60 protein-coding genes (1 of these 60 cut by a window edge) are annotated in these 56,848 nt (G+C 52.0%); 24 read left to right on the top strand and 36 right to left on the bottom strand.

Translation table 11 applies throughout. From position 1 onward, the window contains the following. Both NG42_RS04200 and NG42_RS04195 read left to right on the top strand, forming a co-directional pair. A protein-coding gene (locus NG42_RS04200) for a dTDP-4-dehydrorhamnose 3,5-epimerase family protein (RefSeq protein ID WP_052898006.1) crosses the window boundary here: on the top strand, positions 1-513 show its end. 801 nt of this gene lie to the left of the window's left edge; only the last 513 of its 1,314 coding nucleotides appear in the window; its start codon lies off the left edge, out of view; the stop codon is at positions 511-513. Beyond that, the gene (locus tag NG42_RS04195; RefSeq protein ID WP_052898005.1) at positions 510-1,703 is read left to right on the top strand and encodes an MFS transporter; all 1,194 of its coding nucleotides are present in this window, start codon (positions 510-512) and stop codon (positions 1,701-1,703) included. The genes NG42_RS04200 and NG42_RS04195 overlap by 4 nt, the downstream gene beginning before the upstream one ends. A gap of 41 nt (positions 1,704-1,744) precedes the next feature. Here NG42_RS04195 and NG42_RS04190 read toward each other — a convergent pair whose 3' ends face one another. Beyond that, entirely contained in the window at positions 1,745-2,422 is a 678-nt protein-coding gene (locus NG42_RS04190; protein ID WP_052898004.1) for a gamma-glutamylcyclotransferase, read from the bottom strand. 177 nt (positions 2,423-2,599) lie between these two features. Further along, complete coding sequence (gene chaB, locus NG42_RS04185) at positions 2,600-2,830, bottom strand: putative cation transport regulator ChaB (protein WP_052898003.1); 231 nt, start codon at positions 2,828-2,830, stop codon at positions 2,600-2,602. A 387-nt stretch (positions 2,831-3,217) separates the two neighbouring features. Here chaB and chaA point away from each other — a divergent pair, with 387 nt between their 5' ends. Further along, the gene (gene chaA / locus NG42_RS04180; RefSeq protein ID WP_052898002.1) at positions 3,218-4,309 is read left to right on the top strand and encodes a sodium-potassium/proton antiporter ChaA; all 1,092 of its coding nucleotides are present in this window, start codon (positions 3,218-3,220) and stop codon (positions 4,307-4,309) included. A gap of 261 nt (positions 4,310-4,570) precedes the next feature. After that, positions 4,571-6,262, top strand: coding sequence for a PipA/GogA/GtgA family type III secretion system effector (locus tag NG42_RS04175; RefSeq protein ID WP_052898001.1), 1,692 nt, complete (start codon positions 4,571-4,573; stop codon positions 6,260-6,262). Positions 6,263-6,312: 50 nt separating this feature from the next. On the opposite strand, the gene NG42_RS04170 is transcribed toward NG42_RS04175, so the two are convergent. The 7 genes from NG42_RS04170 to hemA form a co-directional block, all read right to left on the bottom strand. Next, positions 6,313-6,726, bottom strand: a complete 414-nt coding sequence (locus NG42_RS04170) for an META domain-containing protein (RefSeq protein ID WP_052898000.1) — start codon at positions 6,724-6,726, stop codon at positions 6,313-6,315. Between the two features lie 185 nt (positions 6,727-6,911). Beyond that, the gene (gene kdsA, locus NG42_RS04165; protein ID WP_052897999.1) at positions 6,912-7,766 is read right to left on the bottom strand and encodes a 3-deoxy-8-phosphooctulonate synthase; all 855 of its coding nucleotides are present in this window, start codon (positions 7,764-7,766) and stop codon (positions 6,912-6,914) included. Between the two features lie 35 nt (positions 7,767-7,801). Then, complete coding sequence (sirB1, locus tag NG42_RS04160) at positions 7,802-8,611, bottom strand: invasion regulator SirB1 (protein ID WP_052897998.1); 810 nt, start codon at positions 8,609-8,611, stop codon at positions 7,802-7,804. Beyond that, positions 8,608-9,006: a SirB2 family protein gene (locus tag NG42_RS04155; protein ID WP_052897997.1), complete on the bottom strand. Its 399-nt coding sequence runs from the start codon at positions 9,004-9,006 to the stop codon at positions 8,608-8,610. The genes sirB1 and NG42_RS04155 overlap by 4 nt, the downstream gene beginning before the upstream one ends. Positions 9,007-9,022: 16 nt before the next feature. Further along, positions 9,023-9,859, bottom strand: coding sequence for a peptide chain release factor N(5)-glutamine methyltransferase (gene prmC, locus NG42_RS04150; RefSeq protein ID WP_052897996.1), 837 nt, complete (start codon positions 9,857-9,859; stop codon positions 9,023-9,025). Further along, positions 9,859-10,941 carry a peptide chain release factor 1 gene (prfA, locus tag NG42_RS04145; protein ID WP_052897995.1) on the bottom strand — a complete coding sequence of 361 codons (1,083 nt, stop codon included), beginning with the start codon at positions 10,939-10,941 and terminating at the stop codon, positions 9,859-9,861. Before prfA ends, prmC begins: the two co-directional genes overlap by 1 nt. Before the next feature lie 69 nt (positions 10,942-11,010). Further along, positions 11,011-12,267, bottom strand: coding sequence for a glutamyl-tRNA reductase (gene hemA / locus NG42_RS04140; RefSeq protein WP_052897994.1), 1,257 nt, complete (start codon positions 12,265-12,267; stop codon positions 11,011-11,013). 231 nt (positions 12,268-12,498) lie between these two features. Between hemA and lolB the strand changes: the two genes are divergently transcribed. The 6 genes from lolB (at position 12,499) to NG42_RS04115 (ending at position 18,415) form a co-directional block, all read left to right on the top strand. After that, positions 12,499-13,131, top strand: a complete 633-nt coding sequence (gene lolB, locus NG42_RS04135) for a lipoprotein insertase outer membrane protein LolB (RefSeq protein WP_052898030.1) — start codon at positions 12,499-12,501, stop codon at positions 13,129-13,131. Continuing rightward, positions 13,128-13,985, top strand: coding sequence for a 4-(cytidine 5'-diphospho)-2-C-methyl-D-erythritol kinase (gene ispE / locus NG42_RS04130; RefSeq protein ID WP_052897993.1), 858 nt, complete (start codon positions 13,128-13,130; stop codon positions 13,983-13,985). Before lolB ends, ispE begins: the two co-directional genes overlap by 4 nt. 144 nt (positions 13,986-14,129) lie before the next feature. Next, positions 14,130-15,077, top strand: coding sequence for a ribose-phosphate diphosphokinase (gene prs, locus NG42_RS04125; RefSeq protein WP_013201847.1), 948 nt, complete (start codon positions 14,130-14,132; stop codon positions 15,075-15,077). Positions 15,078-15,121: 44 nt separating this feature from the next. After that, complete coding sequence (locus NG42_RS23750; protein WP_277619507.1) at positions 15,122-15,256, top strand: hypothetical protein; 135 nt, start codon at positions 15,122-15,124, stop codon at positions 15,254-15,256. Positions 15,257-15,640: 384 nt separating this feature from the next. Beyond that, positions 15,641-16,789: a GGDEF domain-containing protein gene (locus NG42_RS04120; protein WP_052897991.1), complete on the top strand. Its 1,149-nt coding sequence runs from the start codon at positions 15,641-15,643 to the stop codon at positions 16,787-16,789. A 69-nt stretch (positions 16,790-16,858) separates the two neighbouring features. Continuing rightward, positions 16,859-18,415, top strand: a complete 1,557-nt coding sequence (locus tag NG42_RS04115; RefSeq protein ID WP_156321997.1) for an alkaline phosphatase D family protein — start codon at positions 16,859-16,861, stop codon at positions 18,413-18,415. A gap of 36 nt (positions 18,416-18,451) precedes the next feature. Here the strand turns inward: NG42_RS04115 and ychH are convergent, their stop codons facing one another. Beyond that, a complete protein-coding gene (gene ychH / locus NG42_RS04110; RefSeq protein WP_052897990.1) occupies positions 18,452-18,733 on the bottom strand; it encodes a stress-induced protein YchH in 282 nt (93 codons plus the stop codon). A 278-nt stretch (positions 18,734-19,011) separates the two neighbouring features. Between ychH and pth the strand changes: the two genes are divergently transcribed. After that, complete coding sequence (pth, locus tag NG42_RS04105; protein ID WP_052897989.1) at positions 19,012-19,599, top strand: aminoacyl-tRNA hydrolase; 588 nt, start codon at positions 19,012-19,014, stop codon at positions 19,597-19,599. Positions 19,600-19,798: 199 nt separating this feature from the next. On the opposite strand, the gene NG42_RS04100 is transcribed toward pth, so the two are convergent. Further along, a complete protein-coding gene (locus NG42_RS04100) occupies positions 19,799-21,280 on the bottom strand; it encodes a SulP family inorganic anion transporter (RefSeq protein WP_052897988.1) in 1,482 nt (493 codons plus the stop codon). Between the two features lie 342 nt (positions 21,281-21,622). On the opposite strand from NG42_RS04100, the gene ychF reads away from it, so the two are divergent. Then, the gene (gene ychF, locus NG42_RS04095) at positions 21,623-22,714 is read left to right on the top strand and encodes a redox-regulated ATPase YchF (protein ID WP_052897987.1); all 1,092 of its coding nucleotides are present in this window, start codon (positions 21,623-21,625) and stop codon (positions 22,712-22,714) included. Between the two features lie 247 nt (positions 22,715-22,961). On the opposite strand, the gene NG42_RS21840 is transcribed toward ychF, so the two are convergent. The 4 genes from NG42_RS21840 to NG42_RS04070 form a co-directional block, all read right to left on the bottom strand. Next, complete coding sequence (locus NG42_RS21840; protein ID WP_072133160.1) at positions 22,962-23,225, bottom strand: hypothetical protein; 264 nt, start codon at positions 23,223-23,225, stop codon at positions 22,962-22,964. Beyond that, the gene (locus NG42_RS04085; RefSeq protein WP_052897985.1) at positions 23,194-23,721 is read right to left on the bottom strand and encodes a DUF2778 domain-containing protein; all 528 of its coding nucleotides are present in this window, start codon (positions 23,719-23,721) and stop codon (positions 23,194-23,196) included. The genes NG42_RS21840 and NG42_RS04085 overlap by 32 nt, the downstream gene beginning before the upstream one ends. A 226-nt stretch (positions 23,722-23,947) precedes the next feature. Continuing rightward, complete coding sequence (locus NG42_RS23315) at positions 23,948-24,346, bottom strand: AAA domain-containing protein (protein ID WP_053115609.1); 399 nt, start codon at positions 24,344-24,346, stop codon at positions 23,948-23,950. A 393-nt stretch (positions 24,347-24,739) separates the two neighbouring features. Next, positions 24,740-25,921 carry a YbfB/YjiJ family MFS transporter gene (locus tag NG42_RS04070; RefSeq protein ID WP_053115610.1) on the bottom strand — a complete coding sequence of 394 codons (1,182 nt, stop codon included), beginning with the start codon at positions 25,919-25,921 and terminating at the stop codon, positions 24,740-24,742. A 114-nt stretch (positions 25,922-26,035) separates the two neighbouring features. On the opposite strand from NG42_RS04070, the gene NG42_RS04065 reads away from it, so the two are divergent. Then, entirely contained in the window at positions 26,036-26,815 is a 780-nt protein-coding gene (locus tag NG42_RS04065; protein WP_052897983.1) for a helix-turn-helix transcriptional regulator, read from the top strand. Between the two features lie 349 nt (positions 26,816-27,164). Here NG42_RS04065 and NG42_RS04055 read toward each other — a convergent pair whose 3' ends face one another. Then, entirely contained in the window at positions 27,165-28,049 is an 885-nt protein-coding gene (locus NG42_RS04055; protein WP_052897981.1) for a LysR family transcriptional regulator, read from the bottom strand. Positions 28,050-28,142: 93 nt separating this feature from the next. On the opposite strand from NG42_RS04055, the gene NG42_RS04050 reads away from it, so the two are divergent. Beyond that, positions 28,143-29,396: an MFS transporter gene (locus tag NG42_RS04050; RefSeq protein ID WP_053115611.1), complete on the top strand. Its 1,254-nt coding sequence runs from the start codon at positions 28,143-28,145 to the stop codon at positions 29,394-29,396. 54 nt (positions 29,397-29,450) lie between these two features. Here the strand turns inward: NG42_RS04050 and NG42_RS22580 are convergent, their stop codons facing one another. Beyond that, a complete protein-coding gene (locus NG42_RS22580) occupies positions 29,451-29,600 on the bottom strand; it encodes a hypothetical protein (RefSeq protein ID WP_156321999.1) in 150 nt (49 codons plus the stop codon). Between the two features lie 52 nt (positions 29,601-29,652). On the opposite strand from NG42_RS22580, the gene NG42_RS04045 reads away from it, so the two are divergent. From NG42_RS04045 to NG42_RS04035, 3 genes are read left to right on the top strand one after another with little or no spacing between them, the layout of a single operon-like run. Further along, positions 29,653-30,324: an RraA family protein gene (locus NG42_RS04045; protein WP_052897980.1), complete on the top strand. Its 672-nt coding sequence runs from the start codon at positions 29,653-29,655 to the stop codon at positions 30,322-30,324. 31 nt (positions 30,325-30,355) lie between these two features. Beyond that, on the top strand, positions 30,356-31,012 hold the full coding sequence (locus tag NG42_RS04040) for an RraA family protein (RefSeq protein ID WP_052897979.1): 657 nt from the start codon (positions 30,356-30,358) through the stop codon (positions 31,010-31,012). Positions 31,013-31,022: 10 nt separating this feature from the next. Beyond that, the gene (locus tag NG42_RS04035) at positions 31,023-32,354 is read left to right on the top strand and encodes an MFS transporter (RefSeq protein ID WP_052897978.1); all 1,332 of its coding nucleotides are present in this window, start codon (positions 31,023-31,025) and stop codon (positions 32,352-32,354) included. Position 32,355: 1 nt separating this feature from the next. On the opposite strand, the gene NG42_RS04030 is transcribed toward NG42_RS04035, so the two are convergent. The 4 genes from NG42_RS04030 to NG42_RS04010 form a co-directional block, all read right to left on the bottom strand. After that, the gene (locus tag NG42_RS04030; RefSeq protein ID WP_053115612.1) at positions 32,356-33,249 is read right to left on the bottom strand and encodes a LysR family transcriptional regulator; all 894 of its coding nucleotides are present in this window, start codon (positions 33,247-33,249) and stop codon (positions 32,356-32,358) included. A gap of 304 nt (positions 33,250-33,553) precedes the next feature. Beyond that, on the bottom strand, positions 33,554-34,132 hold the full coding sequence (locus NG42_RS04020; protein ID WP_053115613.1) for a C40 family peptidase: 579 nt from the start codon (positions 34,130-34,132) through the stop codon (positions 33,554-33,556). Between the two features lie 181 nt (positions 34,133-34,313). After that, on the bottom strand, positions 34,314-34,715 hold the full coding sequence (locus tag NG42_RS04015; protein WP_052897976.1) for a hypothetical protein: 402 nt from the start codon (positions 34,713-34,715) through the stop codon (positions 34,314-34,316). After that, the gene (locus tag NG42_RS04010) at positions 34,694-36,061 is read right to left on the bottom strand and encodes an MFS transporter (RefSeq protein WP_052897975.1); all 1,368 of its coding nucleotides are present in this window, start codon (positions 36,059-36,061) and stop codon (positions 34,694-34,696) included. Before NG42_RS04010 ends, NG42_RS04015 begins: the two co-directional genes overlap by 22 nt. An 89-nt stretch (positions 36,062-36,150) precedes the next feature. Here NG42_RS04010 and NG42_RS04005 point away from each other — a divergent pair, with 89 nt between their 5' ends. Then, entirely contained in the window at positions 36,151-37,038 is an 888-nt protein-coding gene (locus tag NG42_RS04005; RefSeq protein ID WP_052897974.1) for a LysR family transcriptional regulator, read from the top strand. Between the two features lie 47 nt (positions 37,039-37,085). Here the strand turns inward: NG42_RS04005 and NG42_RS04000 are convergent, their stop codons facing one another. Then, positions 37,086-37,736, bottom strand: coding sequence for a DUF421 domain-containing protein (locus NG42_RS04000; RefSeq protein WP_052897973.1), 651 nt, complete (start codon positions 37,734-37,736; stop codon positions 37,086-37,088). A gap of 516 nt (positions 37,737-38,252) precedes the next feature. Between NG42_RS04000 and NG42_RS03995 the strand changes: the two genes are divergently transcribed. Further along, positions 38,253-40,283 carry a choline transporter gene (locus tag NG42_RS03995; RefSeq protein WP_052897972.1) on the top strand — a complete coding sequence of 677 codons (2,031 nt, stop codon included), beginning with the start codon at positions 38,253-38,255 and terminating at the stop codon, positions 40,281-40,283. Positions 40,284-40,385: 102 nt separating this feature from the next. Here the strand turns inward: NG42_RS03995 and NG42_RS03990 are convergent, their stop codons facing one another. From NG42_RS03990 to NG42_RS03970, 4 genes are all read right to left on the bottom strand, one after another. Further along, entirely contained in the window at positions 40,386-40,640 is a 255-nt protein-coding gene (locus tag NG42_RS03990) for a biofilm/acid-resistance regulator YmgB/AriR (protein WP_052897971.1), read from the bottom strand. A 71-nt stretch (positions 40,641-40,711) separates the two neighbouring features. Further along, the gene (locus tag NG42_RS03985) at positions 40,712-41,005 is read right to left on the bottom strand and encodes a hypothetical protein (protein ID WP_052897970.1); all 294 of its coding nucleotides are present in this window, start codon (positions 41,003-41,005) and stop codon (positions 40,712-40,714) included. Between the two features lie 194 nt (positions 41,006-41,199). Continuing rightward, positions 41,200-41,445 carry a regulatory protein YcgZ gene (ycgZ, locus tag NG42_RS03980; RefSeq protein WP_052897969.1) on the bottom strand — a complete coding sequence of 82 codons (246 nt, stop codon included), beginning with the start codon at positions 41,443-41,445 and terminating at the stop codon, positions 41,200-41,202. Positions 41,446-41,933: 488 nt separating this feature from the next. After that, positions 41,934-42,260, bottom strand: coding sequence for a biofilm development regulator YmgB/AriR family protein (locus NG42_RS03970; protein WP_241488296.1), 327 nt, complete (start codon positions 42,258-42,260; stop codon positions 41,934-41,936). Positions 42,261-42,491: 231 nt separating this feature from the next. Between NG42_RS03970 and NG42_RS03965 the strand changes: the two genes are divergently transcribed. Further along, entirely contained in the window at positions 42,492-42,851 is a 360-nt protein-coding gene (locus NG42_RS03965; RefSeq protein ID WP_052897967.1) for an MmcQ/YjbR family DNA-binding protein, read from the top strand. Positions 42,852-42,892: 41 nt separating this feature from the next. Here NG42_RS03965 and lldD read toward each other — a convergent pair whose 3' ends face one another. From lldD to NG42_RS03950, 3 genes are all read right to left on the bottom strand, one after another. After that, on the bottom strand, positions 42,893-44,035 hold the full coding sequence (gene lldD / locus NG42_RS03960; protein ID WP_052897966.1) for an FMN-dependent L-lactate dehydrogenase LldD: 1,143 nt from the start codon (positions 44,033-44,035) through the stop codon (positions 42,893-42,895). Then, positions 44,032-44,826 (bottom strand): transcriptional regulator LldR, encoded by a 795-nt coding sequence (gene lldR, locus NG42_RS03955; RefSeq protein WP_052897965.1) that lies wholly within the window; start codon positions 44,824-44,826, stop codon positions 44,032-44,034. Before lldR ends, lldD begins: the two co-directional genes overlap by 4 nt. Positions 44,827-45,033: 207 nt before the next feature. Then, a complete protein-coding gene (locus NG42_RS03950) occupies positions 45,034-46,200 on the bottom strand; it encodes an MFS transporter (RefSeq protein ID WP_052897964.1) in 1,167 nt (388 codons plus the stop codon). Between the two features lie 99 nt (positions 46,201-46,299). Here NG42_RS03950 and NG42_RS03945 point away from each other — a divergent pair, with 99 nt between their 5' ends. After that, positions 46,300-47,070 carry a DeoR/GlpR family DNA-binding transcription regulator gene (locus tag NG42_RS03945; protein WP_052897963.1) on the top strand — a complete coding sequence of 257 codons (771 nt, stop codon included), beginning with the start codon at positions 46,300-46,302 and terminating at the stop codon, positions 47,068-47,070. 65 nt (positions 47,071-47,135) lie between these two features. Here NG42_RS03945 and NG42_RS03940 read toward each other — a convergent pair whose 3' ends face one another. Continuing rightward, positions 47,136-48,566 (bottom strand): 6-phospho-beta-glucosidase, encoded by a 1,431-nt coding sequence (locus tag NG42_RS03940; protein ID WP_052897962.1) that lies wholly within the window; start codon positions 48,564-48,566, stop codon positions 47,136-47,138. Between the two features lie 15 nt (positions 48,567-48,581). Further along, a complete protein-coding gene (gene ascF / locus NG42_RS03935; protein ID WP_052897961.1) occupies positions 48,582-50,045 on the bottom strand; it encodes a PTS cellobiose/arbutin/salicin transporter subunit IIBC in 1,464 nt (487 codons plus the stop codon). Between the two features lie 325 nt (positions 50,046-50,370). Between ascF and NG42_RS03930 the strand changes: the two genes are divergently transcribed. Continuing rightward, on the top strand, positions 50,371-51,393 hold the full coding sequence (locus NG42_RS03930) for a LacI family DNA-binding transcriptional regulator (RefSeq protein WP_052897960.1): 1,023 nt from the start codon (positions 50,371-50,373) through the stop codon (positions 51,391-51,393). Here the strand turns inward: NG42_RS03930 and NG42_RS03925 are convergent. From NG42_RS03925 to NG42_RS03910, 4 genes are all read right to left on the bottom strand, one after another. Then, entirely contained in the window at positions 51,386-51,868 is a 483-nt protein-coding gene (locus tag NG42_RS03925; RefSeq protein ID WP_052897959.1) for a putative adhesin, read from the bottom strand. The genes NG42_RS03930 and NG42_RS03925 overlap by 8 nt on opposite strands. Positions 51,869-51,901: 33 nt before the next feature. Further along, the gene (locus tag NG42_RS21835) at positions 51,902-52,465 is read right to left on the bottom strand and encodes an RHS repeat-associated core domain-containing protein (protein ID WP_072133161.1); all 564 of its coding nucleotides are present in this window, start codon (positions 52,463-52,465) and stop codon (positions 51,902-51,904) included. Between the two features lie 241 nt (positions 52,466-52,706). Further along, positions 52,707-54,227, bottom strand: a complete 1,521-nt coding sequence (exaC, locus tag NG42_RS03915) for an acetaldehyde dehydrogenase ExaC (protein WP_052897957.1) — start codon at positions 54,225-54,227, stop codon at positions 52,707-52,709. A 143-nt stretch (positions 54,228-54,370) separates the two neighbouring features. Continuing rightward, positions 54,371-55,171, bottom strand: a complete 801-nt coding sequence (locus tag NG42_RS03910) for a LysR substrate-binding domain-containing protein (RefSeq protein ID WP_241488299.1) — start codon at positions 55,169-55,171, stop codon at positions 54,371-54,373. 102 nt (positions 55,172-55,273) lie between these two features. Here NG42_RS03910 and NG42_RS23310 point away from each other — a divergent pair, with 102 nt between their 5' ends. Continuing rightward, positions 55,274-55,570 (top strand): isocitrate/isopropylmalate family dehydrogenase, encoded by a 297-nt coding sequence (locus NG42_RS23310; RefSeq protein WP_052897956.1) that lies wholly within the window; start codon positions 55,274-55,276, stop codon positions 55,568-55,570. A 39-nt stretch (positions 55,571-55,609) separates the two neighbouring features. On the opposite strand, the gene NG42_RS03900 is transcribed toward NG42_RS23310, so the two are convergent. Next, complete coding sequence (locus NG42_RS03900; RefSeq protein ID WP_052897955.1) at positions 55,610-56,320, bottom strand: glutamine amidotransferase; 711 nt, start codon at positions 56,318-56,320, stop codon at positions 55,610-55,612. A gap of 223 nt (positions 56,321-56,543) precedes the next feature. Between NG42_RS03900 and NG42_RS23305 the strand changes: the two genes are divergently transcribed. Further along, positions 56,544-56,848, top strand: a 305-nt coding sequence (locus NG42_RS23305) for an EamA family transporter (protein WP_052898038.1), incomplete at its 3' end; no start/stop codon positions are given.

The raw sequence follows: 56,848 nt of genomic DNA, 5'->3' as shown, positions 1-56,848 counted from the left end.
ACAAAGAATTATGACTTTGACTCCTATGGATTGCATCTTGGGCAGGAAGATCATCTGATTTTCCTTGGCAGCAAAAAACAGCCGATCACGCTGATGTTGGTTGATATGCGAGAAGGTTCGGATACCTTATTTGTTGAAGAAGAGCTGACATTTTATCCTTCTCCTGACGTTGAACTTATTATCCCGTGCGGAGTTGCACATGCCCTGCTTAATATGGCAAAGATCATTACTGTCAATCGTCCGATTATCTATCTTGATAAACAAGGTGATTACTTGCCAGGGCATGATGTTATTGACTGGCCTATTGAGAACACCGATTATATCAGTTACAAAACTAACCCGACAGCAGCTGATATGGATTACTATATTGAGATGGTAGCCAGACAACATGAAATGATGAAAGATCTTCCCAGCCATAACACACCGAAATCGGTGGTAGTCTACGATGAAAGCACGGGAAAATATGTGAAAGTCCTCTTAAAAGAAAAAGTACAAGACAAGGCAACCCCATGACCACCCGCTTATTTTCCCTGCTATTTTTAGTGCTGACCGCTGACGGATTAATGGTGTTTTTAACCCCGGTGGTGGTGTATATGCTGACCGGAAGCCTGGCGTACTCCGGATTATCTTATGCCATATGGTGGTTACCGCGCCTGATTCTGATACCGTTAATCGGGAAATATATTGATAACACGGGCGTCAGGCCGTTATCGATTATTTCTGACTGCATTAAAGTTGCCGGGTGCTTGTTGCTTATTTTCAGCAACTTTACCGATCCGTTGACTGTGGCTATTGCCTTTGGTGCCGTGGGTAGCCTGATTTCCATCGGCAACTCGCAGACCATGATTGCCTATGAAAAGCTGATCGCCACGTTAAGCGTACAGCGTGAGCACCATGTTAATCTGATGGCAAGGATGGACTTCCTCGGCATGATTATTGGCCCGATAGTCGGAATGCTGTTAATTGATTACGGCTATAAGAATCTGCTGCTGATACCCTGCGTGTTTTATTTGATTAATGCCTGGTACTTTTTCCGCGCTGCCGACCAGTTAAACACCGTTCAGCTAAGTGAATCATCATCTACGGCACCTGAGCAGCAGCCGTTCAATCGGTTTATCGCCTTACGTTTTATCTTGTCCACGCCGCTGGTGCTGGCGATTATCGGGCTGGCGTTGGGCAATAATATGTTTGATGGATTAGTCGAATCATCAGGCACCGCGTTAATCGATAAAAATATGCAGTTGCCGGTTAAATACTTCGGGCTGATTGATGTGGCAGCCGGCGTCTGTGGCGTGGTCGGCACCTATGTTTATGGTGCTATGCTGACAATGCTCTCCAGAAGGCTGCTTTTATCTTTTGGCTTAGTGATGATTGTTATTCCCTCTTTGCTGTTAATCTTTCATACCTCTTCCCTGACGATATTTATTTTATGCTATGCCCTGACCATTATCGGCAAGGTGATTACCGGAAATATAAACAGAATAATAAGGATCGAAATTATTCCAACATCCATACTGGCCAGTGCTTCATCGTTGGTGGTGTTGTTCTGCCAGTCGATCCTGCCGGTGGTCGGGTTTACGCTGTTCTTGCTGGCGGGAAATAATGGCGCGGTGCACTACCTGATGCTGTGCGCGGTTTTGATAAGCTTACTCTCCGGGTTACTGCTGTTGATGTTATTCAGACCTGAAGCGACGGCGAGATAAGCAGGCCAGCAGCGGCATTAGCGCCGCTGCTGGAAAAACGCTTACCCCTGCATTCCGTGATGACAATTTTGCAACTCGCGCACCTGCTGTACTAAATCTGTCAGACAATCATCGTGCATACCACGATTTTTTAGCTCCTGATCCAGCGAGTAGAGATACTGCGCATTGGTGCCTAACGGCCCGCTGGCATGGGCGATTAATGGCGCAATGGTGGTTGCGCAACTGTCAGATTCATACAATGGATGGCGCGGATCCATCACAAACACCAGCGCGGTCACTTTACGTCCGTCATCCAGCGCCAGCTCACACCAGGTCGGCAGGTAACAGCCGGTAATCATTTCGCGCTTCCACAGCAGCTCAAGCTCTTCATACAGCTTCTCTTCCGGTAAGCGAAATGCCAGACCACTGGTGTTCCCGCCCTCTTTCAGCGCCAGCATACGGCCAGGCTGATGATGAGTACCGCGTCCGGCAGTCAACCGTAAACAGAATGCGCGATGCCAGCCTTGCAGCGTGCCACTGGCCACCTCATCTGATTCAAAGATCGGGTTCCACATCAGTGACCCATAGCCAAAAATCCACACCGGGCTGTTATCCGGACGGCAGGTTAATGCTGCCGCCAGCGATGCTGCGCGCTGTTCGCAGGTCCACAACAACGACTCCTCGATGGAACCAAAAGCAGTTTTACAGTCTGCTTTTAATAAGAAATCCCGCGTTAACATATGAACCTCCCGTGCCACAGCTTTACTTCCCTGTTACTGACGAGCGTTTTTTCCAGTGAGTTATTGATTTGCGCACTTAGCGTTACGCTTACTCCCTTGACCATATTCATTTATTTGTTGGCGATCAAGTTCGACGTCGGTCAGCAGACAAAAAAGTGTCATCATTCGCCCTGCGGTTCACTGTGTTTTATGCCATTTATCATCTTCGCCTTTCTGGTACTGATGCTTTACCGCCGCCCAGGCCACTTTATGCGCCACTTCCTCACGCGACTCATCGCCACGACGCTCCTGCTTATCCTGATACTGCTCCCAGGCACTGTTAAACGCTTCCTTGTAGATCTCCTGAGCATGGGACGGCAAAACATTTTTCACATTGTCGGGTAACGAACGTTTCGTCTTATAAGGCATAACCTTGTCTCCTTTCTCCACACACTTTCTAAGCCTGGCGCATTTGGCAGAGAGTTCAAGCCCCTGGTTTTAACAGGGTCAGCTTGAAACGGCGTTTAGCCATCATTTATCGTTGTTACCGGCGAAGGAAAGCACCATAAAAACCTGAATTCAGCCTTTCTTCAGTTAGCTAACATTCAGATTAAGTTAAGGATAATCGGGATAACCCTCATTTATCAGCGCTGTAGCATGGATCTCAGGATAACGGGTAAAATAACGTAAAGTTGAATAATTTTAAGGCGAAGATTGTTACACTGTTACAGCTTGTAAAATAAACAAACCGCCATAATGCTTAGAAGCCTGGCCTCGGGTTTCTGCGAATTGCACTGATTAAGGAGATGAATGCCTATGGGAGCGCAAGAAGGCTCAAAAACACGTCATAAAGAATTTTCACTGATCTTCCCCATTATCGCGCTGGCCGTGCTGGCAATGTGGGGCTCATCGCAATCACTTCCTTTTGTCGTCGGCATCAATGTGCTGGCATTGATCGCCATTCTTAGCAGCGCATTCAGCGTTGTCCGCCACGCCGACGTGCTGGCGCATCGTTTAGGTGAACCCTATGGTTCATTGATTCTCAGTTTATCGGTGGTGATTCTTGAAGTCAGCCTGATCTCGGCGCTGATGGCCACCGGCGACGCCGCACCTGCGCTGATGCGTGATACCCTTTACTCCATTATTATGATTGTCACCGCCGGTCTGGTGGGCTTTGCTCTGCTGTTGGGTGGCCGCAAGTTTGCCACTCAGTACGTGAATCTTGCCGGGGTTAAGCAGTATATGATTGCCATCTTCCCGCTGGCGATACTGGTCCTGGTGTTTCCTAATGCGCTGCCGGGCGGCAACTTTACTACCGGTCAGGCGTTGTTGATCGCCGCCATTTCCGCCTCAATGTATGGCGTTTTCCTGCTGATTCAGACCAAGACGCACCAGAGTCTGTTTGTTTACGAACATGAAGATGATGGTGACGACCCACATCACGGCAAGCCTTCGGTACACGGTAGCGCCTGGCATACCACCTGGCTGTTGGTGCATCTGGTTGCGGTGATTGCCGTGACCAAAATGAACGCCAATCCGCTGGAGTTCCTGTTAACTGAACTGAATGCACCGGCCCAGTTTACCGGCTTCCTGGTGGCGTTACTGATTCTGTCCCCGGAAGGTCTCGGCGCGATCCGTGCAGTACTGGCCAACCAGGTGCAGCGCGCAATGAACCTGTTTTTTGGTTCGGTGCTGGCGACCATCTCATTAACTGTTCCGGCAGTATCGATTATCGCCACGCTGACTGACCAGCAGCTGATTTTCGGTCTTGAACCCCCGCATATGGTGATGATGATCGCAGTGCTGATCCTCTGTCATATCTCATTCTCGACCGGACGCACCAATGTGCTGAACGGCACTGCTCACCTGGCACTGTTTATCGGTTATCTGATGACGATTATGCTGTAACCACCGCCTGTAAAACCCTCGCGGAGCCTGTCGCCTGGCAGGCTCCGCGAAGGCTAATCTGACGCGCCCCTGCTCGCCACTCTCTTTCATTGCTGGCTTAACTCTACAGATCCTGATCTTTTGCGGCGACAACAGCGCTTTTTGGTGGCGCTCAGAATTGAACCGTGGAAGCTATTATCCTGACCTTAATGCCGCGGTAGTCGCCACTCACCCTCGCGCGATGACGGATAACTGTGATTAATTACTCAGGCGGACTGAAATATGTATATGCACACACTTCCACCACTCTCTTCTCAGATGCCTGCCCCGAACGGACAGCATCATGTTGCGGATCCCATTCTTGAGCACCAGATAAAATACCCATCCGCTGTGCGTCTGGCGCACAGTCAACTGGCCAATAACAGCGACATTATCTGCCAGCCCTACGAGCTGGTGAATAATCTTTTTCAACCAATGGATAATGGTATTCGCCAGGCGATTGAACCGGTTTTGCAGGATGCCTATTTGAAGTCGGCGACTTTTCGTTGCTTATATCACTATTGGGTTGAACAGCATCGCGCGATTCCGGATGCGAAATACACTCTTCAGCGCAGCGATACCTACAATATTGCCATCGTCGCAGATGAAATCCCGGTCTGTGGCCACGTGCTGGCGCTTCATTTACATGCGCAGGAGGATAAACTGCTGCCGTTTCCAACCACGACTGCGCTATCGGGCAATATTTCAGGAGAGCGCGCGTTGATAAATCTGATAGTTGGCATGCTGACCGGCCTGCTGGAAGTGTCTGATACCTCCCCTCAGCGAGGCCCGATTACCGAATGGGCCAACCTTATTCAGAGCGAGCGCGGTGCTGACGAGCCCTGTCAGACCCTCGGCGCGGCGCCAGAGATTGCCATGACCGCCACCAGCAGTGAAGTCATTAAACTGGAGACGCTTTTGCAACGCGTGAATGCTATTGACAGTGAGGCTCCTGATGGCATCCTGCAGGCCGTCAAACTCATTGAGACCTTTATTTTGCGAGAATCGTTGCTGATCGGGCAGACCACAGACAAAGTGTCAGAGGATTATTTCAGCATTGTGACGCAACATTTCCCGCACTTTCTTGCACACTACAGCCGGGTTGGGGTAGTTATGGCGGTTTTCCGTGGCATCCCAACCATTAAGAAAAGTGAAACCGCATTATTTCATGTGATGCAACAGCATGCCTGGTTTAAAGATTTGCCGCCCGAGAATTACTGGCGATTATCACTGGACTGGAATAAGCAAACTACGCATTCGAAAACCAGCTTTGAAAACGAAGCCGGATTTATGTCCGGCATGAATAACGGCTGGATATTTATGCTGGAAAATATTAATAAGCGATTTGACAGCCATATTTTCAGGCAGCTACATGATAATTGCATCAATCAGGTCTGCCGCTACGACACTAATGGGGTTGCGGTTTATTTCGAAACCGGCTATCGAAGTTGCACTATGGGTTTTCAACTCAAGATGGGGGTATACCTGACACAAACCGGGCGGACTGAACGATTGGCGTTATTTAAACACTATCCCTGCTTAACCAGAATGGTGGGGACAGGTGAAGATTATTATATGCGCGATCCCTATTTGCGAACGCCTGAGGAACACCAAAAAAACGCTGATAATTTTATCGCTGAATATCATCATAACGTGGCATTAGCGGGCGGTAATAAAGAAGAAATAGAGAAACAGATTGTCAGGCTCTGTGTCATTCTTGAGTGGGCGCATCTGTTTGAGGATGGTAACGCCAGAACCATCGGCATTTTGTTAGTGAACTTCCTGCGCCTGCAAAATGGCTTACCACCGACGATTATGTTGAATCCCAATAATTTTGATGGTCATTCCACCGATGAACTGGTGGCGGAGATGAGACTGGGTGAACAACGCTTTCGGTCATTACTGGCGGAAAAAAAACCACGGAATATGCCTTAAACCACAAGCAGGCAAGGAATCGCTTGCCTGCCTGTTTTCAGATGTTGTTTTTACTTAGCAGCCTGATACTTCAGCGTATGACCGTTGCCGGTCAGGGTTAAACTGCCCTGCTCCAGCTTGAGGGTCGCACCGTTATTTAATACATCGCTAATCACGCCATCCCAGTTCGACAGCTGACTATCGCTGCACATCATGCGCGTCGAGCCGATCTGTTTCACCGTCAGCACATCGCCATTCAGTTCGCCCTGGCCGAAGAAGCGGTTGCACATGACGCCGCTGACGCGTAAATCGCTGCTGAACGCGATTTCCGGCTGTTTCTGCGCGTCGTCACTGACGTTAACGCCATCAACGCTTTGTAAGCTGAAACTGTGATTTGCCAGCTGCTGAGCATCGATACCACTTTCATCACGACTGCATCCGCTTGCCATCAACACCAGCAATGCCAGTGGAAGGATCTTTTTCATGCTACTGCTCCTTATCGGGATTTTCCATCATGCGGGTAAGCTGAGCGATAATATGCTGACTAAGCCCCTTTCCGGCAAGCAGATTTATCTTTAAGCGCGCATGGCAATTGTAATGTTTTTTGAACAGAGACAGGAAGGGGTCAGACAGAAGGGTAAGGCCCGCACAGCAGCGGGCCCCGGGACGATCAGTTGCTGGTATCCAGCTCAGGGAAGCTTTTAACCATATCGTCAATCGCTTTCATCTGCTTCAGGAATGGCTCCAGCTTATCCAGCGGCAGCGCCGACGGACCATCACACTTGGCGTTGGCCGGATCCGGATGCGCCTCGATAAACAGACCAGCAAGGCCGACTGCCATACCGGCGCGCGCCAGTTCGGTTACCTGACCACGACGTCCGCTGGACGCGGAACCAAATGGGTCGCGACACTGTAATGCGTGGGTGACGTCAAAAATCACCGGGCTGCCGTTAGTCACTTGCTTCATTACGTTGAAGCCGAGCATGTCGACCACCAGGTTGTCGTAACCGAAGTTAGCACCACGGTCACACAGAATGACTTTATCGTTGCCGCCTTCCGCGAATTTTTCAACGATATTGCCCATCTGGCCCGGGCTGACAAACTGGGGTTTCTTGACGTTAATCACCGCACCGGTTTTCGCCATCGCTTCAACCAGATCGGTCTGACGCGCGAGGAACGCAGGCAGCTGGATCACATCAACCACATCCGCCACCGGCTGCGCCTGGCTCGCTTCGTGGACATCGGTGATCACTTTCACACCAAAAGTCTGTTTCAGTTCCTGGAAGATTTTCATCCCCTCTTCCAGTCCCGGACCGCGATAAGAGCGAATCGATGAACGGTTAGCTTTATCAAATGACGCTTTAAATACGTAAGGAATACCCAGTTTTTCGGTCACGGTGACATAATGTTCACAGATACGCATCGCCAGATCGCGAGATTCCAGCACATTCATACCGCCAAAGAGTACAAATGGCAGATCGTTTGCGACGTTGATGTCGCCAATGTTAACCACTTTTTGAGTCATGCCTTCGCCTTTTCCTTTCTTCAGGTCTGCACCGCTTAGTGAAGCGTAACCTGTTTATGTTCGATAGAATGAATTTGTACTTTAATCATTTCACTGACCGGATCTTCCGGGCACTGCTCAACGAAATAGGTCAGGTCAGTCAGCGCGATATGTTCACACTCCAGCTGAGCGTAGATCAAACCGCGATCGCGAATTTCATACGGATCGTCAGGATCAATTTGCAGCAGCACATTGCTGACATTCAGCGCCATTTCCATGCGCTTCTCTTCCATCAGTGCCGATTTCAGCGTATCCAGCATTTTGCGGATAACCGTGGTCGACTCGGCTTCTTCCAGATCGTCTTCATACAGCTCAGCCGTCGGGCTGATATTGCCCTTCAGCCACACTTCCAGCGTATGTTCATCAAGGGTTTCGCCGTTAAACGGATTAATCAGCCACATTTCGCCATCGAGCCAGTCGGCGCGCAGAATCAGCTGGGTCGGGAAAATCACCGGCAATAACGGCACATCCAGCTCTTCGGCAATATGCAGCAGGATAACCCCGAGTGAAACTGCCGTTCCCTGACGGCTTTTCAGCACGTTATCCAGCCACAGCGCATCCGACAGTTTATAGATGCCGCTGGCACCGCCAAAGCCCCACTGCTGATAAAACAGCTCGAGCAGTTTTTCCAGCTTTAAATCTTGCTGGGTCTCGGCGGCCACATACTCCCGCGCCTCAGCGACCAGCGCTTGCAGTTGAGAACCCACGTCATCGGTTGGAAAATCATCGCGTATCGCCCGCGATGCGGCAATCACCGCTTCACAGAGCGGTGATTCAGAAATATCAAATTTGGCTTCGGACGTCATACAATCCCCAACAGTGGCACTTTACTTGTGGCCAGCTTAATGATGACGAAAATCACCACTAACGCCACGAGGAAGGCAACCCAGCGTACTTTATTAGCACGCGGTCGCCGTCCAAGGACGATTGCGCCGAGCACGATATAGATAATAACGCCAAACAGCTTCTCAGTCAGCCAGCTACCTTGCGGTGAAAACGGATAAAAATGGGTAATGTTTACCAACAGAATACCGGAAATAAACAGTAAGGTATCATTCAGATGGGGAACAATGCGTACCCACCGGCGTTGCAGCATGGCGGAACCCGCCTGCAACCAGTAAAAACGCAGGATAAACATAGTGATGGTGATGGCAACCGTCAGCAAATGAAAGTGTTTGATTGCTCCATAATAAGCGGCCATAAAAAAATCCTGTTCTCTATGATAGTAATTTCTGTCCGACGGTAACGCGATCGTTGCCGCCGTAATCCTGACAGGTTTCCACCTGCAAAAACTGGTGCTGACGCAAAATTTCCCGAACGTCTGCCGCCTGTTGCCAGCCATGTTCCAGCAACAGCCAGCCGCCCGGCTTTAAATACGTCGGCGCAGCGGTGGCGATCTGTTTGATATCGGCCAGCCCATGATCGTCTGCCACCAGCGCGCTAAGAGGTTCAAAGCGCACATCGCCCTGTAACAGATGCTGGTCTTCGGCATCAATGTAAGGAGGATTGCTGACAATCATGTCAAAACGGCGTTCTTCCAGCGCGGAAAACCAGTCACTGCGCACAAAGTGGCTGTTGGTCAGCTGTAATCTGTCGGCATTATATTGCGCCAGCGCCACTGCTTCTTCAATGCGGTCGACGCCAGTTACCCGACAGTCCGGGCGCTCGCTGGCCAGCGCCAGCGCCACCGCACCGGTTCCGGTACCCAGATCGAGTAATGAGGCAGGCACTGCGGGCAGACGCGCCAGCGCCTGTTCAACGAGGATTTCAGTATCGGGACGGGGAATCAGCGTGGCGGCAGAGACGCGCAGCGGCAGTGACCAGAATTCGCGTTCGCCAGTGAGGTGCGCAATCGGCTCCCCGTGCGCGCGGCGGGCGATTAACGCCTCCAGCTGCGTCAGTTGCTCAGCGCTCAGAAGCGTATCATCAAACGCGATCAGCCAGCTGCGAGATTTGCCGGTGACAAAGCCGAGTAAGATTTCAGCATCGCGTTTTGGGCTGTCACCGCCGCACAGCGCGGCGGTAGCAGCTTTTAGCCAACTGCGTATATCCATTAATCCTGCTCAGACAACGCGGCCAGCTGGTCAGCCTGATATTCCTGCACAATCGGCTCGATCAGCGTATCCAGTTTCCCTTCCATCACTTCATCCAGACGGTAAATGGTCAGGTTAATACGATGGTCAGTCACACGTCCCTGCGGGAAGTTGTAGGTACGGTTACGGTCCGAACGGTCACCGCTGCCCAGCAGGTTGCGGCGGGTTGACGCTTCTTCCGCCTGACGTTTCGACATTTCCGCCGCACGAATACGTGAACCCAGCACCGCCAACGCTTTGGCTTTGTTTTTGTGCTGCGAACGTTCGTCCTGACACTCCACCACAATCCCGGTCGGTAAGTGAGTAATACGGATGGCGGAATCGGTGGTGTTAACGTGCTGACCACCGGCACCGGAAGAACGGAAAGTGTCAATTTTCAGATCGGTCGGGTTAATATCCGGCAGTTCGGCTTCCGGCAGTTCCGGCATCACCGCCACGGTACAGGCGGAGGTATGAATGCGTCCCTGCGACTCGGTTTCCGGCACGCGCTGCACGCGGTGGCCGCCCGACTCAAATTTCATCCGGCCATAAGCCCCGTCACCAATCACTTTGGCAATCACTTCTTTATAGCCGCCGTGTTCACCGTCGTTGGCGCTCATCACCTCAACGCGCCAGCGGCGGGTTTCCGCATAGCGGCTGTACATACGGAACAGATCGCCGGCAAAAATCGCCGCTTCATCACCGCCGGTTCCGGCGCGCACTTCGATATAACAGTTACGCTCATCATCGGGATCTTTCGGTAACAGCAGCAGTTGCAGCTGTTGCTCCAGCTCTTCGCTGCGCTCACGCGCCTCTTTCAGCTCTTCCTGCGCCATATCGCGCATTTCCGGGTCGGCGATCAGCATTTCGGCGGTTTCGATATCTTCCTGCACCTGCTGCCACTGACGGAAACACTGGCTGACATCGGTAAGCTGGGCATATTCGCGAGAAAGTGCGCGGAAACGATCCTGATCGGCGATCACGCCCGCATCACCGAGCATCGCCTCCACTTCTTCGTGGCGCTCCTGCAAGGCTTCCAGTTTGGCAACAATAGAAGTCTTCATGTGGTGTTATTTACCTTGTAAATGGAGTTCGTTAAATGGGTAGTGTCGCGGAACTGCCGGTGACACTACCTAATCCAGCCCGAGGCTGTCGCGCAGGATCTGCAGACGTTCGTCATCGCCATCGCGAGCGGCCTGCTGGAGAGATTTGGTAGGAGCGTGAATCAGACGGTTGGTCAGTTTATGAGCCAGATCGCGCAGAATGGCCTCTGCATCGCCACCCTGTTGCAGGGCAGAAAGCGCACGTGCTTCCAGTTCCGCACGCACCTGATCGGCCTGCGAACGGTAATCACGGATGGTTTCTGATGCGCTTTGCGCACGTAGCCAGGCCATAAACTCACCGCTCTCTTGTACCACGATGGTTTCGGCCTGAATGGCGGCGGCTTTACGCTGCGCCATATTTTTTTCGATAATCTGCTGTAAATCATCAACGCTGTACAGATAGGCGTTGGCCAGCTTACCCACTTCCGGTTCCACATCACGCGGAACAGCAATATCCACCAGCAGCATCGGCTGATTACGCCGCGCTTTCAGCGCACGCTCCACCATCCCTTTACCAATAATCGGTAATGGGCTGGCGGTAGAACTGATAATGATATCGGCTTCTGCCAGACGGGTATCGATCTCCGCCAGGTTGACCACTTCCGCCCCCACTTCATCCGCCAGCAGCTGGGCGCGTTCACGGGTACGGTTAGCGATAATCAGTTTTTTAACTTTATGTTCGCGTAAGTGACGCGCTACCAGCTCGATGGTTTCACCGGCACCAACCAGCAACACGTTGACCGTTGCCAGTGATTCGAAAATCTGACGCGCCAGTGTACAGGCGGCAAACGCCACCGAGACGGCACTGGCACCGATATCGGTTTCAGTACGCACGCGTTTCGCGACGGAGAAGGTTTTCTGGAACATGCGCTCCAGCTCACTGGAGAGCGAGTGGCCACGCTGCGAGTCGGCGAAGGCTTTTTTCACCTGACCAAGAATCTGCGGTTCGCCCAGTACCAGCGAATCGAGACCACTGGCGACACGCATCAGATGGCTGACCGCCTCATTGTCGTGATGCCAGTAGAGACTTTTTCTCACCTCATCAGCACTGAGCTGATGGTAGTCGCACAGCCAGCGAACCAGCTGCTCTTGCAGGTTCTCTTGCTGTTCCACACTCAGGTACAGCTCGGTTCGGTTACAGGTAGACAGGACAACGCCGCCCTGCACAAGTGGCTGCGCCAGCAGGCTGTTAAGGGCCTGTTCCAGCGTATCCGGCGAAAAGGTAACGCGTTCGCGCAGAGCAACAGGTGCCGTTTTGTGATTAATTCCGAGGGCCAGCAGTGTCATGGTGATTAGGTCTGGATATCCCACTCTTGATAGGGTTTTGTGCAGCGCATTCTACAAGATGCGCGAGATCAATAAAAGCCATACAGAGCATATGCATTAACAAGATATAGTCGATTGCAGTCAAATAAGACAATTTGAGCATTGACGGCTTAAACGCGGATGGTTAGCGTTAACGGTTAGACTGGGCAAGCATGCCCTGATTGCGTCTGAGGAGATGACCACGCTATGACCATGAAGCTCGTTACGAAAAGGGACTGTCGCCTGCTGCGCCTCCTCCCGCTGGCCAGCGTTTTGCTGGCAGCCTGTACCCTGAATAAACCGCAGGGGCCAGGTCAAAGTGTCACCTCTCCCCAATGGCAACAACATCAGCAAGCGGTTGAAAAAATCACCCAGTATCAAACCCGTGGCGCTTTTGCCTATCTCTCCGAAAGGCAAAAAGTTTACGCGCGCTTTAACTGGCAGCAAACCGCGCCGGATCGCTACCGTTTACTGCTGACCAACCCGCTGGGCAGCACCGAATTGCAACTTGATGCGCAAGGCTCAGTGGTTCAGCTGGTCGATAACAAAGGCAAACGCTACGTCAGCGATGATGCGGAGAAGATGATCACTCAGCTGACCGGGATGGATATTCCGCTGGAGAACCTGCGCAAATGGATGATGGGTCTGCCAGGCGACGCCACCGACTATGCGCTAAACGATCAGTATCAGCTGCGTGAGCTGAACTACAGCCGCAACGGCCAGAACTGGAAAGTCAGCTGGCAGGATTACGACAGCAAAGTGAACCCGGCACTGCCGGCGAACCTGGAACTGCGCGAAGGCAGTCAGCGTATTAAACTGAGAATGGACAGCTGGACCGTTAAATGATGACCACCTGGCCCGCTCCGGCAAAACTGAATCTGTTTCTCTATATCACCGGCCGTCGTGCCGACGGCTATCACAATCTGCAAACGCTGTTCCAGTTTCTGGATTATGGCGATACCCTGACCATCACCCCGGACAGCAGCGGCGAAATTAACCTGTCGACGCCGGTTGACGGCGTACCGGACGAGCAAAACCTGATTGTGCGCGCCGCGCGTCTGCTGATGCAGCATGCCGCGACTGCCGGTACGCTCCCCCCGCAGGCCGGTGCCACTATCGCCATTGATAAGCAATTGCCGATGGGCGGTGGCCTTGGCGGCGGTTCATCCAACGCCGCGACAGTATTGGTCGCGCTGAATCATTTATGGCAAACCGGTTTTGATTTCGACCAGCTGGCGGCGATGGGATTAACCCTCGGGGCCGATGTGCCGGTATTTGTCAAAGGCCATGCGGCGTTTGCCGAAGGTATCGGCGAGCAACTGTTGCCGGTTAACCCGCCGGAAAAATGGTATCTGGTGGCGCATCCTGGCGTCAGCGTACCCACGCCGCTGGTATTTAATCACCCGGAGCTGAAACGAGACACGCCAACGCGTGATTTTTCGACTATTATGCAGGCAGGTTTCAGCAATGATTGTGAAGCAGTCGTAAGAAAACGTTTTCGTGAGGTTGAAGAGCTTGTTTCCTGGCTGCTAGAATACGCGCCGTCGCGCCTGACAGGAACCGGCGCTTGCGTGTTTGCAGAATTCGACACCGAGTCCGAAGCCCGTCAGGTGCTTGAGCTGGCCCCGAAGTGGTTACGGGGATTTGTTGCGAAAGGGGTTAACCTCTCTCCGCTGCACCGTAACCTTTCAGGGCATTAAGCGATTACGTGACAGTGTCACCCTGTTCCTGATACTGCACGTGGCGCATTAACACACCCGTATGAAACAGTCGTAATTGGTATGGCGCCCATTGCCAATTACGATTATGTTCATTCTCTGGACGCAAAGCCTGAGGTTCTTCTCGTGCCTGATATGAAGCTTTTTGCTGGTAACGCTACGCCGGAACTAGCACAACGTATTGCCAACCGCCTTTACACCAGCCTGGGCGACGCCGCTGTCGGTCGTTTCAGTGATGGTGAAGTGAGCGTACAAATTAATGAAAATGTACGCGGTGGTGATATTTTCATCATCCAGTCCACCTGCGCTCCAACCAACGACAACCTGATGGAACTGGTTGTTATGGTTGACGCCCTGCGTCGAGCTTCCGCTGGTCGTATTACTGCTGTTATTCCCTATTTTGGCTATGCGCGTCAGGACCGCCGTGTCCGTTCTGCGCGCGTGCCGATCACCGCGAAAGTGGTGGCGGATTTCCTCTCCAGCGTTGGCGTTGACCGTGTTCTGACCGTGGACCTGCATGCAGAACAGATTCAGGGATTCTTTGATGTCCCGGTTGATAACGTATTTGGTAGCCCGATTCTGCTGGAAGATATGCTGCAGATTGGCCTGGAGAACCCGATTGTGGTTTCTCCGGACATCGGTGGCGTAGTACGTGCTCGTGCTATCGCTAAACTGCTGAACGATACTGATATGGCGATTATCGACAAGCGCCGTCCGCGCGCGAACGTTTCACAGGTGATGCATATCATCGGTGACGTGGCGGGTCGTGACTGTGTGCTGGTCGACGACATGATTGATACCGGCGGTACTCTGTGTAAAGCAGCGGAAGCGCTGAAAGAACGCGGTGCCAAGCGCGTCTTTGCTTACGCAACGCATCCGATTTTCTCTGGCAACGCGGTAGAAAACCTGCGCAACTCGGTTATCGACGAAGTGGTGGTTTGTGACACCATTCCGCTGCCGGAAGAGATCAAAGCCCTGCCAAACGTGCGTACTCTGACATTGTCTGGCATGCTGGCCGAAGCGATTCGCCGTATCAGCAATGAAGAATCTATCTCTGCAATGTTCGAACACTAAGTTCAGCGCAGAGTGTCTAAAGCCGGGCTTGCCCGGCTTTTTTTATGCGCCCAGCAAGTGATGAGAGTGGTGAACTGTCAGGCTTGCAGCCCCCGCTGTCACACTGTTTCGCCGCTGGCAGCGCGCGATCTGACGCGCAGTATCTGGTCAGCGGCAATCTGACCCGCGCCAGTGAGTAACTCGGGCCGAGTCCGGCGCAGCTAACCGGGCACTCTTTGCAGGCCTTTAATCCGTTATCACTGATACTGATGGCGATCACCCTGCTTTCCGCGCTGCTGATCTGGCTGTGTCTGCGAGGAAAAAAGCTGAGACAACCAAAAGCATCCTGGAAACACCAAAAACGCCATTAATTGTGCTCAACGTTGTCACCCGGCAGCGCTGAGCATAATATGCTGCCACGCTGCCTGATACTCTCCCACTCCAGCTTATGTCGCTATCTTTCTCCTTTTTTGGCGTAAAATGCACCAGTAAAAACTTTTTTAGTTACGCACCGGGGCTAATTCTTTTTCCACTGATTTATTAGTGGTATTTTGCTGCGATCGCTTATCTGGAAAGTTTCCCCCATGCCGCTCGACGTCTATACCCTTTATATCTGTGAGCTTTTCGTGCTGGGCTTTGTCAGCATCATTATGGTATTTGCCTGGAGTGGCACGCAGTACGATCGGGTTCTGGGCTATAGCTGCCTGAGTATGGGCCTGACCCTGCTGGCGGTGTTCCTGAGCAGTCTGCGCAGTTTCGGTTTCCAGTTTTTACCCATTTTTGTCGGAAATCTGTTGCTGATGCTCGCGTATGGCATGTTACTGAATGCTTTTCGCAGCTTTTGCGGCAAACCCGTACGCTACCACTGGGTACTGGGTGCCCTGATATGGGCAATACTCTGCCTGTTTCCGGGATTTTACCATTCGCTGCCGCAACGGATTTTCGTCTGCTGCGTATTGTGCATTTTGTATACCAGCGCCTTAATTATCCTGCTGGTGCGTTCGCGCGCCAGCCTGCAAGTAACATTCTGGCCTGCCCAGTTCCTGTTATGGGTTCATTTGCTGTTTCATATCGCCCGAATGCTGATCGATACCGGTAGTATCAGTAAAGTGCATGGCGCCATCGGCGGGTCGACTTTTTCACTCTATGTGATTCTGGAATCGATTCTGTTTGTTATTGGCGTCACTTTTACCATTCTGGCGATGGTGAATGAGCGCAGCCAGATTATGTATAAACAGGCTTCACTGCGTGACCCCCTCACCGGGGTCTGGAATCGCCGCGCGCTGTTTAATCAGGCGGATAAACTGACACTGCGCTGTAGCCGCAGCGCCGAACCGCTGTCGGTGATCCTGTTTGATCTCGACCATTTTAAAAGTATTAATGACCGTTACGGGCATTATCAGGGCGATCGCATTTTGCTGGATTTTTGTCAGGTGGTGCAGCAGATATTACCTGCCGACGGCCATTTCGCCCGTCTTGGCGGTGAGGAATTTGCTGCCATATTGGTGGTTGATGAGCCTGCTGCCGCCAGTTTAAGTGAGCAGATCCGCAGCGCGGTACTGGCCTCGCTACCCGATAACGTCAGTTATTCGGTCAGTATTGGCTATACCACCCGCTGGCTGCACCAACAACCGTTTGCTGAGTCAATGGTTGCCGCCGACGAAGCGCTGTATCGCGCCAAAGCCAATGGCCGCAACCGCGTCGAAGCCTTTATTTCGCCTGCGCTGGTGTAAATCAGCGCTGTCACACGGCTTTCACACCGTCCCCTTATGCTTCGCTCTGTCGCTAAAATGGAGAGAAGCATGAATCGCAGAAATTTACTTAAATCAGGACTCGCCTGTGGCACTGCGCTGTTATTGCCGAAAACGGTGTTTGCTAACCCGCTGATCGGTCGCGACGCCCAGCGTCCGGCTACCCCTTCCGGCCTGCAAACCGGGGATGTGTTGCACGATCGGGCAATGGTCTGGTGTCGCAGCGATCGCACCGCACGTCTGTGGCTGGAGTGGGATACGGACGGCAGTTTTCGTCAACCGCAAAAAATTCGTGGCCCCTGGGCACTGCCGGAAAACGATTATATCACCCGCCTCGATCTGCGCGGCCTGCCCGCAGACCAGCAGATTCACCTGCGCCTCAGCTACCGCGATGCTGACCTTAATCATCTGATTTCTGAACCGTTACTCGGACAGTTCCGCACCCCGTCACTACAGACGCGCAGTATCCGCTTTGTCTGGTCCGGCGATACCGCAGGCCAGGGTTACGGTATTAACCCCGACTGGGGCGGGATGCGCATTTACGAAATCATGCGTCAGCAGCAGCCTGATTTCTTTGTTCACTCCGGCGATACCATCTATGCCGACAGTCCGATTGAGGAAACCGTCACGCCAGGCGAAGGTGGCGTATGGAAAAATATCGTCACGCCGGAAGTCAGCAAAGTGGCAGAAACGCTGCATGAGTATCGCGGGCGCTATCGCTACAATATGATGGATGACAATGTGCGCCGCTTTAATGCCGAAGTGCCGCAAATCTGGCAGTGGGACGATCATGAAGTCACCAATAACTGGTCCGACAGTAAGCAACTGGACGATCGTTATCAGGTGAAAAGTGTTGAACTGTTGCAGGCGCGCGCCACCCGGGCGTTTCTCGACTATGCGCCGATGCGCCATTTTGATGACCGCGAGAGTGAACGCGTCTACCGCTACCTGCCGTGCGGGCCACTGCTCGATCGCTTTGTGGTGGATATGCGTAGCTATCGCGGTCCGAACAGCACTAATCTGCAAACCACCCTCGACGACGACAGCGCCTTTATGGGTAAGCAACAAATTGCCTGGCTGTTGGCCGGACTGAAAGCGTCAACGGCCACCTGGAAAGCGGTGTTTGCCGATATGCCGATTGGCCTGCAAGTACCGGACGGAAAAACCGCCGAAGGCGTGGCGCGCTGGGAAGCCATTGCCAATGGTGATAACGGCGCACCCAAAGGCCGCGAGCTGGAGATGGCGCTGCTGCTGAAAGCGATCAAGGATGCGGGAATCAAAAATGTGGTGTGGTTTACTGCCGATGTGCACTATACCGCGGCTCACCATTATCAGCCCGATAAAGCGACATTTCAGGATTTTGATCCGTTCTGGGAGTTTGTCTCCGGGCCGCTTAATTCCGGCAGCTTTGGCCCTAACGCGCCGGATAACACCTTTGGATTGCAGGTGGTGTATCAGAAAGCGCCGGAAAAACAGAATACTTCGCCGCTGGCGGGCTATCAGTTTTTTGGTCAGGTAGATATCGATGCCGATGACCGTAGTATGACGGTGCGCTTAAAAGATGTGGCTGGCGCAACGCTGTTTACTCAACAGTTGCAACCCGCCTGAGTATTCCGGGCGGGGTAGCCCCGCCCGCTAACATGATTAGCTATTATGACGATGGGAAGCACGGCGACAGCGTTTATCTCCGCAGTGACGCAGCCAGTAGTAACGATCCGCGACTTTTTCGCGACCGCTGATACGGGCACCCACCAGCCAGAGCAGCGCACCCAAAAAGATGCTGAAAATCGCGCCATGGGTCATATACTGCGGCAGTTGCAGCTGCGGCAGTTGATTCAGGATCGAGTAACCGACCCCCACAATCATGGTTAACAACCCGAGTCCCATCAGGAAATTACCTGCAACATGTGCATTTTTACGTTTCATCAGTCACCTCCATTACCTGAGTCAAGAGGCAATAGCACGTATTGCCTGGATGCCATAAGTTTAGGAAATGACCAGCATCTTCGATGCGTGCTGGATCACAATATTGACCGATGATTGACATTTCTTTACGTCTAATCGACTGAATTTATATAGAAAATGTATTGTCACGCCACTGAACTACTTTTTTGTTGCCCCTCCAGCCGGGCAATTTTGTAATCCGTACCCTGCCGCAGTAAACTAGCGCCCTTAGATTAAGCACTTATCAGGAACCTACCACTGTGAGCAGTATTAAACTGATTGTTGGCCTCGCCAACCCCGGCGCTGAATACGCCGCAACCCGTCATAATGCCGGTGCCTGGTACGTTGACCTGCTGGCTGAACGCCACAATCAGTCACTGAAGGAAGAGAGCAAATTCTACGGCTACACCGCGCGGCTGAACATTGGCGGCGAGGATGTGCGTCTGCTGGTGCCGACCACCTTTATGAACCTGAGCGGCAAAGCGGTCGCAGCAATGGCGACCTTTTATCGCATCGCGCCGGAAGAGATCCTGGTGGCGCATGATGAACTGGATCTGCCACCGGGCGTGGCGAAGTTCAAACAGGGCGGCGGCCACGGAGGCCACAACGGTCTGAAGGATATCATCAGCAAACTGGGCAACAACCTGAATTTCCACCGTCTGCGTATTGGCATTGGCCATCCGGGCGATCGCAATAAAGTGGTGGGATTTGTGCTGGGTAAACCGCAGGCGGCGGAACAGCAGCTGATTGACGACGCCGTTGACGAAGCCGCGCGCTGTACAGAAGTGTGGTTGAAAGAAGATCGTTTAAAGGCGATGAATCGCCTGCATGCGTTTAAAGCGGGATAATACCGACGGGCAACCGCCGTTTTTCAAAGGGCGGCGTTGTCGCCGCTCGTGCCGAGGGTTAGAACACTGCATGCCATCAGCACGGGAGCCGAAAACGGCTCCCCTACGATATTCCAGAAATCCCGGTAATTTTTCCTTAAACGATCAGCATTAGGCATTTTCGCCGCACGCCTGGCTGATGACCAGCCTGCAAGATAAATCAGGCATCATCCGCCGCCACTTTATAATCGGGATCGTCCAGCTCATGCATGCAGTAAGGTCCGGCCTTCTGCAATAAGCTGATGCAGTCTTCACTCAGATGGCGCAGACGTAAGCTTTTTCCTGCCTGCTGATAGCGGCTGCTGAGCTTATCAATCGCTTCCACCCCGCTGGAGTCCATCACCCGGGTACGGGCAAAATCGATCACCACATTTTGCGGATCGTTTTCCGGGGAAAACAGCTCGGCAAACGCGCTGGCCGAACCAAAGAACAGCGGCCCTTCCAGCTGGTAAGTTTTGCTGTCGCCCTGCTCCTGCTGCTGCAAAATGGTGATACGGGCATGCTGCCAGGCAAACACCAGTGCCGAAATGATCACGCCGAAGATCACCGCCATCGCCAGGTCGGTAAAAATCGTCACCAGCGTCACCGCAATCATAATGACCGCATCGGCCTTTGGCATGCGCTTCAGACGACGCAGCGAGCTCCATTCAAAGGTTCGGATACAGACCACAAACATAATGCCCGCCAGCGCCGCCACCGGCAGTAAAGCAATATATTGCGACAGGCTGACCACAAACAGAATCAGCAGAATCGCGCCGACCGCATTGGAAATCCGCCCGCGTCCGCCGGAGGTAAAGTTAATAATCGACTGACCGATCATTGCGCAACCGGCAAAGCTGCCAAAGAAGCCACAAATCGTGTTACCGACGCCCTGCGCCACACACTCTTGGTTACCCGCGCCCTTTTTACTGCCCATCTCATCCAGCACCGCCATGGTCAGCAGCGACTCAATCAATCCGACCAGCGCAATGATCACCGAGTATGGCAGCACAATTTTCAGCGTTTCCCAGCTCAGTGGCGCATCCGGCAGATGAAACATCGGTAAGGTTCCGGAGATATCGGCTAAGTCACCAACGCGTTTGGTATCCAGATGAAAACCAATCGCAATAGCGCTAATCGCAATCAACGCCGCCAGTGAACCCGGAATAATTTTGCTAATTTTGGGGAACAACCAGACAATCAACATCGCCAGTGCCACCAGCCCGTACATCTGCGGCCCCTGGTTTTTGATCATCGGGATCTGCGCCAGCATAATGACGATTGCCAGCCCGTTAACAAAGCCAAAGATCGCCGGTTGCGGCACCAGCCGGATAAACTTACCGAGGCGAAACACGCCGGTCAGTATCTGAATCACACCGGCAAAAATGGTCGCCAGCAGCACATATTCATAGCCATGCTGGGTAATCAGACTGATTAACACCACCACAATCGAGCCCGCAGCACCGGAGATCATCCCCGGTTTGCCGCCGAAAAACGCCGTCACCAGACCCAGTATAAAAGCGGTATGTAAACCAATGGTCGGTGATAATCCTGCCAGTAATGAAAACGCGGTCGCTTCGGGAATCAGCGCCACGGCCACGACAGAGCCTGCCAGCACGTCATTTTTGACGTCGGTAGCCCTGAGGTTGCTCAGGTTAAACATAATCTATTCACTTTTTTTATTAAAATCAGACTGCTGTGCTGCCGACGAGGCCGGGCACAGTAAGGTTGTCATTCAGACAGCAGCGGCAATCACCGCGCGCAGGAGAGGGAAAACTCAGGGTGGCGTAAGCAGAAATGAGTTCATCCGCGGGGGTCTCCGTTTGTCATGAATGGCGTTAGTATCGGAAAATCAGATCGCGATCACAAGCCATAACTTAACACTCAGGATGAAATCGCCGCCATCCAGGTAATAATTACGTGTATAATGCCGGAAGTTTTTTCTATGTCATTATTGAGGTATTTTAAAATACCTTGATTATCAAGCTATTAAGGTGATTCAAACATGGGATTCAAATGCGGTATCGTGGGCCTGCCTAACGTGGGTAAATCCACCCTGTTCAATGCGTTGACCAAAGCGGGGATTGAAGCAGCAAACTTCCCGTTCTGCACCATTGAGCCGAATACCGGCGTGGTGCCGATGCCTGATTCACGTCTCGACAAGCTGGCTGAGATTGTTAAGCCGCAGCGTATTCTGCCAACCACGATGGAATTCGTTGATATCGCGGGTCTGGTAAAAGGCGCATCGAAAGGTGAAGGTCTTGGCAACCAGTTCCTGACCAACATTCGTGAAACCGAAGCGATTGGTCACGTGGTGCGCTGCTTCGAAAACGACAATATCATTCACGTTTCCGGCAAAGTTAACCCGGCGGACGATATTGACGTGATCAACACTGAACTGGCGCTGTCGGATCTCGACACCTGCGAACGTGCTTTGCAGCGCGTGCAGAAGAAAGCCAAAGGTGGCGATAAAGACGCGAAAGCAGAACAGGCGGCACTGGAAAAATGCCTGCCGCATCTGTCCAACGCGGGCATGCTGCGTTCACTGAAACTGGACGAAGATGAAAAAGCCGCCATCCGTTACCTGAGCTTCCTGACGCTGAAGCCGACGATGTATATCGCCAACGTCAACGAAGACGGTTTTGAAAATAACCCGTATCTGGATCAGGTGCGTGCGATTGCCGAGCAGGAAGGTTCCGTCGTTGTACCGGTCTGTGCCGCAGTAGAATCTGATATCGCCGAACTGGACGACGCCGACCGTGACGAGTTTATGGCTGAGCTGGGTCTGGTAGAGCCAGGTCTGAACCGCGTAATCCGTGCAGGTTACTCACTGCTGAACCTGCAAACTTACTTCACCGCTGGCGTGAAAGAAGTGCGTGCATGGACCATCCCTGTTGGCGCAACCGCCCCGCAGGCCGCCGGTAAAATCCACACCGACTTTGAGAAAGGCTTTATCCGCGCTCAGACCATCGCGTATGAAGACTATATCGCCTATAAGGGTGAGCAAGGCGCGAAAGAAGCCGGTAAGATGCGTTCAGAAGGTAAAGAGTACATCGTTAAAGATGGCGATGTGATGAACTTCTTGTTTAACGTCTAAATCTTTATTGTTTCATGAGGTTTCATTGAATCTTATGAACGTCATAAAAACTGATAAAATCCACGCAGTTGCGTGGATTTTTTTATTTCTGAAGTGCAACCCAACGGCAAAAAGCATGTATGCGTACACCCAGCGCCGTCTGTTAATTCTTCATCTGATTGAGGAATCCTGCCCATCATTTTTTAAATGGACACAATTTTTGGAGCACTTTTCTGCCAGACCTTCAAGCTGTCGCCCGGTTCATTTTTCATTGGCGCTTGTTCAGATAAGATTCTATAAGACGAATGGAAATTTGGTAGCTGACGAAAGTAGTCACCGCGCTGATAACAAGCAAGGCGACACCGACAAAGCCATCAACATCGTTCTCCCCAAATAGACTGGCTGCATTATTCCAAAATCTGTATTCCCCCTTCGTGACAGGATCTGATGGCCTGACAAGTAAGAAAGTCAGTATGAAAAAAAACACGCCAAGCAGAAATCTAAACCCCGTTGGGACACGTCTCACTGCCATTCAAAATCACCTCAATCGTTCCATATGACATTAAGCCGTTTGGCAACTTAGTCTGTTGTGTGGATAGCAGAGCTTGCCTTACTGTCAAAAAATCGATTCGGTGCTGGAAAGTGATGCACCCCAGCGATATACCCATTGGCCCAGGTGGATGAAGGCGGAAATTTCCTCTTTCAACGCCGTTAATCCACGTATGGTCATCAATCATACCGTCATCTCTATAGAGGGCGAACCACTCATACTTAATTACCGGTGTAGACGTTGGCCAGGAGTAAAAGTCATGAAGGTCGGCGCGGATTACCCCCTTCCACCCGCTACCAGGTCGCTTAACTATGTGGTAACGACCGTCAGGGATAGGACCGAGATTGGGAACTCCAACACAACCAGCACGATTGCGATACTGATCCTTTCCAGAATACGCCATAAATGTACCTACTCCGTATATCAGCAAGGGGCAGAAGTCGGCATCATTTACAACAAATTTTCCTTGAAGCGGCATGTGATATGTCTCCTTAGCTCGTTAAATCCATTAACGATTAGGGATTATATCATGCAAAAATCACACAGTAGGATGTGTGGAACTGGAACGGGACTTATATCACTATCCAGTGGTGACTGTTTAATTACGCGTTTCGCGCTTCTGCGATCGCAATACCATTCTCTTTGTATGCGTACACCCGGAGCCGTCCGTTAACTCTTCATCTGACTGAGGAGTTCGCGTTGCATCACTGCACCATGTTTTCCTGGCGGAGATGGTCAGGAGAGAGATTGTCCCTGGCAGGCAAGTTTTTCGCCAGCGTCGAGAAATACCGCAGTTCCTGCCATTGCGAACGATCCCCTACAACATACAGCCGCTGCTTAGCTCTGCTCACCGCAACGTTGAGCAAGTTTGGACGACTGGCCGCCCACGCTCTTGCACCAGGTTTTTGCAAATTACCCCCCAACACTAGCACCACAATATTGGCCTCTTTACCCTGAGTGGTATGCACGGTTCCCGTCTTGCGCGTGTCAAAACCCAGAGGTGAAGCCAGACGCCATAATTTCCGGGAACAATCTTTGAAAGGCGAAATCAGGAAAATATTCTCAGGCTGAACAGGGTGAATGTTTTGTAGACCGAGCAGCAATTTTTAGACAGTCTCGCCCTCTTCCACAATCCAGTTCCCTTCGCAGTTTTTACCAACCACATCAATCCAGCAACTGTCCGGGAGTGACGTTGCAGTCCTTTTTTCCCATGAACCATCAAACCATCATATGCAATCCGATTGCTGATATTGAACATCGGATCATCGTAGCGACGATGAACACGCTGCGGGTACCCAACCCAGGCAGCTCCTTTATCAGGATCCGGGAGATGTGTTCCCAGATCCATCGACTGGTCAGCAAGAATTTGTGCAGAGACTTCACTGGGCCACCAGAATGGCGGAACATTAAAGTATCGGCCAGTGAGGCTTCAACTATCGCTTTGCTGTCAGCATTTTCCCGCTGCGTAAATACCAAAAATCTACCACGGTTAAACGCTACGCTTCCTTTCGGATCAGCAAAAGCACACCGCAACCTCCGGCGATAAGCGCAGCGGCCGCCAGCAGCAATGCAGGCTCCAGTGATGAAAACAGCGCCACACAGGCAGATGACACCAGAGGCCCGATCAACTGGCCAGTTGCGTATCCGGCGGTCAGCATACCCACGGTTTTCGCCATTTCACCGGTTGAGACTTCCCGCGCAAGACGCATCGACAGCTGCATAATCGACAAAAAACAGAGTCCGGTCAGTACGGTGGAAACCAACAATCCTGCTGCGTTATTTGCCACCACCGGCGCAGCCACCCCAATACCCTGCACGATCATGGCAAAGGCCAGGCTGATACGCGTATTAACCATCGAGGCAAACAGGATCACCAGCAATACCCCCGCCACCGCTGACAGCCCGAACAGCGGCCAGAAAAACGCCGCCTGGCCACCGCTACTGAAAACCGCGTGCGCCATTTGCGACAGGAAGGTCGCAGGCAGAATGTAGCCAAAGCCGGCGAGCGTATACACTCCCAGCAGCACTTTAAGATTACGTCCTGCGGGTGCTGCCGCGCCCTTCTTCTGCACGCCAGGCAATTCACGCGGCAGGCGGCGGAAGATCAGCAGAATCGCGGCCAGTGCGACAGCGCCATACACGTACCAGGCTTCCGATGAGTTGAAGTGATAAGCTGACATGATCCATGCCAGAACGCCCGTCAACGTGATGCCGATGCCAGGGCCGCTAAATACTGCCGCAGAGAGGCGCGGCGCATTTTTTGCCGCCAGCTCCAGCTGTGTCCAGGAGGTGACGATAATCAGCGCCCACGCGCCGCCGACGCCAGCGACAAAGCGGAACAGGCATTGCAGCAGAAACGACGATGTTGCACCCGAAAGCAGCGTGACCAGCATCGCGGCAGCCAGCCCCGTTTTAAGATAAACGGTGTGATTTCTCTTTATCCGGCTGACGTGAATCGCGCCCAGTAAATAACCGATATAGTTCATGGCGGCGAGGATGCCCGCACTGGACAGATTCAGAAATCCGTCGCTAATCATTACTGGGATCTGCGGAGTGAGTGAAAAGCGGCCGATTCCCATCACCACCACCAGCGTTAATATCCCGGTGAACATGGTGCTGACGCTGCCGGTGGCTAAGCGTCTGGTATCTGCGTTGCCTGGTATCTGTTGCGATGACATAATTCAATTTTTCCCGTGACTACTTTATTCTGTCCGTTAATCGTAAGTGCTAACCACTCCGGGAAAAATGGGGGGGTTTATCCTATGACAATAAATCATAGTCAGGAGAGTCCGATGTCCCGAAACCAGGACGTGAAATATTTTCTCACCAGGCGGCGTGAGGCGGTCAGCCCTGCCGAATATGGTTTTGCCACGACAGGCCGCAGAGTGAAAGGTCTGCGTCGGGAGGAGGTCGCACAGCTGGCCGCCGTCAGCGTCAGCTGGTATACATGGCTGGAGCAAGGCCGAAGCATCAGCATTTCCCATGGTGCCCTGCAGCGCATCGCCCGGGTGCTTAAGCTCTCCCCGGTCGAGCAGGATTACCTGGAAGATATTGTGCTCGGTCACAGGCATTCGCCCGCCAGAACCAGCAGGCAACTGCCTGAAGAGGTGATCGCCATGGTTGATGCGCTTAACCCGCACCCGGCGTTCGTTCGCAGCGCCAATATGGATATTCTCTACTGGAATGAGGCGGCCAAAAATGAAATTTTTGACTGGTCTGCGGTAGAGGCGAATGACCGAAACTCCCTTAAATTAATGTTTATCAACAGCGACTACCGGAAAATTATCCATGACTGGGATACCGCGGCAAAGCACACGATTTCGGCGTTCCGCTCAAATTATGCTGCTGGCAAGCAGACTGAAGAGTTCGAAGCCGTAATATCCACCCTCGATCAGCAAAGCGCGGATTTTCGCCGTATGTGGAATTATCACGATGTCAGCAAAATTGGCACCGGGAATAAAGCCATTATCGGTAAGGATGGCAATATTAGCCGTTACACCTACACCTCACTGGAGGTGGAGAACCTGCCGGGTGTGTTTGTCCTGTTCTATCTGAAGACGCCGGGCAGCTGACCCGGCTGAGAAGTTTCTGCCGGTGGTAATGCTGCCAAAAAACAGGACTCAGTTAGCTTTTATGATGTGCAGCGCTTTTAATTATATTTTAATGCGGGTAAAAAAGTTAAAGGTAAAAAAAGAAAACCTTCCCTGCCTGGTTGGGTTAAATATCAGTACCGCGCTGGCATTTATCTCATTTTACGTTTCAATTTCGCTTATTCCTGCCTCCATCGCGGCATTTCTTTGATCGTGGATTCACAGGCTTTAGGGTAATCGATAGCGTTCAGCAGTGATGCTGTTCCGTTGATATTCTCCGTACCCGATGGTAATCCCTCTTCCTGCCCTCCACCCTATAACAAAGGTTCAATTACAACATTTTAACCAGTGCCAAAAAGTTGCTGGCGGGCGCGCTGAAGGCTGACGCGTTCCAGGCGGCGGCCAGCCCAATCATCGGCGGCGGCGATTTGAGATGTTTAAATACCACGCCAGACAAGGCGAGCTGGCGCATGGATTCCGGTACCAGCGACACCCCCAGACCGGCAGCGACCACCGACAGTATGGAGACAATATGCGGTGCAGGTTGTCCTTCAGGCGGTTCAAATCCCACCTTACGGCAGGCAAGGATCGCCGCGCCTCTGAGACTGGTTCCCGTTTCCTGGGGGGTAAGAATAAAGTTATCGTGTTGCAACGCCGCCAGCTCAACCTTTCCACGCGCTTTCGCCAGCGGGTGTGCTAACGGCAGCGCCGCCACCAGCGGTTCCTGCAAAACGCGATGGCTGTCGATGCCTGCCGGCAAGGAACTTTCCTCCCTGATAAACGCAATATCCAGCTGATTTTGCAACAGCGAATCGATCAGTGCCAGCGAGTTCGCCTCGGTGACATTCATATGCACGGCGGGAAATGCCTGCCCGAAATCTCTGATGCACGCGGGGATGACGGGATTAAGCCCCGCCGTGCCGGTAAATCCCAGCCTGAGTATTCCCGTCTCCCCCATCGCGGCTCTTCTCGCTGACGCTATCGCGTCTGATGCCAGCGTAGTGACCGGTTTAATCTCCTGCAAAAAAGCGCGACCGGCCTCGGTCAGTTGCACCCCTTGTGCTGTGCGGTTGAAAAGCGGATAGCCAATCTCATTTTCCAGATCGCGAATTTGCATACTCAGTGGCGGCTGACCAATACCGATGCGCGCGGCGGCACGGGTAAAACTCTTCTCTTCAGCCAGCATAAGAAAGTAGCGGATATGTCGCATCTCCATACTTTTTATATATACCTTTATGCATCTTCATATATTGGAAATATAGCATTGATTGGCGTAGTTTTGCCTGATAAATCCCCGTCAGGAAATACCATGAGTGATACCGTGAATGAGAATAAGTCTGAATATGCCCGTATCGATGAACAACAAAGCATCATTTCCCCCACCACCATTGCACGCGGCACGCCGGAATATCGCCGTGCCGGGCTGGCTTTCTTTCTGTTAGGCTTCGCCAGTTTTTCATTAATCTACTGCGTGCAGCCGCTGTTACCCGCCTTTACCCACGCCTTTTCCGTCACTCCGGCGCAGAGCTCACTCGCGCTGTCCCTGACCACAGGATTACTGGCCCTGTCAATATTACTGGCTGGGGCGTTTTCACAGGCGGTGGGTCGGCGTGGCCTGATGTTTAGCTCTATGGCGCTGGCCTCAATATGTAATTTCATTGCGGCCGTGGTGCCCGACTGGCACATGCTGCTGATTGCACGCGCGGCGGAAGGCGTGGTGCTGGGTGGCGTGCCGGCGGTGGCGATGGCATGGCTGGCGGAAGAGATTGACAAGCGCCATCTGGGAAAAACCATGGGACTGTATGTCGGAGGAACCGCGTTTGGTGCCATGATGGGTCGTGTGGGGATGGGCTTATTAACCGAGTTCACCTCATGGCGCATGGCGATGGCAGTGCTGGGGGTGTTATGCCTGATCGCCGCCGTCGGATTTATTCTTCTGCTGCCAGAGTCAAAAAACTTTCAACGTAAACCCGGACTGAATCTGCATTTCCATCTGAAAACATGGTCTCAGCATCTGAAAAATCCTGCATTACTGCGCCTGTATGCAACGGGATTTTTCCTCACCAGTATCTTCGTCACATTATTTAATTACGCCACGTTCCGTTTATCGGCTGAACCTTTCAGTTTTAGCCAGACGCAGGTGAGCTTAATTTTTTGTGCCTTCGCTTTTGGCATCGTGTCCTCCTCCGTGGCGGGCGGTTTGGCCGACCGCTTTGGTAAAAAACCGCTGTTAATCACCGGCTTTATACTGATGCTTGCCGGTGTGCTGTGCACCATCCCTGCGAGCCTCGCCAGTATTATTATCGGTATTATTCTGGTCACTACCGGCTTTTTTGTCGCGCATTCCGTTGCCAGCGGCTCTGTCGGCCCGCTGGCCGGCAGTACACGCGGGCACGCTTCGTCTCTTTACTTACTGTTTTATTATATGGGATCGAGTATTACCGGCTCTGTTGGTGGCTGGTTCTGGTTGCATGGCGGCTGGAATGCCATCGTAGGGCTCACCGTCGCGATCTCAGCCGCTGGACTCTTTTTAGCGCTGTTTGCTAAACAGAATAACAATTAGCACACTGCCCCTCTCTCTCACTGGCGGGTCGGCTGAAAAGCCGACCGCTGACATTTATTTTGATTCTTGTCGCAAAAAAAGCATCGCAGCCTGTCGATAAATAAAAAAATTAATATTTAAATTCAATGCATTACAAATAACCCCCACACTATTTTTGCCTGCACGCGTCAGATTCATTTTTTTTGAACTTACATCCATTTTCACCCAATTGTCTCCTGAGCCCTGATGAGAAATCATGATGTAAAAGGAGACACTGATGACACAAACAAATCTCACACACAGTATCGAAAAAGCCCGTCAATTAACCACGCCAGAACTTTCCGATGCGCTGGATTACTTTTCTCTGCCGGGTTCCTTATTGGGAATTAAACCGATCACGGCTAATCAGGCGATTGTTGGCCGCGCATGGACAGTGCGTTATGTCGCGATCGATCACGATCAGCCCGGCACAGTGGGCGATTTTATCGATCAGGTAAAACCGGGAGACGTCGTGGTCATTGATAATGCCGGACGCCTGGACTGTACCGTCTGGGGCGGAATTTTAAGCCAGCTGGCTGCGCAAAAAGGCATCGCCGGCACGGTAATCAATGGTGTATGCCGTGATACCGCCGAAGCTAACGCGGTGAATTATCCACTGTATGCCCTGGGTAACTATATGCGCACCGGTAAAGATCGGGTGCAGGTCGCCGCAGTCTGTGAGCCGATAGCCATAAGCGGTGTGCTGATTAAACCGGGCGACCTCGTGGTTGCCGATATTGATGGCGTGGTGGTGATCGCTCAGCAGCATATTGAAGCGGTGGTAAACAGAGCCCTTACCATGCAGAAAATTGAGCAACAGATTCTCGACGATGCCCTAAACGGAATGACCCTCTCTGACGCTCGCAAAAAACATCATTATCACCTGCTGCAACGCAACCCTAATAAATAAAAACCACCTTTTAATTAACCAGGAGCATCCGATGATCAATAACCCCGTCCCTTTATCTGCACAAACCATTGATCTGTTAAAACAGCTTGGCACCGCCACGGTATATGAAGCGCAGGGAGCCTTTGGTGCCCTGGATTCAGGTATTAAACCGCTTAGCCCGACGATGAAAATGGTCGGCCCGGCATTCACCATTGATATGCGCCCTGCCGATAATCTGATGATTCATTACGCCCTGCTGCATGCCAGGCCTGGCGATGTGCTGGTGATCGAGTGCAAAGGTTTTATGGAAGCTGGCGTCTGGGGCGACGTACTCACTACTCAGGCCATGACCCTCGGACTGGCGGGCATTGTGGTTAACGGCGCGGTGCGTGACGCTCAGGCGATTGTTGATCTGCACTTCCCGGCCTTTGCCCGCGGTTTATCCATTAAGGGCACCGGGAAACATCAGCCAGGAGCAATTAATATTCCGGTGACAATTGGCGACTGTGTGATTCACCCCGGCGACATTGTCATTGGCGACAGAGACGGCGTGGTAATTGTGCCGCCCGCTACGCTGGATCATGCCATTTCCCAATCTGTCGCCCGTGAAGAAAAAGAAAGCAGATTTAAAACCGCCATTGAACAGGGTGCCACGACCGCTGAATTAATGCATTTAGCAGAAACCTTCCGGCGTTTTCATTTAGAGTGAGATTACATTTATGAGTACACGTATTGAACTCGCGCCAGCTCAGCAGAAAACCACCCACCACCGCTGGTGGGTGGCTACCCTGTTTTTTCTTATCTATACGGTTGCCGCAGCGGATCGCGCAAACCTCGGGGTAGCGCTGCCGTTTATTCGTAAAGAGTTCACCATGACGAATACGGAAGCAGGCGCACTGGCCAGCCTGTTTCTTATCGCCTATGCACTGGTGCAATTACCTTCTGCCTGGCTGATTTCACGCTTTGGCGTGCGCAAAGTCTTTACCACCTCCATGGTGCTGACCTCAGTGGCAACCGGGCTAACGGGGATGGTGGGTTCCATTTTTCAGCTGAAAATCTGCCGGATGTTGCTGGGCGTCGCCGAAGGACCGCTCCCGATTGGCGTGACATCCACCATCAATAACTGGTTTCCATCACGTGAAAAAGGCATCGCCTCAGGCATTTTTCTATCCTCAATAAAACTCGGCCCGGTGCTTACCCCGATTATCGGTTCGCTAATCATTACCCACTGGGGATGGAAAGAGATTTTTCTGTTTTTCGCCTTACCCGGCCTGCTGCTACCGATACTGTGGTATTTCTTTGTCGCCGATAAGCCTGAAAACTCTCGCTTTACTAATGCGGCAGAAATCGATCTGATTAACGAAAAAGCAGCGGATGCACGACAAAAACAGCCGCAAGATCAGTATAAAAAAATCGCCTTTCTCGATGCACTGATTCGTGTGCGGCCGGTAAAAACGCTGAACAGCAGCGGTCAAATCTACCGCTCATGGAATGTGTGGGGATGTAGTCTGGGCTATTGCTTCCAGCTCGGCATCTCCAGTTTGTTGCTGGCATGGATCCCTACCTATCTGCTGACAGAAAAACAGTTCTCGGTAATGGGAATGGGCTTTGTCGCGGCGGCTCCGTGGGTTGGCGCGGTACTCGGGAATCTGTTCGGTGGCATTATCTCCGATAAAATGCTTGGTAAACGCAGAAAGCCGGGGATGCTGATTTCAGCAATTTCGACCTCGGTAATGATGCTGTTTCTGATTTACATCCCGGCCAATCCACTTATCTGCGCGTTATTATTGTTCTTAACCGGCCTGCTACTGAGTATTGGATTTTCGGCGTATATGGTATATCCGATGTCGTTTATCGCCAGGCGAAATTTCCCCACCGCTAACGCTATCGTCAATATGGGGGGGCAGCTTGGAGGGGCAGCAACACCGTTTATCGGTGGATTGATCCTGGACTATTACGGCTGGAACACAGTATTTGTCTTTATGTCCATTATCTCAATTCTTACCTTTATTATTGTGCTGACAATCGAGGAGCCGATGAAAACCGCATAGGTTACGCAACCACACGCTTTAATACCTCTATAAATGCATCAATATGTGTACCGCTGTTGTCTGGATTGCTGATGGCGTAAATATAGCTGTTTACTTTAAAGTCCTCGATGGGGATAAACAGAATATCCTGGCGATTATCAGGAATGGCTGATTTACCAATTAAAGTCACGCCTAACCCTGCGCCGACCAGCGCCAGTGCGGTATGAATTTCAATTGCGCGATGTGAAATGATTGGCATACATTGATGAGCGGTGAAGTAATCAAGAATTTTTTGCGCAAAACCGCTGCGATCATCTTTTGGATAACTGATAAAGGGGGAATGACAGAAATCATGCAACGTTAAAAACTTTTTCTTCGTTAAATAGTGTTCGCGCGGAATGGCGGCGAATAAGGGATCAATCAGTATCAGGTGATGGTTTAAATTATCCGGCACGATGCAGTCACCTTCAAACTCGCGCGTGATACCAATATCAATCGTTTGATTCTGTATCATTTCCGGCTGATATTCTGACAGTACCTCCGTCAGATTAAGCGTAATATGACTATTATTTTCCGTAAAGGATTTAATCGCTTTCGGTAACAGATTCACCATAATCGAGCGCGGAAAGGCAATATTTAATACTGTATCAGCACGGGTGATAAACGACCGGGTTTCACTTTGCAACTTATGAAAATCATATAACAGCTGCTGGGCGCGGGGATAAAAGAAATTACCCAGTTTGGTTAATGACATTGGCCGGGAGCTGCGGTTCAGTAATTCACCGCCCAGCTCCTGCTCCAGCGCGGCTAACTGCATGCTGATCGCGGTTGGAGCAATAAAGAGTTGCTTCGCCGCCGCACTGGCGCTGCCGGACTCAACGATTTGACAAAAATAACTCAGTTGCTTGATATTCATTATTTCACCCGGTCAAGATTAACTATCTTATTGTATTAATGATCGGACATCGTCGCCTGGCAAAGGATGATGCGGAAATTGATCATAATTCTCGACAGACTTCCAATATCAAAACCCTCATCAATTAAGATTTTGCCTGGCGAAATATACATCCGAACCTGTGTGATATTCAACTCACACAGGACAGCGTGAGGACTGGTGTTACTTTCGCTGGCAACGACGAGCATCAGATTTACGGCGCAAGGCAGAAAGAAGAGCATATTGGTGGAACAGGGCATTAAAGACCGATTGACAGCTGCATCGGTTAGTTTTTGGCTAACTGACCTTCATCATCGGTATAGTTAAATGTAATTTGCGCCCCCTTCTCTTTCGGCAACCTTCTGGCTTCGAGAAAAACGGATTTCCAGTAAGGATTATTCAGCGAAGAGCGCATCACGCCTTTGCTTGCCGAGGCATGAAGAAAGTGTTTATCCGTATCATAAAAGCCCACATGCATCTGCCGATGAATGCGGAAAAACACCAAATCTCCGGGTTGCAGATGTGCAGGTTCGATTTTTGTACCCATCAGGATCAGCTGACTGGTGGTGACTCTGTCCATTGGCAGATTAAATCTGTCTTTCAGCGTGCGCCAGACAAATCCGGAACAATCCACACCGGTTAATTCAGTTCCGCCCCAATGATAAGGCGTACCTTGCCATGAATGCATTTGATCGTGAAGTGCGGCAATCACCGGAATAAGATCGGTGTTTTTGCTGCGGTAAAGCGTGTCCGCTGAAGGGTGATTTAGCGTTTGCTGGTCACTTACCGGCTTATGGGAAGTACAACCGGCCAGCGTCAGAAATGACAGAAACAGTGCACGATTAAAGAGTGTTAAATTTGTCATTCCCTGAGCCAGTCTGGATGAATTACTTGCAGTGACGTTATTTTAGATAAGGGATCAGCGGAACGCCAGGTTAAAAACATTATATTAAATGACTGGAATTTACAGAGGCTTACATTAGATTTGCGCTTAACCACGCCGGTGGCGAAACCGGAATCATGCGGCTTCGCCATCAGTTAAGCCGTTACTGCGCTATCGCCGTTTCATGAAGATAGCGCCAGACCGGCTGTCCGTTATCAATATCAATGATTGCCAGCGACCAGCGGGACTGGACACTTCCCTGCCAGTGATGCGTTTCACGATAGCGGCACACCACGCTTTCTGCGGTTTCAGCCAGCGTTTCACAGGCGTCAATCTCGATACGTAACTCTGGTCGTCCCGAGGATTGTTGACGAAACAGGGTTTCTACCTCTGCCAGGCCAATAAGCTGACCTTTAATCGTTATCATGCTAAAGGATGCACTGAAACTGCTGAGCAGTTTCTCCAGCGTGGACGGATGCCCCGCGCGCCCGGTAAAGACGTCTTCTATCCATTGATGAAGTTCGATGACGCTCTGGTGAGCAGTTAACTCTTTTTCTGATGGCATAAGGACTCCGGTTGTGGAATAAGCTGCTTAAGCCTGAGCAGAGGCAATAACCCCAGCCCGGCAGCAATAAGAAACGTGTAATGATAAGCCGAGGTTATGGTGGTCTGTTGTTGCAGCAGATTAACCATAAGAGTAAAGAGCGCCGCCCCGATGCTGAATGACATCTGGCGATTCAGATTCCACACCGTGCTGGCACGAGCCAAACGCTCATCGGTAAAGTCGAGCATCGCGGTGGTCTGGGCAGTACTGGCGCCGATGCCCCCGCCCGACCCCATCAGCAGGTAAGCGATTATCAGTAACGGCAGTCCATGCGCGCTGCCGACCAGCGACAGCAGTGCGATACCCGCGGCATGCAGCAACAGTCCGGTGAGAAACAGCGGCGCGGCGCCGATACGGTTATATAGCCGTCCACCCGTCATCATGGCGCAAAAAGCCCCGGCGGCATACAGTACCATCATCAGCCCGGTTTCGCTGGCGGACCAGCCCAGCACCTGTTGCAGGAAAAAGATGCTCAGTAAGTTTACCCCGCTAAAAATGCCGGGTATCGCGTGATAGATCAGTACAGAGAAGCCCATGCGGGGATTAAGCAGCACGCTTAAATCCAGAATGGGATCGGCTTTCCGCCGGTAATGCCTCAGATACCACAGCGCCAGAACGATTCCGGTCAGCAACAGTGCCAGCGCTATCTGATTGCTGACCGCAGCGGCATAGCACGACATGCCCAGCAGCAGTGCCGTCAGCGTCAGGCTTACCAACACTAAGCCCGCAAGATCGGGGCGATGCGCGGTGGTTTTTTCGGCTCTGATCCACAGTAGCGCCAGCGCTGCGGTGATCAGACTAAACGGAATATTGCCAAGGAAAACCCAACGCCATGAAAAGTGATCGACTAACGCTCCACCAACAGCAGGCGAGCAGGCCGGTGCTATCAGCGCCACCGCCATAATCAACGTCGATATTCTGGCGCGCTCATCTTGTTTAAACATGCCCACGGTTAAGGCCTGGCCAACCGGAATCAGCAGGCCACCGCCCACGCCCTGGATAAAGCGGAACAGCGTCAGCGAGAAAAAATCAGTCGACAGACCCGAAAGTAACGCCCCGATACTAAATATCACCATCGACACCATCATGGTAAACCGTGCACCTGCCAGACTGGCAATCCAGTTGCTGAGCGGAATAATCAGGGTTAAACCGAGAATATAACTGTTTGCCACCCAGACCACGCTGGATTCAGAAATATGCAGTTCGCGGGAAATATCAGGCAATGCAATGGCTGACATAAAAATATTAATGCAGTCAATAAAAAAACCGGCTAAAAAGATAATGGCAACACGATAACGATATGTCATTTTGACCTCCGGCACGGATTCTGGATGACTTGACGCTGACTGTCGATTAATATAAATTAAACTCGATGTTTACTAAAATTTAACAGTCAATGTTTAATCACTTAAAACAGATTCAGACGTTTATCGCGGTAGTCGATTGTGGCTCTTTCACGCGTGCCGCCGAGCGACTTTTTATCAGTAAGGCGATGGCCAGTATTCACGTTAAATCCCTTGAGGATCTGTTGAATATTCCACTGCTGATCCGTAATACCCGCGGCATCACGCTGACTGAGGCGGGTGAGACCTTGTATAATGACTTTCAGCAGATATTTCTCACGATCCAGACCTCTCTGGAAAATATCAGTGAAAGTCATCGTTCACTTTCTGGCACCCTGACGATCACCTCGACGGCAGAATTTGGTGAAAAATACCTGCTGCCGTTAATTGCTAAGTTTTGCGAAATTCACCCGGCTTTAAATATCAATTATTTTGCTGATGCCTCTCTTAATGATTTAATTTCTGAACGACTTGATCTTGCCATTCGTCTTGGCACCTTGCGCGACTCCACATTAAAAAGCCGTAAACTGGCCAGTTACCCGATTGTAATGGTGGCATCCGCACAATGGCTCAGAGATAATCCGCTTCACTCACTCGCTGATTTAAATTCCGCACAATGGATTGCTAACAGCAACTTAGCGACGCCGACCCAATGGACATTGTGCCACGCTGAGCGGGAAACCTTTGAGCTGCGGGCGACCGCCCGATTTTATGCGAACTCCTCATCATCGATAAAAGCGATGGTAAAATCCGGGCTGGGCATCGCTATTCTGCCGGAGTGGCTGGTCAAAACGGAGAGAGCCACCGGAGAACTGGTGCAGCTTTTTCCAGAATATCGCCTTCCGCAGCAGGACATCACCGTCGTCTTTGCCGGCGATCATCGTATCCGGCTCAAGTGCCGGCTGTTTATCGACTACCTGATGCAGAATCTGCACTTGTGATAAAGCTGTAATCAGCGCTTAATCGCTGATTACAGCTTCAGGCCACTTTAATGGACAACTTCGCCATTATTCAGGATAAAAATCACGCGTCCTTCCCAGAACTCTGCAATAAATATCTCCTCTTGCTGAATCTCTCTTTTATTTATTTCATCATTAAGCCAGTTCTCATCTTTATCCACGGCATGGAGTGCATAACTTCTGACCTTCCCCTGCTTCATAATGATGACTGAAGGCATCACATCTTCATCACAGATCACCGTCAGCTGACCGTTAGGCTCAATCTGTGCATAGGTTACGCTCTGGAATGAGTGAACACCCTGGCAATGAAGTTGTGAGGTAATATTCAATATGTCGATTTTATTCTTTTTCTGCAGGATGTTATCCATCAGGAATCGTCCTTTTTTGATAATCGGTATCGGTTCACCGATTGCCACAATACGAAAGAAACTGATGTGTTTCGTCACCGAATTAAGCAGTGAAATTAAGCTGACGCCAATCAGCAGAACAATAAGATACTGATAAAGTGGGATGGTATCACTGTAGATAACGCCCCCAATCACACCACCCAGCACAAAGTTGCCAATAAAATCCACCGGGGTCATTTGTGATAGCTGGGTTTTACCTGACAGATTAAGGTGAAGGATAACGATAAAAAAACCGATAATAAATTTAACCAGGACTATTCCATAGTATTCCACTTTGATTCCCTCTTGCTGAACTAACGGATTAACGGCCGGTCTGAGATCTGAGCCAATACGGATTAATCCTAAGAAACAGTCTCCTCGTCTGCACAGATATGATAAGACATTCGCTAAATCCCTGCATCGCTTTAACCGATGCAGTGTCAACCGCTGAGCAAAAATCAACCAAATCCGCATTTCTTCAGAAACTGCTGATTTACTCATCAGTGACCCGGCTGGCGTCTCAGGCCAGTTGTGCTGCGGCATCCCCCGTTTAGTAAATCTGCCACCAGCAATCAACCGGGTAAACTTTTTTATATTGACCGTTCAATATAAGAACCAGAGCTGTTAGTCTGAAGGCGTGAATAATTTCAGTCATAAACGAAATGGCGTGCCAGGATTAATGTCTGTTAAAAACGGTGATAAACAACGAGTACACGGAAGAATTGAAGGGTTATCCCTGTTTCCAGACATGGTCTGGCGTGTAAGTCTTACTCACTGAGAGATTTGTAATCGCATAACCAGAGGTAATTGATGAATAATCCACCTGCCGAAGAGAAAGACAGAATCAACCCCGTGGTGTTCTACACCTCAGCCGGGCTGATTTTAGCGTTTTCTTTGATGACTATTTTTTACAGCGATCTGTCAGCCAGATGGATTCTAAAGGCAGTAAACTGGGTATCGGCAACATTTGGCTGGTATTACATGTTAGCGGCCACAGTCTATATCGTTTTCGTGCTGTTTGTTGCCTGCTCGCGCTTTGGCTCCATAAAACTTGGCCCTGAACAGTCGAAACCGGAGTTCAGCGTACTCAGCTGGGCCGCCATGCTGTTTGCTGCGGGCATCGGTATCGACCTGATGTTCTTCTCGGTCGCAGAGCCAGTGACGCAATATATGCAGCCGCCTGAAGGCGCCGGGCAGACCTTTGAAGCTGCCCGTCAGGCGATGGTATGGACCCTGTTCCACTACGGTCTGACCGGCTGGTCAATGTATGCGCTGATGGGCATTGCACTGGGCTACTTCAGCTATCGCTACAATCTGCCGCTCACCATCCGTTCGGCGCTCTACCCTATTTTTGGCAAACGCATTAATGGCCCGATTGGCCATACGGTGGATATCGCCGCCGTCGTCGGCACCATCTTTGGTATCGCCACCACGCTGGGTATTGGCGTCGTGCAGTTAAACTACGGTCTGAAAGTGCTGTTCGACATTCCGGAAGGCCTGGGAGCGCAAACCGCGTTAATTGTACTGTCGGTGGTGATCGCGACGATTTCCGTCACCTCGGGTGTCGACAAGGGTATTCGTATTCTGTCAGAGCTGAATGTCGCCCTGGCGTTAGGTTTAATCCTGTTCGTGCTGTTTGCCGGTAATACTGAATTCCTGTTAAACGCGCTGGTACTCAACGTTGGCGACTATATCAATCGCTTTATGGGTATGACGTTAAACACCTTTGCTTTTGACCGGCCTGGTGAGTGGATGAACAGCTGGACCCTGTTCTTCTGGGCATGGTGGGTGGCCTGGTCGCCGTTTGTTGGCCTGTTCCTGGCGCGTATCTCCCGTGGCCGTACTATCCGCGAGTTTGTGCTTGGCACACTGATTATTCCGTTTACCTTTACCCTGCTATGGCTCTCAGTGTTTGGTAATGCCGCACTGTACGAGATCATCCATGGTAACGCGGGATTTGCGCAGGAAGTGATGTCGCATGCTGAGCGTGGTTTCTACAGCCTGCTGGCGCAATATCCGGCATTTAAATTAAGTGCGTCGGTCGCCACCATCACCGGTATGCTTTTCTATGTCACCTCGGCAGATTCCGGCTCGCTGGTACTCGGTAACTTTACTTCGAAGCTAAAAGATATCAACAGCGATGCGCCAAACTGGCTGCGCATTTTCTGGTCAGTCACCATTGGTGTGCTGACGCTGGGAATGCTGTCGACTAACGGTATCACTGCACTACAGAATGCCACGGTCATCATGGGTCTTCCGTTCAGCTTCGTGATCTTTTTTGTGATGGCAGGATTATATAAATCACTGAAAGTTGAAGATTATCGCCGCGTAAGCGCCAACCGTGATACGGCACCTTATCTGATAAGCGGGCAGGATCGCCTGAGCTGGAAAAAACGGCTTTCACGCTTAATGAATTATCCGGGTACTCGCTATACCCAGCAGATGATGGAAACCGTGATGTTACCTGCCATGCAGGATGTGGCCAAGGAGCTTGAACTGCGTGGCGGAAGAGTGACGCTGGAAAACCTGCCGCCCGCTGATGATGAAAATCTGGGCCATCTCGAATTGCGTGTCAATCTGGGAGAAGAACAGGATTTCGTCTATCAGGTGTGGCCGCAGCAATACTCGGTACCGGGCTTTACCTATCGCGCGCGTAGCGGTAAATCTACCTATTATCGTCTGGAGACTTTCCTGCTTGAGGGCAGTCAGGGCAATGATTTGATGGATTACAGTAAGGATCAGGTCATTATTGATATCCTTGACCAGTATGAACGTCACCTGAACTTTATTCACCTGCATCGTGAAGCACCGGGGAATAATATCACCTTCCCCAATGTTTAATTAGCAGAAGCGCAGGCCAGAGATTCTGCTGGCCTGCGGTAATCAGAAGCGGGTATTTTAAAAAAAAGGTGGGGTCAGCGCGGCGGTGGCGAAAAACGTAGGTTAAAACTCGGGGTCATCTGGCGTACGACCCACTACCAGCTCCAGCGCGTCACGATAAATATCTTGCGTCACCGCATCTGTCGTGGTTTCCAGCTTTTCAATCAGTTTCAGGATAACGGCCTTATTGGTCACATGCTTACCTGAAGCGACAATTTCCTTAATAACGGCGCCGATGAACTCAGCTTCGGCCGAATGCCCTTCACCACCGTTTTCGATATAATCAGAAAGCTGACTTTCTGTAGACGACTGCTGCATGGGTAATTCCTCTGAACTATTAATAGTTTATGCTGCCGGGCTGTTTAGCAAAGTCGTAATGCCGTTTCTGCTCAGTGTTTTTTGGTGCCATCAGCCGGTCCGTCACTGGTAAACAGATGCACGACATTGTCCCTGCCACGAATTTCATGCGTCACGCGTTTGTGGCTGTCTGCCTGACTGGCTCTCACTTCATTAATCGCGCGTTGGCAGGCACGGCGTTTAACGCCATCACTCTCCGCTTTCGCCATCAGTTGCAACTGATGGATCAACGCAGCGTTACTAATCACGCCGTCGGCGCGGATAAGTGCAAGGACGGCTTCGCCCATCATAATGTCGGTTAATTTTTCTTCATCACTTCTGGTCATAACAGCTTCTCTGAATCAGTTACGCGCCTCTGAATGGATACGAGGCAGTTACTTGAACGGGTTTCGCTTGCAGCGAACCTCCAGGCCGGTTCCGGCAGGGAGAAAACTCCTGGCGAACGCGATCCTGTCAGAATTTTCGGGCTAGTATTTCAGGCAGAAACATCAGTCATTCGGAGAACATAGCAACGTAATACTCAATCCCCACGACCAAAAAGCATACCAATAAGTTCCTGATAATGTCTTTCCTGCTGCTGGCAACTGCACAGTTCAAGCCGGACCAGCAACTTGGCACAGATGGTTTTACGGTTGATATGTTTACCTGAACGCAGGATCTCCACAACGATCTGGCCCAGTGTTTCCTGCTGAGACGGTAAGCTGGCCTCATTAAAATACCGGGCAATGTCCTGATCGGGTTTGGTGTTAAATCCATCCTGACGCATGTGTCTGCCCTCAGCGTTGAAAAGTTCTAAAAATGCCCAAGTCTTTTGAAAGACTAACTTATACAGTTTTAAAAAACATGTATAGGAATTCTGTCAATCTGCCGCAGTGATGTTTGTGCAAAAAGTGCTAAGGCTGACATAACAGCCGATGACAGGCAGCAAATCCTGATGCCGCGACCATGAAAAGATCGCGGGCGTAAATAGGCCAGCTTGCTTTCAGGTGATACACTGTAACCCTCACCAGAAACGGGAGTGGAAGTGCAAAGCAGTCACCACAGCCATCGCCAGCAAGTCTGTGAAGTTATCGGCAGAGCGGTATTTGAATTGATTCGCTGCGGTCAGGCAGTCGAGCCGCGTAACATCATCCTTATTCTGCAGCTACAAGGCGCGCAGGCCTCAAGTGACCAACAAAAGCACCTCTATCTGTTGGCCAGGCATAGTGTCACAGAAGGTCTTCCTTGATAGTGTTACATTTCAGTGGGTTAATTTTATTGACCCTGAGAGACCACTAACTCAAGTGCCTTACGATAGATATCTGCCTGTAGCACATCGTTTTCACTCTCAAGTTTATCAATCAGATTCAGAATCACGTCCCGACTTCTGACTTTGGTTTTTACGCTTAACAGCTCTTGATAAATTGACTCAATAACCGCAGATTCGCTCTGGTAAAGATCACCAGTGTTCTTAAAATAATCAGTAATTTGCGACTCGGTATTAAATTCTTTTGCGGCAATTTTTGCATGCATTTTCAAACTCTCAAAAGTTAAGTTGCTCAGCCCGCAAAGCGGGCGATGATGTACAACTTTAAAAAACATCTGAAACGGCGTGCTGCTGCCAACTTCAGTTGTGCCGCAAGGTATCTGGCTTCACCATGCTGTAGGTTGGTACAAAACAAATCTATACAACAATCTTATTTTTGTACAATTAATTGGAAATGTTTTTTTCTGGTCGGAGTTGTATTTAAAAGGCCACATTGGGTAAGTCATAAATTCGTGACAGATAGCGAGTCAATCAACCGCTGCCCGGTTGCATCACGGAGAGTAAACATGAATCAAAAAGACGTTGAGTTATTTCTTTTAAGCCAGAAAGCGGCAGAGTCCGGCCTGCCATTTGGCCCGCAGGCATTGGTGTTTAAGGTGATGGGTAAAATGTTTGCGGTGGTCTCGCAGCAGGAAGCGGTCGCCCGAGTGACGCTGAAAGGCACGCCAGCCGATGTGGCATTTTTAGTGGATGAATTCGCCGCGATAAAACCCGGTTACTACATGGATAAAAAACACTGGATGACCATCAGCTTAAGCGGTGAAATTGATGATGGCATGCTGCAAGACTTGATCATCCGTTCTTATCATCTGGTGGTGGCGAAGCTGAAAAAATCAGAACGCGATCGGTTAACTCAGCAGGAATAATCCTGCCCGCACTGAACGGGCAAGAGAATTCCCCTACCGCTTCAGGCCGGTAACGACACCAGCGATTCACGACTGATTTCGCTGATGGATTTCGCACCGGTCAGGGTCATCGCCACGCGCATCTCCTTTTCCATCAGTTCCAGCAGGTTAATCACTCCCGCCTCACCGGCGGCTGCCAGCGCATAAACAAATGCCCGCCCCAGCAGTACGCTGTCAGCGCCCAGCGCAATCATACGCACCACGTCGAGGCCGGTACGAATGCCGGAATCGGCCAGAATAGTGATGTCGCCTTTTACCGCGTCAGCAATTGCTGGCAGCGCGCGGGCGCTGGAGAGTACGCCATCCAGCTGGCGGCCACCGTGATTCGAGACAATAATGCCGTCAGCGCCGAATTTCACCGCATCTTTGGCATCTTCCGCATCCAGAATGCCTTTAATAATCATCGGCCCCTGCCAGAATTCACGGATCCACTCCAGATCCTGCCATGAAATTGACGGATCGAAGTTGGCCCCGAGCCAGCCAATATAATCCTCCAGCGTGGTCGGTTTACCGCGGTAGGCTGAAACGTTACCCAGATCGTGCGGTTTACCGTTTAGCCCGACATCCCACGCCCACTGCGGATGCGTCATCGCCTGCATAATACGGCGCGCCGCGGCGTTCGGGCCGCTCATACCGGAGTGGGCATCGCGGTAGCGCGCACCGGGTACCGGCATATCCACGGTAAACACCAGCGTTTTCACCCCGGCAGCCTGCGCACGTTCCAGCGCATTGCGCATAAAGCCCCTGTCTTTCAGCACATACAGCTGAAACCACATTGGCCGGTCAATAGCCGGTGCCACTTCTTCAATCGGGCAGACCGAGACCGTCGAAAGCGTAAACGGAATGCCTTTTTTCGCCGCCGCGCGCGCCGCCTGCACTTCACCACGACGCGCATACATACCGGTCAGTCCGACCGGTGCCAGCACCACCGGCATCGCCAGTTTTTCCCCGAACAGCGTCGTTTCCAGACTCAGTGCCGACATATTTTTCAGCACACGCTGACGCAGAGCAATATCGGCTAAATCTGCGGTATTGCGCCGTAAAGTGTGCTCGCCATACGCCCCGCCATCAATATAGTGAAACAGAAACGGCGGGAGTTTCCGCTGCGCGGCCGCCCGATAATCCGTTGAAGCGGAAATGATCATTCTTCGCCTTCCTTATGTGATTTCAGTACGTTGCCCGGCAAGCGCATCAACCGCTGCTGGCGTGCTTCGTCTTCATGTAAGCTTCTCATCGTGTCATGGACAAAACCCAGATGGGTCATCGCCGCCTGACGTGCTGCTTCGGCGTCACCACCAACAATCGCCTGTAACAATGCGTGATGCTGGTCAGTCAGGCGGGAAAAAATCACCGGCTGGCTGTACATGCGCTGGCGGCTTTGCAGCACCGACGTCTGCATCAGATCAAAAAAGCCGCGCATGGTTTGCAGCAACACCAGATTGTGTGAAGCCACCGCGATCGCCAGATGAAAGCGCACATCCGCCTGCGCGGCCAGTGCCGGATCGTCACTGTCCTTCAGTTTCAGGGTGGCATCAAAGGCATATTGCAGCTGCTCTTTATCCGCCTCGGTAGCACGTAAGGCGGCATACCATGCGGTGCTGGCTTCAATGGCATGGCGCGCTTCAAGGATGTCATAACGATAATCAGGATCGTCCTCAACCAGCTGGCGTAACGGTTCAACGATGCTCAAATCGGTCCACAGCGCGATCTGCTCGCGCAATCGGGTACCGTCTCCGCGTCGGCTGACCAGCATGCCAACGCTGATCAGCTGCTGGATGGCCTCGCGCAGTGACGAGCGTGATACGCCCAGCTCGGCTGCCAGTTGGCGTTCGGCGGGCAGGCGCATTCCTGCCTGCAGTTTTCGATCGTCAATTAACGCCTTCAGCCTGCTCACCAGCGGGTCTGCCGGACGCGGGGGATTAAGTTTACTGCTCATCTTTTTTCCTGACGGTTCAGCGGGCAACAGACCATTGTCAATATTGGTCCTACCAAAAAAGCGTAACGGAGCAGTAGTGTTAATCTGGTGTTATTTTCATGCAACCTTGCAGCGGGTAATTTTCACTTATCTGTGATCGCCCGCGATGTTATGACGATATTGGTAGGACCAATAACTGCCGCGCAGAACGCGCGGCAAGGGAGGAATTTACATTTTGACGCGCCGCGCCACCCACGCGACGACCAGCAGCAACAGCGCTACCAGCATAAACGCCACCGGCAGGCTACTGTAGTGGGCTACAAAGCCGATGCTCGCTGGCCCGGCGAGCACGCCCATATAGCCCATCGTCGAGATAGCCGGTACAGCAACCGCCTGCGGCATACTGGTTTGTCTGCCGATGGCTGAAAACATCACCGGTACGATATTGGCGCAGCCGATGCCGATCAGCGCATAACCAATCAGGGAAAATATCCAGAACGGAACAAAAATCGTCAGGGCGAGACCGCTCGCCGCCACTACGGCACCGACAATCACCACCGGATAACGACCAAAACGCGCGACGATGCGATCACCAGTTAGACGCCCGAGGGTCATGGTAGCAGCGAAACAGGCAAAACCGAGGCCGCCAGCAGAGTCGGGTAATGCGCGGTATTCGGTGAGGAACACCGCACTCCAGTCAAGTACCGCCCCTTCGGCGAGGAACACGGCAAAACAGATAGCGCCCAGTACCAGTACCGCGCCGCGCGGCAGCGCAAAAGCTGGCCCCTCGGCGGGATTGGCATAGTTCAGTAAACCACGGATACTGAGCAGCAGCAGCAGCAACACCAGTAGTGCGATGATTAAAGTGGCACTGAATGGCGAGAGGCCGAGTAACATCATTCCGCTCATCGCACCGGCTCCGGCGATACCACCAATGCTATAAAAGCCGTGAAACCCGGACATAACCGGCTTCGACGACGCTTTCTCAACAATTATCGCCTGCACATTCATTGCACAGTCGGTAATACCGATCCCCACGCCAAAACCGAGCAGCGCCAGCGCCAGCATGGCGCTGTCAGGGATCACCGCCAGCAACGGCATAATCAGGCTGAAGATAAATACTGAGGTGATCAGCACCGCACGGCAGCCGAAACGCGTGGTTAATACCCCGGTTAACGGCATTGCCACCAGCGCGCCACCGCCAAGGCACAGCAGCAACAGCCCGAGCGTGCCGTCATTGACGCCGGTATTCAGTTTGGCAAACGGCACCAGCGCCGCCCACGCGGCAGTGGCGAAACCGGCAATAAAAAACATCAACCGGGTTGCGCCCTGTTCACGCTTCGCCGGGATAAAATCGGCACTCTGCTGCGGTAAAGACCTTGAGTAATCTGACATTTCGCTAAGTTCTCTTACACCGTTATCGATAAATTGAATGCGTCAGGGATAATGCTGTATGCTCATTTCTGCTCGATTACGGTAAATAAAGGAAATTTAATGCTCGATTATGCAGCTTTTCCGCAGCAGCGACAATCCCTGATTCGTCAGAAACTCCGTGATGAAGGTCGGGTAGTATGCGCAGACCTTTCCGCGCAGTTACAGGTGTCCGAACACACTATCCGCCGAGATTTGCAGCAGTTAGCGCGTGAGGGAGTGTGCAAAAAGGTGTATGGCGGTGCCGTCAGCATCGTGACGGAATCGGGCTCGTTCAGCCATCGCGCGCGGGAATCCAGTGCGGAAAAAACTGCAATTGCCGCAGGTTGCGCCCGGCGCGTCAAGGAGGGCGGATGTATTTATATTGATGCCGGTTCAACGAATCTGGCGATGGCGAAAGCACTGCCGGTGCAGCTGAAACTGACCGTTGTCACCAACTCGCCGCTGATTGCCGTGGAGCTGATGAACTATCCGCACTGCGAAGTGATTATGCTTGGAGGGCGGCTGCAGAAACAGACCGGCGGCAGCCTCGGCGTCACACCGCAGCAGCAATTGAGCCATATCTGGTTTGATCAGGCTTTTCTCGGCGGTTGTGCCATGGATGCCGATGCCGGACTGACGGTATTTGACTATGAAGATGCTGAATTCAAAAAAGCGGTGGTTGAGCGCAGTAACGACATTATTGTTGCGCTGACCGCCGATAAAATTCCCGGCATCGCCCGTTATTCGGTCGTGTTATGCGAAGATATTTCGCTGATGGTGGTGGATAAGCGTGTGCCGGAAGAGAGGCTGGCGGCGTTTACGGCGAAAAATATCGCGATCGAATGGGTATAAAGATTCTGCGCTGCTGCCGGAAATATTCACCGTCGGGGCGGCGTTTTCGCCGCCCGTCGCAAAGATTAACTCAGATCCGCCCCGTTACTGGCGATCACTTTTTTATACCAGTAAAACGACTTCTTACGGGTTCTGGCCAGCGTACCCTGCCCCTGATCGTCGCGATCAACATAGATAAACCCATAGCGCTTGCTCATTTCGCCGGTTGAGGCCGAGACCAGATCGATACATCCCCAGGAGGTGTAACCCATCAGCGGAATGCCGTCATCAATTGCCTCCGCCATCGCTTTGATATGCTCGCGCAAATAGCTAATACGGTAATCATCGTCAATCTCGCCCTGCGCGTTAATTTCATCCCTGGCTCCCAGACCGTTTTCCACCAGAAACAGCGGTTTCTGATAGCGGTCATACATCATATTCATGGTGATACGCAGCCCGAGGGGATCGATACCCCAGCCCCACTCGCTGGCCTGAATATGGGGGTTTTTCAAAGATTTAACGATATTAGCCGCGCTGCTGTTGCCCTCATTCATGTCGGCGGAAGCGCAACGTGACGCATAATAGCTGAAGGAGACAAAATCGACGGTATGCCGGAGAATTTCACTGTCGCCCGGCTCGCTGATAATCGACACATTCTTCTCACGAAACACCCGTTTGGTATAGGACGGGTAACTGCCTCGTGCCTGCACATCAATAAAGAACAGGTTTTCACGGTCCTTTTCCAGCGCGGCCCAGACATCCTCCGGCTTACACGACCACGGGTAAAAATTCCCCCCCGCCAGCATACAGCCAACCTGATTCTCCGGGTTCACCTCGTGGGCAATTTTGGTTGCCAGCGCACTGGCGACCAGCTCATGGTGCGCCGCCTGATATTTTACCTGCTCCTGGTTTTCACCTTCTTCAAACACCAGTCCGGCACCGGAAAACGGGCTGTGCAGCAGAATGTTGATTTCATTAAAGGTCAGCCAGTATTTCACCAGACCATCAAAGGCTTCGAAGCAGGTGCGGGCATAGCGGGCAAAAAACTCCACCATCTTACGGTTGCGCCATGAACCGTACTCCCTGACCAGATGCATCGGCACATCAAAGTGACACAGCGTGACCAGCGGCTCGATATGGTACTTTTTACATTCGCTGAACAGCGCATGATAAAACGCAATGCCCTCGGCGTTTGGCGTCATTTCATCGCCGTTGGGATAAATACGGCTCCAGGCAATCGAGGTACGAAATACGGTAAAGCCCATCTCGGCCATTAAGGCGATATCTTCTTGATAACGATGATAAAAATCGATCGCCTGATGGCTCGGGTAAAATTCATCGTCACGCAGCGCAAAGCGCTTCTCCTGACCCAGTTTTACCGCCAGCCGATCTTTACCATGCGGGATCATATCAACCGTCGTGACACCTTTCCCCCCCTCAAGCCAGGCACCTTCAGCCTGGTTTGCGGCAATCGCGCCACCCCATAAAAAATCGTCGGGAAATGTTGATGCTGACATTAGCGTCCTCTTGTCTCAGTTAACTTTTACTGCGCGCTGCGGCGCGTCAAACGGTGTGGCAGCAGTGGATTGCTGTTCGCTGTTCTCCACCGGAATATCCTCGAATCCCAGCAATAAGGTGGTGACGAACGACAGCACCACCGCCAGAATCATCACGCCGAATACCCAGACAATACTCATTGGGTTAGTCGGGTCGAAGAACTGCACGCTGGTAAACAGCCCCGGTGAAGCCATTGAATGGCTGGCCAGCCCGGCAATACCGGCGATACCGCCACAGACAAAACCACTGATCAGGCAGGCGATCAGCGGGCGCTTCAGCCGTACCGCGACACCGTACAGTGCCGGTTCCGAAATACCGGCAACAATTGCCGAGGCCGCCGCGGCCAGCGCCGTCTGGCGCAGTTCCGGGTTTTTAGTCCGCCATGCCACCGCCAGCGAAGAGCCGCCCAGCGACAGGTTGGCACCGATTTCTGAAGGCATCACCATGCCCTCTTTGCCGGTTTCGGCAATAGTCTGAATAATGGTGGGCGTAAAGACGCGATGCATGCCGGTCATCACCAGCAACGGCCAGATCGCCCCCATAATCGCGACTGATAACCAGCCCAGATAGCTATGAATGGTATACACCAGCGCGGAAATCCCGCTGCCGATCCAGATACCCAACGGGCCAATCAGCACGATCGCAACCGGTGCCGCAATCAGTACAATCAGCATCGGTTTCAGGAAGTTTTTAGTTACCGCTGGGGTAATACGGTCGACCCAACGCTCAATATATGAAAGCAGCCAGGTCATGCACAGCGCCGGGATTACGGTATAGGTGTATTTCACCGCGGTCACCGAGAATCCGATAAATTCCACCGGCTGCCCCTGCGCCGCCTTCGCCATCAGGTCGATAAAGTTGGGATGAACCAACACCCCAGCGATAGCAATTGCCAGCGACATATTGGTTTTGAATTTGACTGCCGCCGAGGCCGCCACCATCACCGGCAGGAAGAAGAAAGCACCGTCGCCAATCACATTCAGAATCACCAGCGTCGACGCGCCTTTCTCCATCACCCCGCTCATCTCAAGGATCATCGCCAGCAGTTTCACCATCGAACCACCGATAATCGCCGGGATCAGCGGCGACATGGTGCCGATCAGCGCATCAAGAATGCCTGCGCCAATGCGTTTCAGGGTCAATTTATTCTTCACCGGCGTGGCGGCGGCCGGTGATGCCGGTGCGCCAGAGGGCAGCAATTTCATCACTTCGGCCCAGGCCTGGGAAACAGTGTTGCCAATAATCACCTGGCACTGGTTTTCATTCTGCACCACGCCCATCACTGCTGAAATCGACTTCAGCCTGGCGCTGTCAACGGCGCTGGCGTCAATCAGCACAAAACGTAAACGCGTCATGCAGTGCGTGACGGCTTCGATATTCCCGGCACCACCAAGAGCATCAACGATCGATCGTGAAACTGCCTCAAAATTTTTTGACATAAGTAACCACTCTCTTGTAACGAGAAATTATTATTAAATTCATCTGGTTAGATAATGAAAACCGCGTTACTGCACAACAGCAGGGCAAAATAAGTAACCGGTTCCACACGAGAATGTTCAACTATTCGTCATAGTTCAAGAGATAAGAGGGGTTAATTTTCGTTTTGTGATAACGATCGACATTCGATCGCAATTAAATGATTTTTGTGCCGGTGTGCGGTAGCGCTCTCGCCGCAAATAACCCACTTCCGCCAGTCAGAACAGTTAGTTAGCCGTAGCGAAATGTGTAGAATGGCAACTATTCTTACAGATTGCGGAATCAGCTATGTCGACCATGCAGCAAGTGGCAAAAAAAGCCGGCGTCTCGAAAGCCACGGTTTCACGTGTGCTGTCAGGCAAGGGTTATGTCAGCGAAGCAACGAAACAGCAGGTGTTCAGCGCCATTGAAGAGACCGGATACCGGCCCAATCTGCTGGCGCGCAATCTGGCCAGCACCACTTCACAGTGTATTGGTCTGGTGGTCACCAACACCCTGTACAATGGCAGCTACTTTAATGAGTTACTTTCCCAGGCGGCAAGGAAGCTGGAAGCCAATGGCCGTCAGCTGATTCTGGTGGATGGCAAACACAGTGCTGAAGAGGAGCAGCAGGCGATTCAGTTTCTGCTGGATTTACGCTGCGATGCCATCATTATTTATCCGCGCTTTCTTACCGTCGATGCGCTGGATGTGATAATCGATCAAACCCGACAGCCGGTTATGGTGGTGAACCGTCAGCTGCGAAAGCATCAAAGCCACTGTATTTGCTGCGATCATAAAGGTTCCAGTTATCAGGCAACCCGTCATCTGATCGCGCGCGGCCATCAGCATATCGCCTTTATTACCGGCTCGCTCGATTCACCAACCGCCATCGAACGCCTGTCCGGCTACAAACAGGCGTTACTCGACTGTGGGCTACCGCTCAGCGAAGAACGGATTATCCACGGTAAATGGAGTCCGGCCAGCGGCGCAGCGGCGGCCGACACGCTGCTTAACCGCAAGGTTAGCTTTAGCGCGCTGATTGCCAGTAATGATGATATGGCGATTGGCGCGATAAAAACCTTTACCGCTGCGGGCATTCGCGTGCCGGACGACATTTCGGTTATTGGTTTTGACAATATCCCCACCGCGCCCTTTCTGACGCCGTCACTGTCCAGCGTCAAAGATCCGGTCAGCGATATGATCAATCAGGTGATTAACCAACTGATCTCGATGCTGGATGGTGGCTATTTATCCCGCGACAACCTGTTCCTGTCGGAGTTACTGGTCAGGGATTCGGTGGGCAACGGGCCTTTTTACCAGGCTAATTAGAGAGCCTCCTTGCGCGACAACCTAAAATTTGCAGGTCATGATAATGGTAGCGCTGAGCCAGATCGATCAGATGCCGGGTTTCTGCCGGCTGAACCGGTACAATAAGATCGTAACTATAATCAGGCGGTGAACGCATCATTGATAAGGAGACCGTACCTTCCGAAATGGGCCTTAAAGAGAGGTTCTCGATGCGCGTCTTGCCTTGATAAGTCTGTGAGAACGGCATCACTTCATCGCTGGCGCTACCTTGCAAACGATTGTAAATCCGTAACATACTCCATGAACCGAGCTTTTCGCCACGCCTGATGTAATAGCTGACCGACAGCCCTTCAGGCAGAGTCAACTTTGCCGTACCATTAAAGTATTTGATGGGTAAGAAACGGCTGTGTGAGACAAAAATCGCTTTATCATTACTTTCACGACTGGCATAGCGCAGAAAAACCCGGTCGCCTGTTTCGATTCTTTCGGGTGACATGGTGGCGATAACCAGATTTGGATTAAGCTGACTTTAAGAACGGTTCCCGAGCGAAAACAGATTACCCGCTAATTTTTTTTCCTGTTGTGAAATCAACAGGCGATTTCCCGCCAGCGCCAGACCGCTAACAAATGATAACATCCCAGTGGAAAATGACAGCCATCCCAGGGTTGGCGCTAATGTCGACTGCCTCGCTTCTGCCAGCCAACTGGCAATACCGGTGATATCCGCGAATAATGCCGAGCCCGTGGTGAATAACGTCAGGCTCGAGGCTTCGGCCAGCGCGGCGCTGAGACTGCCTGTCGCCGCGAGCGATGCCCCCGCAGTAAACAGTGATGTCACCATACCAAGTAAGCCTAACCCTATGCCTGCGGCGACCTGCCAGCTGAAATGACCCGAGGGATCGGCACGGTTGATCGGGTCACCCTCGCACCATGCCCAGGGATGAGTCCCTCCCGCGCCAAAAGGACTCCAGCTATCCGGACAATTAAACCGCATCAGTGTTGGGTTGTAAGGCCGCAGACCATTGCCGGGGTGTAAGCCATCGCTAAGTGGATCACGACGCTCACCATTAAAACTTAAGAGCACGGTATTCATTAATGCCTCCAATTAATACACGCTGTTGATAAACAACAGGTATCCTTGCGCGAGGCATTAAGCAATTGTTCGACCATCACAGTTATCATTTTTAACTGCGGGTCACATTACCGGGATTGCCGGAGTCTTTCGGGATAGTTTGTCACGGGAGGCGAAAACGCCGCCTCGACAAGAGACTGGAGGGGCGCCATTTCGGCTCCCCTCCTGATGGCAGGCAAGGGTATGCACGGCTTAACCGCAATCAGAAGAAGCCCAGCGGCTGCACGCTATAGCTCACCAGCAAATTTTTCGTCTGCTGATAGTGATCGAGCATCATTTTATGGGTTTCACGGCCAATTCCGGATTTTTTATAACCGCCAAATGCGGCGTGCGCCGGATAGAGATGATAGCAGTTAGTCCAGACGCGTCCGGCTTTAATCGCCCGTCCTACGCGATACGCGCGATTAATATCGCGGGTCCAGACGCCGGCACCCAGCCCGTAAATCGAATCGTTAGCAATTGCAATCGCTTCGGCTTCATCCTTAAAGGTGGTAATACCGATTACCGGCCCGAAAATCTCTTCCTGGAACACGCGCATGCTGTTGTTACCTTTCAGCAGTGTGGGCTGAATGTAGTAACCGCTGGCGAGATCGCCTTCCAGTTTCTCAATGCCGCCGCCGACCAACACTTCCGCGCCCTCTTGCTGCGCGATATCCAGATAAGAGAGGATCTTATCGAACTGCTGTTGTGAAGCCTGCGCGCCAATCATGGTTTCGCTGTCCATCGGATCGCCACGTTTTATGGTTTTGATGCGTTTCAGTACTGCTTCGATAAACGGTTGATAGATGGACTCCTGCACCAGCGCACGCGACGGACAGGTACAGATTTCCCCCTGGTTCAGGAAACCCAGCACCACGCCTTCCGCCGCTTTTTCAATAAATGACGGCTCCGCCTGCATAATATCTTCAAAGAAGATATTCGGGGATTTGCCGCCCAGCTCAACGGTGGAGGGGATCAGATTCTTTGCCGCCAGCTCAAGAATATGTCCGCCGGTGGCGGTTGAACCGGTAAACGCTACTTTGGCGATATCTTTATGCGACGCCAGCGCTTCACCCGCTTCACGCCCGAAGCCGTGCACCACGTTCAGCACGCCCGGCGGCAGCAGATCGTTAATCAGTTCAGCAAACAGCGTTATCGAAAGCGGCGTCTGCTCTGCCGGTTTCAGCACCACGCAGTTACCCGCTGCCAGCGCCGGTGCCAGCTTCCACGCCGCCATCAGCAACGGGAAGTTCCACGGAATAATTTGCGCCACCACACCCAGCGGTTCATGGAAGTGATAAGCAGCGGTAAATTCATCAATCTCTGCTGCGGTACCCTCCTGCGCGCGCAGGCAACCGGCAAAATAGCGGAAATGGTCAACCGCCAGCGGCAGATCCGCCGCGAGGGTTTCGCGCACCGGTTTACCGTTATCCCAGGTTTCATTAACCGCCATTCTTTCCAGATTTTGCTCCAGCCGGTCGGCAATTTTCAGTAAGGTCAGCGAACGCACCTGCACAGACGTTTTACCCCAGGCCTCTGCCGCCGCATGCGCGGCAGCAACCGCATTATCCACATCTTGTGCTCCTGAACGCGGGAACTCGCCGACCACTGAGCCGTTAATCGGCGAGGTATTTGAGAAATACTCACCCTGTACTGGCGCGACAAATTCGCCATTGATAAAGTTGCCATAACGTTGTTGCAGCGTGATCAGCGAACCTTTATATCCCGGATATGCGTAACGCATGGTGTTTCTCCTGTCCATTTCACTGGTGCATAATTAACAATGACATAACCCAGAATTAACACTGGCAGAAGAAAACGAAGATGTCAGATGGCAGGCGGCGAAATTGTGAAGTGGACAGAAATATCCTCAGCAATTCGCCAGCATCAGGCTGATAACTGCGGCTGCGCCATCAGTATCTCCAGCATTTTTTCGCGCAACGGGTCACGCGCATCACGCATCCAGGCCACGGAGAGCGGCAGACCATTAATCGCTCCGGCCCCCTTGCCGGTTAACCGAATATAACTGACGTTGCGCGCCGGCATGCGCGAGGTCCATTGCGGCACAATGGCACTCCCCAGCTCGGCCGCCACCAGATTGATAATGGTCCGTTTTTCATCGGCAAGCTGAGCAATTCTGGCGCTTAACCCGGCCTCGGCAAACAGATTGATCGACAGATTATGACTGTGTGGCCGCGATTTACGTTCCGGGACGATTAACGGCTGATCCTGCAAATCCTCAATCTGTAAACAGTCACGTTTTGCCAGCGGATGACACTCCGCCACCGCCACCACAATCGCTTCATTAAATAAGAAACGCATTACAATCTCTGGCTCTTTTTTCTCCGGCGGGCGAATAAATATCAGATCTAACCGACCTGATTTCAGCCGGGGTAATAAGCGCAGGGTTTTGTCTTCGAATATCTGTACTTCGGTTTGCGGATAACGTTGGCGAAATGCGTGCAACAGTTGCGGAATTAATCCGGCAGCGGCGCTGTCGAGAGCGCCAATCTTTAGCGTCGTCGCCTGTTGTTGCCCCATCTGACGGAACCGACTGGTCAGGGCATCCGCCTGCGCAATCAATAATCTGGCCTCATCAAACAGTAACAGGCCACCTGGCGTCAGCGCGACATGGCGCAGCGTGCGGATAAACAGGCGGGTGCCGAGATCCTCCTCCAGCAGCCGCATGTCCAAAATGCAGCTCTTCTGCTACGGCGATAAAACAGCGAAGTTGGTGGAGATCCATACGGCAGCTATGCCAATGAACTCTATTTTGTCGCCGCACTGCTGGTGCTTTCAGCGCTACTGGTTCTGTGGCTGTCATGGTCACAGCGCAAACCGCACTGCCGTCGTGACAACAAACCCGCTGCCACTCATCCGATTGCCAGCTTCTGGACCGCGGCACAGATGCTGGAGCATCCTGGCGAAGCGCCAGCGGCGCAGGCGGTGATGCAGGCGGTCGAAACGGTGTGTCAGGCGGGGATAAAAAACCCGGACATGGGCGGGACCGCGACCACTCAGCAGGTGACGGATGCCGTCGCGTTCACCATTCTGCAAAAAGTGACGGCGTTGGAAAGTATTGGCTGACGGCATAATGAGCACGCCACCGGCGTGCTCTGTCGGGGGTTAACTGACCGCTGCCTGCTGCGGCAGCGTGCTGCGGTAAAATGCCTCCAGCAGCGTGCGCGCCCAGTCGGTGCCTTGTAGCGTGTCGCCCTGTTCAGTGGCATTTTCTGGCAGACAGGCGCTCATAATTTGCTGAGTAAATTCGGGATGAAACTGTACCGACAGCGCTGACGCTGAGTAGCGAATAATCTGGCAGCCCTCCAGTGCCGAACGCGCCAGCACTTGCGCCCCTGGCGGCGCTTTTAGCACCGACTGGCGATGGGTCAGCCACGCATCGAACTGTGCCGGCAAGGCTGAAAGCAGCGCATCGCCCGGTGCCAGATTGTCCAGCCGTTGCAGGCCACGTTCCCAGCCGTGCGGGTTATCCGCTACGGTGCCGCCCAGCGCATAAGAGATCAACTGATGACCGTAACAAACCCCAAGCAGCGGCAGCTGAGAGTCGACAGCCCCCCGCACCCAGGCGGCAGTGCGCTCGCTCCAGTCGGCATGATCGGTGACCATTGCCCAGGAACCGCTAAGAATTGCGCCAGAAACCGAACTGTAATCCGGGAGTTGCTCCCCGAGATGCGGACGTATCACCCGATACTCTGCGTCCTGTAATGCTAACGCCTGCACAAACCAGTCAATCTGATCGCCAACCCGCGTAGTGACTTCTGCCGGTGGAACCTCAAGTTGAATAATCGCCAATGGCGCTATGGATAAATGGGACATGCCGAATCAGACTCCTTGTCATTTTTTGAAAAAGCATCACTGCCTGAATACCTCAGGTAACCGCTGCGTAGTCTGACACTTTCCATCGGTTACGTCTTATCACTTTTTCTGAATACCTAAGCCAGCTAGCATAAAAAAAATTACTGTTTCATTTATCCCGACACCCGCGTATTCGTGTCATGATTAACCGGTGAGTTAACAACGCAACATTAAGGAATGCGTCGTGGCACTGCGTCATTTTTTTCTGATTTTACTGGTGGTCTCTCTCTGGGCGTTTAATAACGTGGCGATTAAGTGGGGTCTGCTGGATCTGCCGCCGCTGTTTATGACCTGCATGCGCTTTATCGTGGTGGCGCTGCTGCTGATACCGTTTACCCGCGTCACCCGTGAGCAGCTGCGTTATCTGCTGCCACTGGCGTTCACCTTCGGTTTCCTGCATTTTTCGCTGCTGTTCGTGGGCATCAACTATACCGACGCCGGAACCGGGGCGATCGTGGTACAGCTCGGCACGCCGTTTGCCATGCTGCT

The organism is Winslowiella iniecta (genome assembly GCF_001267535.1).
In the GTDB taxonomy this organism is placed as follows: domain Bacteria; phylum Pseudomonadota; class Gammaproteobacteria; order Enterobacterales; family Enterobacteriaceae; genus Erwinia; species Erwinia iniecta.
The sequence above is the reverse complement of the archived record's forward strand: the minus strand, read 5'-3'. Positions and strand labels throughout refer to the sequence as shown.

Excerpts from the sequence above, each read along its gene's own strand:
- NG42_RS03940 (WP_052897962.1), bottom strand. The coding sequence starts at position 48,566 with ATGTCAGCATCAACATTTCCCGACGATTTTTTATGGGGTGGCGCGATT.
- NG42_RS03990 (WP_052897971.1), bottom strand. The coding sequence starts at position 40,640 with ATGCAGCAGTCGTCTACAGAAAGTCAGCTTTCTGATTATATCGAAAAC.
- NG42_RS04170 (WP_052898000.1), bottom strand. The coding sequence starts at position 6,726 with ATGAAAAAGATCCTTCCACTGGCATTGCTGGTGTTGATGGCAAGCGGA.
- exaC (WP_052897957.1), bottom strand. The coding sequence starts at position 54,227 with ATGCGTTACGCATATCCGGGATATAAAGGTTCGCTGATCACGCTGCAA.
- NG42_RS04115 (WP_156321997.1), top strand. The coding sequence starts at position 16,859 with ATGAATCGCAGAAATTTACTTAAATCAGGACTCGCCTGTGGCACTGCG.
- hemA (WP_052897994.1), bottom strand. The coding sequence starts at position 12,267 with ATGACACTGCTGGCCCTCGGAATTAATCACAAAACGGCACCTGTTGCT.
- NG42_RS04030 (WP_053115612.1), bottom strand. The coding sequence starts at position 33,249 with ATGAATATCAAGCAACTGAGTTATTTTTGTCAAATCGTTGAGTCCGGC.
- ascF (WP_052897961.1), bottom strand. The coding sequence starts at position 50,045 with ATGTCAAAAAATTTTGAGGCAGTTTCACGATCGATCGTTGATGCTCTT.
- NG42_RS03995 (WP_052897972.1), top strand. The coding sequence starts at position 38,253 with ATGAATAATCCACCTGCCGAAGAGAAAGACAGAATCAACCCCGTGGTG.
- NG42_RS04050 (WP_053115611.1), top strand. The coding sequence starts at position 28,143 with ATGAGTGATACCGTGAATGAGAATAAGTCTGAATATGCCCGTATCGAT.
- ychH (WP_052897990.1), bottom strand. The coding sequence starts at position 18,733 with ATGAAACGTAAAAATGCACATGTTGCAGGTAATTTCCTGATGGGACTC.
- NG42_RS03930 (WP_052897960.1), top strand. The coding sequence starts at position 50,371 with ATGTCGACCATGCAGCAAGTGGCAAAAAAAGCCGGCGTCTCGAAAGCC.
- NG42_RS04055 (WP_052897981.1), bottom strand. The coding sequence starts at position 28,049 with ATGGAGATGCGACATATCCGCTACTTTCTTATGCTGGCTGAAGAGAAG.
- ispE (WP_052897993.1), top strand. The coding sequence starts at position 13,128 with ATGATGACCACCTGGCCCGCTCCGGCAAAACTGAATCTGTTTCTCTAT.
- NG42_RS04190 (WP_052898004.1), bottom strand. The coding sequence starts at position 2,422 with ATGTTAACGCGGGATTTCTTATTAAAAGCAGACTGTAAAACTGCTTTT.
- prmC (WP_052897996.1), bottom strand. The coding sequence starts at position 9,859 with ATGGATATACGCAGTTGGCTAAAAGCTGCTACCGCCGCGCTGTGCGGC.
- NG42_RS03970 (WP_241488296.1), bottom strand. The coding sequence starts at position 42,260 with ATGTTTTTTAAAGTTGTACATCATCGCCCGCTTTGCGGGCTGAGCAAC.
- NG42_RS04065 (WP_052897983.1), top strand. The coding sequence starts at position 26,036 with ATGTCCCGAAACCAGGACGTGAAATATTTTCTCACCAGGCGGCGTGAG.
- chaA (WP_052898002.1), top strand. The coding sequence starts at position 3,218 with ATGGGAGCGCAAGAAGGCTCAAAAACACGTCATAAAGAATTTTCACTG.
- NG42_RS03965 (WP_052897967.1), top strand. The coding sequence starts at position 42,492 with ATGAATCAAAAAGACGTTGAGTTATTTCTTTTAAGCCAGAAAGCGGCA.
- NG42_RS04045 (WP_052897980.1), top strand. The coding sequence starts at position 29,653 with ATGACACAAACAAATCTCACACACAGTATCGAAAAAGCCCGTCAATTA.
- NG42_RS04195 (WP_052898005.1), top strand. The coding sequence starts at position 510 with ATGACCACCCGCTTATTTTCCCTGCTATTTTTAGTGCTGACCGCTGAC.
- NG42_RS04040 (WP_052897979.1), top strand. The coding sequence starts at position 30,356 with ATGATCAATAACCCCGTCCCTTTATCTGCACAAACCATTGATCTGTTA.
- NG42_RS21835 (WP_072133161.1), bottom strand. The coding sequence starts at position 52,465 with ATGAATACCGTGCTCTTAAGTTTTAATGGTGAGCGTCGTGATCCACTT.
- NG42_RS04005 (WP_052897974.1), top strand. The coding sequence starts at position 36,151 with ATGTTTAATCACTTAAAACAGATTCAGACGTTTATCGCGGTAGTCGAT.
- NG42_RS04035 (WP_052897978.1), top strand. The coding sequence starts at position 31,023 with ATGAGTACACGTATTGAACTCGCGCCAGCTCAGCAGAAAACCACCCAC.
- lolB (WP_052898030.1), top strand. The coding sequence starts at position 12,499 with ATGAAGCTCGTTACGAAAAGGGACTGTCGCCTGCTGCGCCTCCTCCCG.
- NG42_RS04010 (WP_052897975.1), bottom strand. The coding sequence starts at position 36,061 with ATGACATATCGTTATCGTGTTGCCATTATCTTTTTAGCCGGTTTTTTT.
- NG42_RS04100 (WP_052897988.1), bottom strand. The coding sequence starts at position 21,280 with ATGTTTAACCTGAGCAACCTCAGGGCTACCGACGTCAAAAATGACGTG.
- NG42_RS03925 (WP_052897959.1), bottom strand. The coding sequence starts at position 51,868 with ATGTCACCCGAAAGAATCGAAACAGGCGACCGGGTTTTTCTGCGCTAT.
- sirB1 (WP_052897998.1), bottom strand. The coding sequence starts at position 8,611 with ATGACGTCCGAAGCCAAATTTGATATTTCTGAATCACCGCTCTGTGAA.
- NG42_RS03950 (WP_052897964.1), bottom strand. The coding sequence starts at position 46,200 with ATGTCAGATTACTCAAGGTCTTTACCGCAGCAGAGTGCCGATTTTATC.
- NG42_RS04085 (WP_052897985.1), bottom strand. The coding sequence starts at position 23,721 with ATGCCGCTTCAAGGAAAATTTGTTGTAAATGATGCCGACTTCTGCCCC.
- NG42_RS04155 (WP_052897997.1), bottom strand. The coding sequence starts at position 9,006 with ATGGCCGCTTATTATGGAGCAATCAAACACTTTCATTTGCTGACGGTT.
- NG42_RS03985 (WP_052897970.1), bottom strand. The coding sequence starts at position 41,005 with ATGACCAGAAGTGATGAAGAAAAATTAACCGACATTATGATGGGCGAA.
- chaB (WP_052898003.1), bottom strand. The coding sequence starts at position 2,830 with ATGCCTTATAAGACGAAACGTTCGTTACCCGACAATGTGAAAAATGTT.
- ycgZ (WP_052897969.1), bottom strand. The coding sequence starts at position 41,445 with ATGCGTCAGGATGGATTTAACACCAAACCCGATCAGGACATTGCCCGG.
- NG42_RS04070 (WP_053115610.1), bottom strand. The coding sequence starts at position 25,921 with ATGTCATCGCAACAGATACCAGGCAACGCAGATACCAGACGCTTAGCC.
- NG42_RS04175 (WP_052898001.1), top strand. The coding sequence starts at position 4,571 with ATGTATATGCACACACTTCCACCACTCTCTTCTCAGATGCCTGCCCCG.
- NG42_RS03910 (WP_241488299.1), bottom strand. The coding sequence starts at position 55,171 with ATGCGGCTGCTGGAGGAGGATCTCGGCACCCGCCTGTTTATCCGCACG.
- NG42_RS04015 (WP_052897976.1), bottom strand. The coding sequence starts at position 34,715 with ATGCCATCAGAAAAAGAGTTAACTGCTCACCAGAGCGTCATCGAACTT.
- lldR (WP_052897965.1), bottom strand. The coding sequence starts at position 44,826 with ATGAGCAGTAAACTTAATCCCCCGCGTCCGGCAGACCCGCTGGTGAGC.
- NG42_RS03945 (WP_052897963.1), top strand. The coding sequence starts at position 46,300 with ATGCTCGATTATGCAGCTTTTCCGCAGCAGCGACAATCCCTGATTCGT.
- prfA (WP_052897995.1), bottom strand. The coding sequence starts at position 10,941 with ATGAAGACTTCTATTGTTGCCAAACTGGAAGCCTTGCAGGAGCGCCAC.
- NG42_RS21840 (WP_072133160.1), bottom strand. The coding sequence starts at position 23,225 with ATGGCAGTGAGACGTGTCCCAACGGGGTTTAGATTTCTGCTTGGCGTG.
- lldD (WP_052897966.1), bottom strand. The coding sequence starts at position 44,035 with ATGATCATTTCCGCTTCAACGGATTATCGGGCGGCCGCGCAGCGGAAA.
- ychF (WP_052897987.1), top strand. The coding sequence starts at position 21,623 with ATGGGATTCAAATGCGGTATCGTGGGCCTGCCTAACGTGGGTAAATCC.
- NG42_RS04120 (WP_052897991.1), top strand. The coding sequence starts at position 15,641 with ATGCCGCTCGACGTCTATACCCTTTATATCTGTGAGCTTTTCGTGCTG.
- NG42_RS04020 (WP_053115613.1), bottom strand. The coding sequence starts at position 34,132 with ATGACAAATTTAACACTCTTTAATCGTGCACTGTTTCTGTCATTTCTG.
- NG42_RS23750 (WP_277619507.1), top strand. The coding sequence starts at position 15,122 with ATGCGCCCAGCAAGTGATGAGAGTGGTGAACTGTCAGGCTTGCAGCCC.
- kdsA (WP_052897999.1), bottom strand. The coding sequence starts at position 7,766 with ATGACTCAAAAAGTGGTTAACATTGGCGACATCAACGTCGCAAACGAT.
- NG42_RS03900 (WP_052897955.1), bottom strand. The coding sequence starts at position 56,320 with ATGTCCCATTTATCCATAGCGCCATTGGCGATTATTCAACTTGAGGTT.